We start from the raw sequence: 57671 nt of genomic DNA, 5'->3' as shown, positions 1-57671 counted from the left end.
AGATTATCGATCCAGTTCAGGTGTCGGCCTGTTGAAATAAAAACCTTGATTCCGTTTCTGCGTACATGTGCGATGGCTTCGCTTACTTCTTTAGGGATACCATGTGAGCCGAATGGGACTAATGTTCCGTCAATGTCGAAAAATATAGCTTTTATCATTGCGAATGGGATAGTTTTTAGCGACCGCGAAGTTACGAAAAAAGTTTCCAATCGGCAATCATGAGCGCTTTTTGCCTGCGATTTGTCTGTCAGTTCTCACAGAGTTTTGATTCTACATGCCTGTTGTGGTCGTCAATGTCAAATAATGCCAAATTTAATCGCCATATTGGATATTGTGGATTTTTGTGTTAACTTTGTGGGATAAAAACTATAAAGTAAATCAGCAATGAAATTCACAGTTCCAAGCAAGACGCTTCATAATTTTGCCTCATCGGTCAGCAAGGTTATCAACGCCAAAAATGCGCTGACCATACTCAATAATTTCCTTTTCTCGATTGAGGGTAATGTATTGACTATCACAGCCTGCGACGGCGAAAATATGTTATGTGGACGAATTCCCATCATGGATGTGGACGGCGAAGGTGAGTTCTGCATCGACGCCCGTCGCATCGTTGAGCTCCTTAGAGTGATGCCTGAACAGGAACTGAATTTTGAAATCGACGACGTTACGCTTGCGATTGAAATGTCGCATCCCAACGGCTCTTATAAATTCATGGGGCTCAAAGGTTCTGAGTATCCCCATCCCGACCGTGCGGCCAAATCCGACAATATGCTGGTGTTCAAAGCTCCCGGCTCTGCTCTGCTGCGCGGTCTGGAATACACCTCTTTTGCCGCCGGTACTGACATGCTCCGTCCGCAAATGATGGGTGTATATTGGGACATCAAGCCTGACAAACTGATTTTTGTCGCAACCGACACCCATAAACTCGTGCGTTTCGAAGATGCAAGCATCTCGCCTGAAATTGAAGGTGCGTTCATCTTGCCCAACAAGTCTACCAACGTATTCCGCAGCGTGTTCAGCAAGGATGAGGAAGTGACCGTCAAGCTCGAACCGCAGACCGGTGTGACTTTCGAGACGGATACGTTTACATTTGAGAGCCGTCTTGTCAAGGGCCGTTTCCCTGACTATACACGTGTCATCCCTGAAAACAATCCTTTCACCCTTACAGTCAACCGCCACTCGTTTACCACGGCAGTGCGTCGTGTAAGCCTTTTTGTCGATGAAGGCCACGGGCTTATCAAGTTCAACATAATGCCTGAGCGCATGACAATCAAGGCATCCGACAATGAGTATAATACATCCGGTATCGAAACTCTTGCCGCCGATTTTACAGGTAAGAATATGATTGTCGGTTTCAGTTCGTCATATCTTTCCGAATTGGCCGGGGTGCTTTGGACAGAAGACATCGTGTTTAAGCTCGCTGATCCCTCGAAGCCCGCTGTTATCATTCCTACTGAGGACAAGGCCGACACACGTCTCACCATGCTCCTCATGCCGATGAATGTCACCGATTTCTAATTATTCTTGACTTATCATTAAGAAAATTAAGCAAAGTTTTATCAGGAAATGCAACTGAACCTCAAGAAACCGATAGTCTTCTTTGACCTTGAGACCACTGGCGTGGACATTATCCATGACCGCATCGTCGAGATTTCACTCATAAAGGTGCTTCCCAATGGTGAGGAAATCGAAAAGACCCGTCGTGTGAACCCTGAAATGCACATCCCGGAGGAAGCCACGGCAGTCCACCATATTACGGATGAGGATGTTGCCGGTGAGCCAACTTTCCGTCAGCTTGCCCGTTCGCTGGCTAATGAAATGACAGGCTGTGACATTGCCGGATTCAATTCCAATCGTTTTGACATCCCGATGCTCGATCAGGAGTTTCAGCGTGCCGGAGTGAAATTTGATTTTTCAAAAGCAAGGTTTATTGACGTTCAGACCATATTTCACAAGAAGGAACAGCGCACGCTTGTGGCAGCCTACCGTTTTTACTGCGGAAAGGAGCTTGACGGCGCGCACTCGGCCAATGCTGATACACGGGCCACTTACGAGGTGCTGAAAGCCCAGCTCGACCGTTACGACGATCTTCCAAACGACATGGAGGAATTGAGCAAGTATGCCCGCAACAGCCGGAATGTGGATTTTATGGGACGTATCATCCTCGATGACAACGACCGTGAGATTATTAATTTCGGCAAATATAAGGGACGTCCGGTCGACGAGGTCTTTAAAAAGGATTCAGGTTACTACGACTGGATTATGAAGGGCGATTTCGCCCAGAATACCAAAGACTGCTTCACGCGCATAAAACTTCGCATGAAATGAGTGCTCTTTCAGGAAAACATATCATATTAGGCATCTGTGGAGGCATCGCTGCCTATAAATCAGTTACACTTCTGCGCCTGCTTATCAAGGCAGGCGCTGAGGTGCAAGTGGTCATGACCCCAGCCGGCAAGGAGTTCATAACTCCGGTGACCCTTTCTTCGTTGAGTCAGAAGCCGGTTGTCAGTGAGTTTTTCACCGCCAACACCGGCGAATGGCATTCGCATGTCGATTTGGGGCTTTGGGCCGATTGTATGGTCATAGCTCCGGCCACGGCATCTACCATAGGCAAGATGGCTCACGGGATTGCCGATAATATGCTTGTGACCACATATCTTTCCGCCAAGTCTCAGGTTTTTGTCGCGCCGGCGATGGATCTTGACATGATGGCTCATCCATCGACCACAGCCAACATCAATCTTCTCCGCAGCTACGGCAATATCATAATCGAACCTGAAAGCGGGGAGCTTGCAAGCGGCCTCGTAGGCAAGGGGCGAATGGAAGAACCTGAAAAGATTGCTGAGACGCTTGAGCGTTATTTCAGCGCTACTGTCGACATGAAAGGGAAGAAAGTCCTTGTTACGGCCGGTCCGACTCACGAGAAAATCGATCCTGTCAGATTTATAGGTAACTATTCGTCGGGAAAAATGGGCTATGCTCTGGCTGAGGAATGTGCTTCGCGTGGTGCTGAAGTCACCCTTGTCAGCGGTCCGGTCTCGCTGTCTGTCCATAATCCTGCGGTGAAACTTGTCAGGGTTGAGTCGGCGCGGGAAATGCTTGCTGCCTGTGAGGAGGCTTTCCCGTCAAGTGATGTGGCGGTCATGTGTGCGGCTGTTGCCGACTATGCGCCACGCACTGTCGCTGACCATAAAATAAAACGTGAGCATTCCGATGTGCCTGTTATCGAGCTTGTGAAAAATCCTGATATCGCTGCGACGCTTGGGAAGATGAAGCGTTCGGGACAGCTGCTTGTAGGATTTGCCCTTGAAACGGACAATGAGGCTGACAACGCCCGTGAGAAGCTTAAGCGCAAGAATCTCGACATGATTGTGCTTAATTCCATGCGTGACAAAGGGGCAGGATTCGGCACAGACACAAATAAGGTTACTGTTTTTAAGGCCGACGGGTCGCGCGAGGAGTTCGGTCTGAAACCGAAAAGCGAAGTCGCGACTGATATAGTCGACGCGATTATGTCGATATGAAAAAAATCCTCTCCCTCCTGATTGTTGTCCTTTTAATGCCTGTGGCCATCGCCGCACAGGAGCTGAACTGCCGTGTCGAGGTCAATTCGTCACTGCTTGAAGGCACGAACAAGAGCATTTTCGAGACTCTTCAGGGTGCGATTAACGAGTATGTGAATACCACGAGGTGGTCGCCTGCCCAGTTCTCGCCGAATGAAAAGATTGAATGCACCTTACTGTTCACAATCGGGACATATGACGAATCGACCGGGAAAATGGAGGGAACGCTTCAGGTGCAGTCTGTCCGTCCGGTCTACAATTCTTCATATACGTCGACGCTTATAAATTTCAAGGACAACAACATCTCGTTTACCTACACCGAAGGCGAACCGCTGCTTTACTCCGAGACGAGCATGGAAAGCCAGCTGACACAGATATTGAATTTCTACATATATCTGATTCTCGCTGTCGATTTTGATTCATTCTCGCCTCGTGGCGGAGAGCAGTTCTTCGAACGTCTTGAGACAATAGTCCAACAGGGCCAGTCGTCGGGTGAAAGCGGATGGAAAGCTTTTGAAGATACGAAAAACAGGGCGGCTGTGCTTGCATCGTTCACCGATCCTTCGACCCGTGCTATCCGGGATCTATATTACAGTTACCATCTTCAGGGGCTTGACCAGATGTCGGTAAGCCCAGATAAAGGACGAAAGACTATTGATACTTCTCTGGATATACTTGGCGAAGTGTTTAAGGTCGCACCAATGTCCGTGGGACTTTCAATGTTTAAGGATGCGAAACTCGATGAGCTTGTCAACATCTACAGTAAAGCCCCCGCCGATGAGCGGGAACATGCCTATGGACTCTTATCGTCCATGTTTCCGACCGAGCAGACACGTCTTGAAAAAATCAAACGCGGAGCTGATAATCATTAGTGCCTGAACACATAGAAACCATTTTCTCTCACTCAAAAATCAGATATTATCGTGCTTGAATCACTCCATATATCAAACTATGCCCTCATTGACCTGATAGATATCAGGTTTCATGAAGGGTTTAATGTCATCACAGGCGAGACAGGTGCTGGAAAATCGATTATCCTTGGCGCGCTTTCTCTTCTGCTTGGCAGCAGGGCCGACACCCGTGTGGTGACCAATCCTGAAGCAAAAAGCGTCATTGAAGCCGTGTTTACTGTCGATGATTATCCTTCGCTCAAGGATTTCTGTCTTCGGGAGGATATCGAGTGGGATGACGAACGCTGTATCCTTCGGCGTGAGATTTCACCGGCCGGACGTTCGCGCGCCTTTGTCAATGACTCGCCAGTCCCGCTGGCAAAGCTGAGGGAAGTGAGCCTGCATCTCATTGATATCCATTCCCAGCATCAGAATCAGTTGCTTGCCACTCCGGAGTTTCAGCTTGACGTGATTGACACTCTTGCTGCGAATTCGGTGCGTCTGCGCGAATACCGTTTGCGTTTCAACGCATTCCGTGAGGCTGTGAAGCGCCTCAAGATTATGAAAGCCAAAATCGAACGCGCACGTGAGGATGAGGAATTTACCCGTTATCAGCTTGAACAGCTCGACGATCTGAATCTTCAGCCGGGAGAGCAGCCCGAACTTGAGCGTGAGCGCGATGTGCTCAACAATCTCGGGGCAATAAAATCATCGTTGTCTAAAGCGATTTCCACACTTGACAGTGATGAAGGCGGTGCGTTGCGCATGGTCGAGCTTGCCTCTGAAGCCTGTGAGGATCTGGATGAGGTTCTTGATGCGTCCGACGACATTGCCGGACGTCTGGAATCGGTGCGCATTGAGCTTTCCGACATTGCATCGACTCTCTCTGCGATTGACGAGAATCTTGGTGCAGACCCTTCGACTCTTGATGCCATCGAGGAGCGTCTGAGCGCAATCTACTCGCTGTGTCACAAACATCATATGCCTGATGCTGATGCTCTGATTGAATTTCGCGACGGATTGCGCGACAAACTCCGTGCTCTTGACAGTTCGGGTGACGCTATTGAGGAACTTGAACGTGACGCACGGCGGGCCAAGGCTCTTGCCAAAGAGAGCGCAATGGAGATTTCAGCCGCCCGCAAAGAGGCTGCCGAAAAATTCGGCAAACGTCTTGCCGAAGTGGCGATGCCTCTCGGGATGAAGAATCTTCGATGTGAAATCCGTGTATCTCCGGCCGACATGAGCGCGACAGGAATGGATGTGGTCGAATTTATGGTGGCATTCAACAAGAATCAGCCGCTTATGCCTGTCGGCGCGACAGCCTCAGGCGGAGAAATATCCCGTCTGATGTTGTCGATAAAGTCGATTATCGCGTCAAGCATGCAATTGCCGAGCATTATTTTCGATGAAATAGATACCGGCGTTTCAGGCGATGTCGCCAACAGGATGGGGGCGATGATGCTTGACATTTCAAAGAATATTCAGGTCACGACAATAACTCATCTCCCACAGGTGGCTTCAAAGGGGGCTCACCAGTATCGTGTCTATAAGGAGGATGATGAAAATTCGACCCATACCCGTATTGCCCTGCTTAGCGAGGAGGAACGTGTAAGGTCGATAGCATCGATGCTCGGAGGCTCTGAAATCGACGATGCCGCAATTGCCGCAGCGAAAAGCCTGTTGGCTCATCGGTGAGATTGAAATAACTGATTACTAATCATCAATAAGAAATAAGTAAACGTGGAAAAAAGCGATTATATCTATGGCCTTCGGGCTGTAATGGAGGCGATTGAAGCCGGAAAAGAGATTGACAAGATTTTTATAGCGAAAGATCTTCAGGGCGATCTTGCATCAGAACTTATTGCGCTTGCCAGAGCCAATCGCGTAGTCATGCAGCGAGTGCCCGTAGAGCGCATAAACCGTATCACCCGAAAGAACCATCAGGGTGTGCTTGCGATGATGTCGGCTATAACCTATCACCGCCTCGACCATCTCGTGCCTGAGCTTTACGAGGCAGGTATACTTCCTTTTATCGTGATACTTGACGGCATTACGGATGTAAGAAACTTTGGCGCTATCGCAAGAACTTGCGAGTGTGCTGGCGTCGACGCTATCGTTATTCCTGAACATGGTAGCGTCTCGGTTGGCGGTGACGCGGTCAAGACTTCAGCCGGAGCTTTGCACCATATTCCTGTGTGCAGGGTTTCGTCGACAGCATGGGCTGCTAAATTTCTCAGAGAGAATGGCTATAATGTAGTGGCTGTGACCGAAAAGTCCGATATGAACTACACCGAGGGCAAATATTCCGATCCTGTGGCAATTGTAATGGGTGCTGAGGATGTCGGAATTTCTCCTGAGGTCATGAAGCAGTGCGACACACGTGTCGGCATTCCGATGTTTGGCAATATCGGCTCGCTCAATGTGTCAGTGGCGGCAGGCGTGATGATTTATGAAGTTGTCCGTCAGCGACTGGCATCAAATCTGGAGATAATATAAGAAGCTGTTTAGGGCTTAAACGACTAACGCGCGTGATTCCGAATCGCATATCGATTGGTTTCACGCGCGTTTTTGTCGTTATGGAATTGATTGACCGGCTTGTTTGGTTTTGGTAGGCTTAGCCTCAGAGAGCTGTACCCATTGTGGTTACTATCAAGAGCCGGGAGCCGTCGGGGGCGGTTGTCCCGAAAATCATCTTGTCTCCTCCTTCTTTTATTTTGAGTTTTGTCGCAAGCTGCGGAGCTGACAGGGGGAAATTGCGTGTCGCCACATTTATGACTGGATACTCCTTCGAAATCATCTTTACTGTTTGTTTTGAAAAGGGGAGGACTTTGATGATTTCGAAAACTTCCCCGGGGAAAGAATCGAGTTTCTTTTCGGATGTAAACAGATGCGTGTTGGGATGGAGTTTCCCGATGTGATACGTAGCAGATAGTAGCTTCATGCCCCCTGCTTTCATGACGGCAGGGTAGGGCTCGTAGAGGTAAGCGCCATCCTCAGGGGTTGAATAACTCACTGTCGCATCAGTCTCCATTCCGGGTGTGAAGCTGAGATTTGTCCCTTCGGTGGTTAGAGCCTCAAGTTTTGTCAGCTTAGGATTGGATGTAGGCTCTGAGCCGTATGCTATCTTAAAAACAACCTCCTTACATTCTTTTTTTGTCCCGATTACAGTCACCTCGCAGTCGCGTCCAAGCTCGTTTACCGCACTTCTGATGTCAATCATAGGAGAGGCTTTTACAATCAGTGTCGAGCATCGCGACAGAATGAGAGAAAGCGCTGGTATTATGTCCGGGGAGCAGTCGCGCAGGGCGAAGTGTCGTCCTGAGGAGTCACGACGTGCAGGGTCGACGAATATCACATCGAACATGTCGTCGCATTTGGCGAGATAGTCAAGGCTGTCGCCCTCGACTATTTTTACATTTTCAAGCCGGAGGGCTCTGGCATTTTCAAGTGCTACGGTGTAGGCGTGATGGTCAAGTTCGACGGCGGTAACGCTTTTTGCCTTCGTTGCGAAGTGGAATGAGTCGATTCCAAGTCCGCAGGTCATGTCAAGCACCAGTGTGCCGTCATCAATCATGTCGGAATGGAGCTTTGCAACGGCATCGGAAGTCGCCATTTCGGCTACCGCGAGCGACGGAAATCTGAAGCCTTCACACTTAAGTGTTTCAGGCAATTTCGCAGATGTCTTATATCGGCATTCACGTTGCAGGATTTCATCCATCATAGACGGATTGCCGTGATATTTGAGCCGGAGTCTGTTGAAATCCTCCTTCACCCTAAGATGTTCTTTTTGGGGGTTGATGCCTGAAAATCCTTTATGTAGTTGGGTACGCTGTAGGCAATGTCCATGAATTCACGACGTGAATATGCACGTTCGGCAAGTGCGATCATGTCGATTGCAAGCGGATGGATGTCAGGAACAAATGTGACATTCGGGGCGCTTATGATTTCACGGGCCTTGTCTGAGCCGTTGCCGAACAAGAGGACACGGCGGTGGTCAGCAATGATGTCGGCATAGCTTTCGGGGGTCAGAATGAGCGCCTGCTGTTCCATCACCGGTTCAAGTGCGAAGTCGAAGGCAGCCGTATAGACTTCCATGCGTCGCGCATCAATCATCGGGACGAATATTTCGTCGCCTTCAAGTTCCTGTGTGAACATTACGTTGCATGCCATGATGCGGAGGGTGTCAATTCCGATCAGCGGTATGTCAAGCGCGTATGCAAGACCTTTGGCTTCCGAAAGGCCTATGCGCAGCCCAGTGTAGCTGCCCGGACCTGTAGAAACGGCCACAGCTTCGAGTTGCAGCTCTTTCTCGCGGGCGAAATCAAGGCAATATTTGATGTAGTCGCTCAGCAGGGCCGCGTGGTTGCGCCCGCCTCCTTCTTCCTGATGAGCGAGCACCATTCCTTCGGCAGTGAGTGCTACTGAACAATGGTCGGTTGAAGTGTCGATATTAAGTATTACAGCCATAATCTATCATCAGGGGCGTTGTCCGGCATGATTTTAGCGATGCTTCAACCCCCCGCCAATTATTTTAACAATAAATTTTAATCACGCTATAAGCATCAAATTTTGAGGCAAAGTTACTTGTTTATCATGAGAAAATTGTAATTTTGTGAGAAAAATAATTTCGGTTAGTCCCTGCTTTGATTTATTAAGTAGCGGAAATCCGAATGATAAAAACCAAGCCTTATCATGTTATATTCAATGACGGGATTCGGGAAGGCCGTCACAGAGTTTCCCGGTAAAAAGATTACGGTAGAAATCAAGTCGCTAAACAGCAAGCAGATTGACATTGCTGCTCGAGTGCCGTCATCGTTGCGCGCTCAGGAACTTGAAATGAGAAATCACATAGCCGCCCTTCTCGAGCGAGGTAAGGTGGATATGACTGTCTATGTGGAAAATGTAGCAGGTGATGCCTCAGTGAAACTCAATGCAGCTGCTCTGAAAGCTTATAAAGATGATGTTGAGGCCACGGCAAAAGCTATCGGTATACCTGTCCCTCAGGACTGGTATAATGTGCTGATGCGTTTTCCCGATGTCATGAAAAGCGAGACTCCTGCTGAAGCGGACGATAAAGAAATCGAAGGTGTGCTCGATGCGCTGCGCAGGGCCGCGGCACAGCTGATGGACTACCGGCGTGCGGAAGGCGAGAAGCTCGAAGTGTTTTTCAAAGAGCGCATAGAGCGTCTCCGCGAGCTGCTTTCGCTCGTGCCTCAGTTCGAAGAGGAACGTGTGGCCAAAATCCGTCTCCGCATGGAAGAGGGGCTTGCGAAAATCCACGGAGTGGACTATGACAAGAGCCGTCTGGAACAGGAACTCTTCTTCTATATAGAAAAACTTGATGTGAACGAGGAAAAACAGCGTCTTGCCCAGCATCTCAACTATTTCATGGAGACGATGGACGGTCCGAAGGGACAGGGTAAGAAGCTCGGTTTTATAAGTCAGGAAATGGGACGTGAAATCAACACCCTCGGTTCGAAAAGCAATCATGCAGCCATGCAAAAGCTTGTGGTTCAGATGAAGGATGTGCTTGAACAGATAAAGGAACAGGTGCTGAATGTCATGTAATCAGCTAAAAAGTAGTTTATGACAGGTAAAATCATCATATTATCAGCCCCGTCGGGCTCAGGCAAGTCTACAATAATCAATGCGCTTCTTGAAAGAGGCGAGATAGACATGCAATTTTCGATATCCGCAACCAACCGTCAGCCTCGTGGCGATGAAAAGCATGGCGTGAACTATTACTTCCTCAGTGACGACGAGTTTCGGTCATCGATTGAAAACGATGCGTTCGTGGAGTTTGAGGAGGTGTATCCGGGCAGATTTTACGGTACGCTCAAGAGTGAGATTGCCCGGATTACAGACGCCGGCCACAATGTTATACTTGACATTGATGTCAAGGGTGGTGTGAATGTGAAGAGGATGTATGGTGACAAAGCCATCAGTATTTTCATCCAGCCGCCAAGCATCGAGTCGCTCCGCAGCCGTCTCACCGGGCGTGCGACTGACAGCCCGGAGGCTATAGAGCAGCGGCTGGCAAAAGCTGAATATGAAATTCCGTTCGCGCGTGAGTTTGACTGTATCGTCGTAAACGATAATCTTGAAAAGGCTATCTGTGAGGTTGATTGCAGAATCAAAGAATTCATAGCCTGAAAAATAAACAAATGCGCGACTTCCTTTGCCGAATGAACATTCGTGTCTTAGGGGAAGTTATAAATTCAGTGATTTATTATCTCAGCAATGACAATCGGAATTTTAGGCGGATCGTTCAATCCTGTACATATAGGCCATCTGATGCTTGCAAGCTATATGCAGCAGTTCGGTGGTTTCGATGAGGTATGGCTGACCCTTTCACCTCTCAATCCGCTTAAGGCGGGGTCTGACGAGCTGATCCCGGATCTCATGCGTCTAAAGATGCTTGAAATAGCCATCGGCACAAGCAAAGGGCTGAATGTATGCGACTATGAACTTACGATGCCGAAGCCGTCATATACAATCAACACGCTCCGCTATCTGGAAAAACGCTATCCGCGTCACACGTTCAAGCTGATTATCGGCAGTGACAATTGGAAGATTTTTGACCAGTGGAAAGACCATGAGTCTATCCTTTCGGATTTCGGAGTGGTTGTCTATCCTCGTCCGGGTTATCCTGTCGGGACTATATATGAAGACGGCGTGGATGTGATAAATGCGCCTACGGCTGACATTTCGAGTACGTTTCTGAGAAAAGCGATTGCCCGAGGGAAGGATATGAGCCATTTCCTCCCGAACGGTGTATTTGATTACATCAAACAGAATAAACTATATGGAGCTTAGTCCTAATTCTCTGGCTTTCATTGCGCTTTGCAATGAGTTTTGTTATGCTGTCGAAAATGCGCGCGAGTCGACGCGGAGTGCCTTTGTCGCTTCGATGTTGAGGTTGCTTCCACGTATCTATATTTCAGCATCCGATTTAAAGCCTGAGCCTCTGATCGATGAGGATGACGCTTATATCGAGAGTTTCCTTGACGAGGACTATTATGAGTCGATGCGCAGGCAGATTGAAAATCTTCTCGGTGCGGACGATGTCTATCTCGAGGTGTTTGAGGAGGATATGAAATATTCCGACACCCCGATAGGCATGAGTGTTGCCGAAGGTATCTGCGATGTGTTTCAGGTGCTCTACAATTTCATCGTGACTGTGAAGGATGCTCCGGCAGAGGTGGTCAATGCCGCCCTGACGGCTGTCAGGGATGATTTCGGCTCATATTGGAGTCAGCGTGTGTGCAATCTGATGCGCCCTCTGAACCATCTGTTCTATTCGTCGGACGATGATGATGACGACAATGATATGGATATGTAGGAACAATATAAAACCCTAAACATAAATAATCAATACTTATGTCTATTTTAAAGGAAAACTTACCTGTCGGCTTTTGTAGCGACCACGCCGGATATGAAATGAAAATGGTCCTTGAGGGGTATTTCGATTCGATGAATATCGCGTATAAGGATTTCGGGACATATTCGTCGGACAGCTGTGACTATGCCGATTTCGCTCATCCCTGTGCGTTTGCTGTTGAAGACGGTGAGGTCTATCCGGCTATCGCTTTATGTGGATCCGGCAATGGCATCGGCATGACACTCAACAAGCATCAGGGCATACGTGCGGCTCTATGCTGGAATGAGGAGCTGGCTGAACTTGCACGACGTCACAACAATGCGAACGTGCTTGTGCTTCCTGCACGTTTCATTGATAACGTAACGGCTATAAATATCGTTGAAAAGTTCCTGAATACGCCTTTCGATGGTGGCCGTCATGAGCGCCGTGTCGAAAAAATTCCTGTCGCACAGCGATAACATTAGTATATTTAGTCCGAATAACACAACGGCCTGCTACAATTTCTGTAGCAGGCCGTTGTGTTATTCGGACTAATTGTGGGTTTAGTCGCCCATTGTCCGTAAAAGTTCATCGTTGTCGGATGTGCGCTCCATGCGGTCCTTGATGAATTCCATAGCCTCGATTGAATTGCGGTCGCTGAGGAATCGGCGGAGAATCCACATGCGGTTGAGGGTCTCGTTGCGTAAGAGAAGATCGTCGCGACGGGTTGATGAAGCCATGATGTCGACAGCCGGGAAGATGCGTTTATTGGAGAGCTTGCGGTCGAGCTGAAGCTCCATGTTGCCTGTGCCCTTGAATTCCTCGAAGATGACTTCGTCCATCTTTGAGCTTGTTTCGGTCAGGGCTGTGGCGATGATTGTCAGCGAACCTCCGTTCTCGATGTTTCGTGCTGCACCGAAGAAGCGTTTGGGTTTCTGGAGGGCGTTGGCGTCAACACCGCCTGAAAGAATCTTGCCGGATGCAGGCGCACATGTGTTGTATGCGCGGGCGAGACGGGTTATTGAGTCAAGCAGAATCACAACGTCGTGGCCACATTCAACCATGCGTTTGGCTTTTTCGAGGACGATAGATGCTATTTTGACATGACGGTCGGCCGGTTCGTCGAAGGTGGATGCGATTACTTCCGCATTGACACTGCGGCTCATGTCGGTGACTTCTTCAGGGCGTTCGTCAATCAGGAGAATCATGATGTAGGTTTCGGGATGATTCTCGGCAATTGCGTTTGCGATGTCTTTGAGCAGAAGGGTCTTACCTGTCTTCGGCGGAGCTACGATGAGGCCGCGCTGTCCCTTGCCGATAGGTGAGAACATGTCGACTACGCGGGTCGATATGTTGCTTGAACGTCCGGATGTCAGGTCGAATTTCTCGTTGGGGAACAACGGTGTGAGATGTTCGAAAGCAACGCGGTCGCGGATATATTCAGGGCTGCGGCCGTTGATGCTGCGGACTGAGCTGAGAGGGTAGTATTTGTCGCCTTCGCGTGGTGCGCGCAGGGTCGCGTCGACAACGTCGCCTGTACGAAGGGCATATTGTTTGATCTGCTCTTTGGTTACAAGCACATCGTCGGGCGAGGGGAGGTAGTTGTAGTCGCTTGAACGGAGGAAGCCATGACCTGCGGGGTCAATTTCGAGTACACCTGTAGTTTCGATGATGCCATCGAAATTATATGGCTGTAACTGCTGGGCTTTCTGCTGTTCGAACTGCTGGTTCTTATTGCGGTTCTTTTTGTTTTTCTTTCCTTGTGGCTGCTGTTTTTCCATTCCGGGTTCTCCAAGCACTATCGGTGCGGCCGGTTGTGGAGTCTGTGCTGCCTGTTCTTTTTCCTGCTGGGAACGCGGAGCGAATGTCCGGCCTCCGGCGCGAGGGAAGAATGAGCCGAACGAACTGTCTTTAGGACGGAAATCGCGTTTGGGCTGTTGTTGGGCTTCCGGTGCGGGATTTCCGTCGGCATTCAGTGAAAGCATGTCGGGTGACTGGCCGGGGCGGATGAAGACGCCGTGACGGGGACGGTCTTCTTGTGGCTGATCTGCAATCGCAGCGTCTTGGTTGTTGGTTTGGTGGTTGCTTTCAGCCGGCTCTACATCCTGAACATTCATGATTTCTGTCGCCTGCCGGGGAGCCGGCAGGAGGCGTGGCTCTTCTGCTTCACCGATGGCCTCAGTTGGGGCATTATTATCCTGAATCTGAGTTTCATCAGATTTTGATTCATTAAGATTGTCGGCTTCCTGCAGACGTGGATTGCGTGGAGGACGGCCACGGCGTTTTTTGGGCTGCTGTTCGCCATCGGGCTGTTGTGGCTCGACAGGCTGATTGTCGTCGACCTGTGGCTCGGCCTGAGTTTCAATCGTTTCAGGCTGTTGAGACTCGGCTTTAGGCTTGCGTCCGCGACGCTTGGCCGGCTGAGCTTCAGGGGTATTTGTCTCGGATGTTGCTTCCTGAGCCTGCTGCTTGTCGTCAGCGTTGTTTTTCTTTTGTTTCTGGGTAGGCTGCGGCTTGTCGTCCTTGACCTCTTTTTTAGGTCTGCGTCCCTTGGATATGTTGGCGGTAGAAGTGGCAGCCACGTCACGTGCCTGCTGTTCGAGAATGTCGTAGATAAGGTTTTCCTTATCGGAAGTCTCAAATTTCTTTATGCCATGTGATTTTCCGATTTCCCGCAACTGCGAGTCCTCCATGGCTTCAAGTTCGTTGTAGTTATACATATTTATATATGTGTGCGGCAAGCAGAACTCACCGGCTTGGTGGGGGATTATAGTAGTTTTAATATATTGCTGTTTAGCGTAAGAGATTGAACCATAAATCTTAATCCCGGAACTGTCATTTCCGGAACAACTTAACCGATAACAACTGGATTGTTTTTGGAGTGGTGTGAAATAATAGATTTTCCGGGTTAATGGAACAATTGTAAAGTTGTTTTTTTCTTAAATGGCATGATGATTGCCTTTAAAGAAAATATAATGGAGAAAAAAATAGTCGAAACTGCTATTAAGACTAAAAGATGGTAATGGTGAGGATTGTAGTCCAGATGCATCCGCCGAATTGCCGTTGGCCGATAGCGGTGATTTGCAATCAAAATTATCGTCGTTCTGATTGTTTGTGGTCGCGTTATTAGTCGGACTTATTGCTTCCTGCTAATGGAAAATCGGATTGGAATCAGAGACGCAGTATTAGTCAGTGCAAAGTTACAACTATTTTTGTGTTTTAACAAATAAAACAGGAAAAATGTTTTGAGTGAAGTTTTAGTCGTTCAATTATGGGAGAATAAAAGAAAAAAGTCGTAAATTTGCAGCGTTAAAATCAGTAGCAAGATACAAATAGGTCTTTATAATCATGATAAATCGAGTTTTGATACGTATCAAAGTAGTGCAGCTCCTCTATTCTTACCTGTTGACACAGAGTGAATTCAAGATTGAGCCGCCGGCTGAAAATCCATCCCGCGATAAGAAGTATGGCCATGAACTTTATCTTGATTTGCTGATGATGGTTCTGGAGATGTCCGGTTTCGATGTGTCGTCCGGCCGTCGCCAGTCGCCACTGCGGGGCATGGTAGTCAACAGACATATCGAGCGAAACGCTCTTGCCCGTTCGCTCAACGGGCTGGATGAAATCCGTACGATCATATTGCGCGACCGTTCGGGCATCTCGCAGTTCGATGATGTTATTCCTGAGATTTATGAGGCTATCCCGTCGCTTCCTGCTTATAAGAGCTACATACGCTTAAAGAAGCCGGAGCTGAAAGACGATGTGGCTTTGTGGGCATCAATAATCACCAATCTTGTGGCAAACAATCCCGCGTTTGTGGCGGCCGCACGTAAAAATCCTGCTTTTACCGTGGCCGGGTTTACACGTGGCGTCAACTCGCTCTTGCACACCCTTAATGAGTATAATGATAACCGCGGGCTTTTCAATCACGCACGAAACGCTCTCGACTATTCTCTTGACAAGGCTCATGAACTTTACCACAGCCTGCTCCTGCTTGCTGTCGAGATCACTCGCCTGCAGGATCAGCGTCTTGACGTGGCGAAACATAAATTTCTCCCCACTGACGAGGATTTGCATCCCAACATGCGCTTTGTCGACAATAAATATATAAAAGCTCTTACTGAGAATCCGGATTTTCAGGCTTATGTCGATGAAACCAAGATAAACTGGGATTCGGATGCCATCCTGTTGAAAGCTTTGCTTGACCAGATTGTCGAAAGCGAACTTTACAAGGAGTATATGAGCCGCACCGAGGAAACCACTTTTGAGGAAGATGCTGATTTCTGGCGTCAGGTCTACAAGACTATCATTCTTCCCGGTGATGAACTGGCTGAAGCTCTCGAGTCGAAATCCGTCTATTGGAATGACGACCTGCATGTCATGGGTACATTCGTGCTCAAGACAATCCGCCGTTTCGGACAAAGCAAGAATGATGGTGCAGACGTGAGATTGCTCCCTCAGTACAAAGATGACGAAGACAGCCGTTTCGGTGGCGAACTCTTTGAATTCGCTGTCAAGAACTACCAGCAGTATCGCGAAAAAATCGATTCGTTTGTCAACCGTCACCGTTGGGATGCCGAGCGCCTTGCGTTTATGGACACTGTGATTATGGTGACTGCAATGGCCGAAATCCTGAATTTCCCTGCAATTCCTATCGCCGTGAGCCTTAACGAGTATATCGAGATTGCCAACGCCTACAGCACTCCGCGAAGCGGTGCGTTTATCAACGGTATCCTCTATTCGGTGATAAACAGCCTGAAAGAAGAGGGAAAACTTCTGAAGGCATAAAATAAATCAGGTGGCTGTGAGAGAATAGCCATTTCCTGTTGTTATATTGTTAATAATAGATATTAATTACTCATTCCTAATAACTGAAAAATTATGCTTAACACAATTCTCCTCCAGAGCATCGACTCAAGCTGGGCCAACATCCTCATGATTGTAGCGCTTATCGCCGTATTCTATTTCATGATGATCCGTCCGCAGCAGAAGCGTCAGAACGAAATCAAGAAGTTCCGTGAAGGTCTCCGTGTCAATGATCCGGTCGTTACAGCCGGAGGTATCTATGGCAAGATAAAGAGCATCGATGACACGACTTTCTCGATTGAAATTGCCAAAGATGTGCGCATCACTGTTGACAAGGGCTCGGTTTATCCTTCGGCCCAGCAGGCTGCGCGTGATGCCGCTGAGAAGGAAAACAAATAATCGGCTTCTCTGATGAACGAGAAGGCTCGGAAAATACAGACGAAAGTGACCGCGGCTCTTAAATCGAGCCGCGGCCAAAACGTCTTGCTCTATCTGCTTTTCGTGGCGGTAGCTTTTGTTTTCTGGGTCTTTCTTTCGCTTGACACTGAGGTGCAGCGCGATTTTGATGTCCCGGTTGAACTTCAGGATGTGCCCGACAGCGTGACTATCATAGGACAGGTTCCACATTCGTTCGGTGTCAGCGTCAAAGGCAAGGATGCCCAGCTTTTGCGTTTCTTCTGGGGGAAGATGTCGCCGGTCAAACTTAAATGGCACGACAACGTGGAGGGGAATGCCTTGGTTGTCAATCATCAGAAACTCGATTCACGCATGAGGGAATATTTCGGCAACGGCGTGCAGATTGTGTCGTGCCGTCCCGATTCATTGCGTCTGCCTTTCACTACCCAGCCGGGTGTGAAGGTGAAGCTTGTGATTCAGGCTGACATAAGGCCGAATCTACAATATATAATTTCAGGTCCGATTACAGCTGATTTCGATTCTGTGACGCTCTATTCCGTGGCCGATCTTCCTCATTCGCTTAAATTTGTCGCCACAGAGCCTATTGTCAAGTCGGAGCTGAAGGACACAACCCGCTATGAGGTAAAGGTCAAGCCGATAGCAGGAGTGCGTATTATTCCTGATGTCGTCACGGTCACAGTCCCGATCGAGCCGTTGATTATGCGCAAGCGTTCTGTCGGCATTGAAGTGGAGAATATCCCCGAAGGAGCTAATCTGATCACGTTTCCTTCGAAAATAGAGATGAGCTATCTCGTGCCCATGAGCGCATATAATGACGATTATCCGGTTAAGGCGTATGTCGATTTCAATGCTGCAAAGCCATCGAAAAAGAAGCTTCCTGTGACATTGTCGTCGCTGCCCGGGGTATATCATAATGTCAGCTTCTCGCCTGATAGCGTTGAATATATAATTGAAAATGCCAAGTAGACAGCCGGTTTGTATGGCGTGGCTGTCTCGCGAATATTTTTGAATAGAACTCCCTTCCAGCTAAAATCTAAGCCTATGTTAACTGCCATTTCCGGAGGAATCGGATGCGGAAAAACCGTTGTAAGCCGTGTCGTCAGGGCTATGGGTTATCCTGTTTATGACTGTGACAGCCGTGCGTCTCGGATAATGGATACGGATGACTCGATCAAACGGGATATTGCCGAGAAAGTTCATCGCGAATGTATAACGGACGACGGGCGTATAGACCGCCGTCGTCTTAGTGAAGTGGTGTTCGGCGACTACGAAGCGCTCCGGCGGCTTAATGCCATAGTCCATTCTGCTGTCAGACGAGATCTTGCTTTATGGTATGAGCGCAACAGCCCGGCTGATTGCTTTGTGGAGACAGCCATACTCTATCAGAGTGGCCTCGACCGAATGGTCGACGAGGTATGGGAAATAGATGCTCCGCTCGATTTGCGTGTGGAGCGTGTTATGGCTCGCAACAACTTTGATCGCGGTCAGGTCTTGTCGAGAATATCTTCGCAGGATCGTTTCGTGCCTGATTCGGTCCACAGCTGTGTCCGCCGTATTCTCAACGATGGTGTGAGTCCGCTGCTACCGCAGATAGAAGACGCTTTGAATGCAAGATTTATGACCCGCATATAATATTGGCGACCTGTTTTCGTTAAATTATTATAATGCCGCAGGCATTGTAATTTTGTGAAAAAACTCCTTTATGAAAACCAAATCATTATTCCTGAGCATTATTGTGGCCGGTGCGCTCGCATCGTGCAGCAGTAATAAAACCGTATTACCGTATTTCACAGATATATCCACCATAAAAGAGGGAACGCTTCCGGCTGACAACTATCTCCCGGAGATAAAGCCCGACGATGAACTCTACATTGCTGTGACTTCCGCTAATCCTGAAGCTACAGCAATCTACAATATCGCTACGGCCAATCCTTCGACACGTGAACTTTTCGGGCAGACAATCACCCCGACCCCACAGACCTACATCGTGACGAGCGACGGAAATATAGATTTCCCTGAGCTTGGCCGCATCCATGTCGCAGGAATGAACGTCGAGCAGCTTCAAGCCGACCTTACAGCCAGAATCAGCAAGGATGTCGACAATCCTATCGTGGTGGTTGAGCTTGTGAATTTTCAGGTCAATGTTGCCGGCGAAGTCAACAATCCCGGTCCGGTGAAGGTGAGGCGTAACCGATTTTCCATTCTCGATGCTCTCTCGGCGGCCGGCGACATGACCCCGTATGGCGAGCGTTCGAATGTCCTTCTTATCCGTGAGAATAACGGCAAGAAAGAATATGTGCATATCGACATGAATTCATCCGATATTCTTACGTCGCCTTATTATTATCTGCAGCAGAACGATTATATCTACGTCGAACCAAACAAGGTGCGTCAGGCGAACTCGAAATACAATCAGGACAATGCGTTCAAGCTTTCTGTCATCTCGACTGTTGTAAGCGCGGCTTCAGTCATTGCCTCGCTTGTGATAGCTTTGGCTGTAAAATAAATTCATCACAATCACTCGGCTTTTAAATCTATAAAGTAGCTTTCCGAAAAATATGGCTAAAAACAATAAGTCGGATTTTATCGACGTTCACGCCTTGATCAAGACATATCTGTCTAAATGGTATTGGTTTGTTATATCTGTGGTATTATGTGTGGGCTTAGGCTTCCTGTATTGCAGGGTTCATCAGCGTCCCATGGCTATAAGGGCACACGTGCTCATCCAGCAGGATGATTCTAACCCTATGGCCGATCTTGGCGGAATGGGCAGCCTGTTCGGATCGAAAGGCTATGTAGAGGATGAGGTTTTTGTAATTGGCTCTCACTCGTTGTTCAGCAGTGTCACCAAAGAGCTTGGCATAAACAAACTTCATTATGTCCGCGACGGATTTCTTAAGAGCCATCTGGCTTTCCCGGAATTCCCTGTCGACGTGGTCGCCCCCGGAATTGCCGACACTCTTATGTCGACCATCGTGTTTAAAATCAAGGTGGATGAAAACGGTCTTGCCGACATCGAAGCTAAGGTCAAGAGAGATGTGATCGCTGATGTCGAGGATGTTAAGCTGCCTGCTCAGGTCAAGACCATCTATGGCGACTTTACGGTGCTGACCACTCCGGAATATGTAAAAGGTGAAAAATTAAAGACCACTGTGTCGTTTACCGGCTATGGCGTTGCCGCCGAGGAACTCGACACAGAAGTGAGAGCTTTCAGAGGCAGCAAGAAGAGTAATGTCATCTGTCTGACATTCGATACTCCGAATGTTGAATACGGAGTGGCTGTACTCGACAAAATCATAGAGAAGTACAACGAGCGCGGTATTATTGAGAAAAATCTTCAGGGCGAAAAGACTGAAGCATTCTTGAGAGACCGTATCCAGCTGTTGTCCAACGACCTGAATGAGTCGGAATCGGCTATACAGCAATACAAGGAACGTAACGGAATCATTGATGTCAATGCCGAGGCGTCTTATCAGACCGGAAAGAAAGGCCAGACTGAAAACGCTCTGTTCAATGTCGAGAAGGAAATCGAGCTGCTTAAGCTTACCCGCGAGTTTCTTGCCGATTCGTTGAACTACTCCGACCTGATTCCTACGACTGTGGCAAGCGGTGCTGTTCAAGGAGGTATTAATTCATATAATGCCTTGGTGTTCAAACGTCTCGAGCTTAGCCAGAATGCCAAGCAGAACAGCTATGCAATCCGTCAGCTGACAAAGCAGATGGATTTGATGAGGGCAAATCTGCTAAATTCAAGCGAAAAAGCATTGGCAAACGCATCGGTCAATCTCCAGAAACTCATGTCGGAGAAAAATGAGATTACAGGTAAGCTCAGCAACATCCCGACTCAGGAGCGCGAATATGTCAACATGAAGCGTCAGCAGGAAATCAAGCAGCAGATCTATCTTTTTCTTCTCCAGAAACAGGAAGAGAATGCCATGCTTCTTGCAAATGCTGTCCCGAAGGGCCTGATTATCGACGATGCTTTCTCGCTCAGTGAGCCTCTTGGAATGTCGAAAAAAGTGATACTTCTCATCGCCTTCATTTTAGGCATATTGCTGCCTGTTACAATAATATATGTACACAGACTTCTCCGCAGCAAATTTGAGAGCAAAGAAGAGGTTCAGCGCCATATCTCAGCCCCGGTTCTCGGTGAAATGTGCATTGACCGTTCGGGCCGCAGTCTCGTGGTTTCGCCGACCGACACTTCGTCTGCAACCGAGCTGTTCCGCCTGATGCGTACCAACCTCCAGTTTATGCTCGGTGGTGAGGGCGACAAGGTGGTGCTCATGACTTCGACCCGTTCAGGCGAAGGCAAGTCGTTCATCTCTCTCAATCTCGCCGCCACATTGTCGCTTCTTGAAGGCAAGAGAGTCCTGCTTGTCGGAATGGATATTCGTAATCCTCAGTTAGCCAACTATCTGGGAATCAATCCTCCGCTTGGCCTTACGAACTATCTGTCGGCATCCAATGTGACACTCGAATCTATCATCCTGCCTATGCCGGGTGTCAATAATTGCGATGTGATTGTTGCAGGTCCCATTCCTCCGAACCCTGCCGAGCTTCTCGCTTCAAGCAAGGTCGACGACCTGTTTGCTAAACTCCGCACTATGTATGACTACATCATTGTCGACAGTGCTCCTGTCGGAATGGTCAGCGATACTTTTGCCCTTGACCGCATCTCGGATGCCACTATCTATGTGACACGTATCAACTACAGCACATTCACCGATTTGCGTTTTGTCGAGGATATTTATACCGACAAGCGCTTGAAAAAACTTTCGGTTGTTGTCAACGGCACATCCTCGAAGAAGGGGTATGGCTATGGCTACGCTGCGAAAACCTCGAAAAAATAAACTTTTTTCGTCGCTATGTTAGAGAAATACAAAGTTTTCACAGGCTTGTTTTTCGGGGCATTGTGGGTTCTTCTGACTTTCGGATTCATATCAGAGGAACTCCTGCCTCCGTTGATTCCATTACGAAGTGTCGTGATGCTGCTTTGCGATGCTGTATTTCTCATCCTCGGCCTGTATTCTTTGCGCGACAGGCGTGACCGGATTGTGTTTGGTTCGTTTGTCGTGCTTGGATGTGTGGCGTCCTATCTTAATCACCTCGGTGTGATTTTTGTCGTTAACGGAGCCCGTGACTTTTTCGGCATGCTATTCGCAGTGCCTATCTGCCGATTTCTGCTAAAGTCAAAATACCGCGACAGATTCATTGATTCATTTGACAAACAGCTGTGGATATTTCTGCTTCTCCAGACCTTTTGCGTGACATGGCAATTTTTCAGATATGGTCCGGGTGACCATGGTGGAGGGTCGATGGGAAATGGCTTTTCGGGAATCGTCACCACGTTGATTTATATCATATCGTTCTATCTTTTGTCGAAGAAATGGAACTATGGCAATTATTGGATGGAACTGTGGAAAAATAAAGTCTATATTTTCCTCCTTTTCCCGACATTCCTGAATGAGACAAAAATCGGATTTCTTTTCTTGTTGGCCTATTTCCTTCTGCTGTTGCGCGTCGAATGGAAAACCGTATTTAAAGTGCTGATTTCAGTTCCGCTCATTGTGGTTGCAATGATTGTGGCGGGTTATGTCTATCTTGTCGTCACAGGGCAGACGTTTGAATCTGTATTTTCACAATCGGCAATGGATGATTATATGGTAGGCGAAGATCCGGAGGAATTGGTTGAGCTTGGCATGGCTATTCAGGATGGAATATATGATCGTGAGGATATCGGTCAGGTTGACATACCGCGTTTTTCAAAGCTCGTTTTCATCCCGGAAGCGCTGAAAGATGCCGCAGGCGGTAGTCTGTTTGGCGCCGGTCTCGGACAATTCAAGGGTGGTACTACTCTGAGCCTTACGCCTTATGCCGATACGTGGGCGTGGTTGTTGGGAGGTTCTGTGCCCTACATATTTTTTATTGTCATTCAGCTTGGTTTGTTGGGGGCAGTATGGTTGTTTTATAACCTCTTCACTGTCATGTTGCCTCCAAGCCCGATGCCGCTTGGAAGGAATATCAAGATTTTTGTGTGGCTTATCCTTGCATTGATGATGTTCTACAATGATTCGTTAAGATTTTTCCCTTTCTGTGCTATAATATTTTATATTATTTTGTTTGGCTATGTCAATGTGTCGGAAAAGCATGCCAAGATATGATATTATATGGTAAAGTAGTTTAGACTATGAATGATATTCCAGCAATCTCAGTCATTGTCCCGGTCTATAAGGTTGAGAATTACATACATACTTGTGTTGAAAGCATTTTACGCCAGACATTCGCTGATTGGGAGATGATTCTTGTCGATGATGGCTCGCCTGACAGATGTCCTGACATCTGTGACGGATACTCGCGTGCCGATTCGCGCATAAAGGTGATTCATAAGCGGAATGCAGGACTTGGCTATGCTCGGAATTCAGGGCTTGATGCGGCATCCGGGAAATATGTGTGTTTTCTTGATTCAGATGATTATCTGGCATCAAATACATTTGAGCACTGTTACCGTATAGCCGAAAAGGAAGAGGCTGATCAGGTCCGTTATATGTTTGGACGATTCTTGGACCGCGATGGTGTTAATATCAATCCGTTGTCCACGGACGTACCTTATAAAATAGGCATAGGCCGTGATGGTGTCGAGCCTATTCTTGATATCGTTTCGCCTTTGATTTCGGAGCGTAAATTTTTTGCACCTACGACAGCAAGCAGTTGCACTGCGCTTTATCGTCGTGAGCTCATAGAAGCTAATGCCATACGCTTTCATTCCGAACGGGAGCTTATGAGCGAGGACTACATATTTAGTATTGATTTTGGAATGGTATGCAGAAAAATCGTCTACACTCCATATCAGTTTTACTACTATCGCCACAATCCGGCTTCGTTATCGTCAGTCCCTCGTCTTGACAGATTTGACCGGGCCGTCCATTTCGCTGAGTTTCTTGCCGAGAAAATGAAGGGCTATGGCTACGAGAATCCGGAAATTTATGCCATGGGCTATGCGATAGGTGAGATGAGAAGCTCGAACTTGAGAGCCTTTTTTGCAAAAATCCCTTATAGCCAGAAAAAAGCCATATTTATGAAGACATTGCAGCATGGCTATGTCGGGGAAATCCGCCGGCATTATCCGCTCGACCGTCTTCCGATGATGCAGCGTGTCGCGTTTTTTCTCCACATCAATCGTCTTTTCTGGTTAAGTTACTTTGTGACAAAGGTTAGGATGATATGGAAAAAATAGATTCCGCCACATGGGATAGGATAGGGCTGGCGATTGTTGCAAAATATAATCGTTTTTGCTAACTTTGCATTCACAGCGCATTCATTAGATATGGACGCACGATAAAACAAAAATTATTCACACGTCAATCGAAAACACATACATAGTCTACTGAAGACTACCTTGAAAGGACCGCATCGTTTGACCATTTTATTCATAGTTATATGCAAGCTATAATTCTGGCAGCCGGTATGGGGCGTCGCCTCGGAGAGTTGACGAAAGGTAATACGAAATGTATGCTTGAAGTTAATGGCGAAAAACTCATAGACCGGGTTGTTCGTCGCCTTTCTGCGCTTGACCTGAAGAGAATAGTTATTGTCGTAGGTTATGAACGGGAAAATTTAATGGGTTATCTGCGCACTGCCTATCCTTCCTTGGATATTGAATTTGTGGAGAATCCGGTCTACGACAAGACAAACAATATATACTCCCTCTGGCTTGCTAAAGACTATCTGATGGAGGACGACACTCTTCTTCTTGAATCGGATCTTATCTTTGAAGATAGTGTTATCGACTGTGCCATATATTCGTCATATCCAAATCTTGCTTTGGTTGCCAAATACCAGCCGTGGATGGACGGGACTATGATTTGTAAGGATTCAAACGACAATATCGTCACTTTTATCCCCAAGTCGGCGTTTGAATATGATGATACCGACAGCTATTATAAGACGGTAAACATCTATAAGTTCAGCCGTGAATTTTCATCAAAGCGTTATCTCCCGTTTCTTGAAGCATATATCAAGGCGATGGGTAACAATGAGTACTACGAGCAGGTGTTGCGCGTAATGACGCTGATTGACAACTGCGATATAAAAGCGGTCGATATTGCCGATAGGAAATGGTATGAGATCGACGATGTGCAGGATCTCCGCATAGCCGAGACCATTTTTGCCGATGCCTCATTGCGCCTTCAAAAGATGCAGCACAGCTTTGGTGGCTATTGGCGCTATTCCGGAATGCTTGATTTCTGCTATCTTGTCAATCCCTACTTCCCGACACAGAAGATGGTCTACGAGATGAAGGCTAATTTCGATACCCTTCTCCGTCAATATCCTTCCGGCATGGGTGTTAATTCGATGCTTGCAGGTAAATATTTTGGTATCAGGCAGGAATATATCTGTGTCGGCAACGGTGCTGCCGAGCTGATTAAAAGCCTGATGGAGAATCTTGAAGGGAATCTCGGAGTCACTTATCCTACATTCGAGGAATATCCCAACAGAATAGGAGAGTCGGAACGGGTGGTGTACTATCCCGGAAATGACGATTTTTCATATTCAGCCGACGATTTGATGGCTTATTTCGGCGATAAAGACATATCTGCATTGCTCATTGTCAATCCCGACAATCCATCGGGCAATTTTATTGAAAAATCCGAGCTTGTCAGACTGGCCGAATGGTGTGCCGGCAGAAATATCCGGCTTATTGTTGATGAGTCGTTTGTCGATTTCTCCGACGATGGATTTGCCAATACCCTTCTTGATAACGAAATACTTGGACGCTACCCGAATCTGTGTGTGATGAAGAGCATATCCAAGTCCTATGGAGTCCCCGGTCTTCGTCTTGGAGTGCTTGCTTCGTCAGATGAATCGCTCATTAGCCGTCTGAAGAAAGACGTGGCCATCTGGAACATAAATTCCTTCGGGGAATATTATATGCAGATTTATGGCAAGTATGAGAATGATTATGCTGCCTCCTGTGATAGATTCCGTCGCGAACGCGCAATATTTTTTGCTGAGCTGGCCTCTATCCCTTATCTGAGGGTAATACCTTCGCAGGCCAACTATTTCCTTTGTGAAGTGACCGACAGGTTCACATCCTATGAGTTGACATTGCGCCTTCTCGCGGATTTCAATATTCTGATAAAGGATTGTTCGAACAAAAAAGGCTTTGTCGACGGAAGGCAATATGTGCGTATCGCGATTCGCGACCGTAGGGATAACGCCTTGTTGATTGACGCTCTTAAAACATTAGGAAGATGATTGAAGAAAAAACAATATGTATCTGTGGTGGTGGCAGTCTTGGCTCGGTTATTGCCGGAATTGCCGCTTCAGGAGGATATCGTGTCAACATTCTGACTCGTCGGCCTGAAAAGTGGGGCGATGAGATGACGGTGATTGATCCCGACGGAAAGATATTTGCGGGACATCTTAACAAAGTTTCCGATAAAGCCGGTGAGGTGATTCCTGAATCCGACATCATATTTTTTTGTCTCCCGGGGACAGCCCTCTATGATGAGCTTTTAAAAATAAAACCCCATCTCTCCGCTTCGGCTATTGTCGGGAGCGTGTTTTCATCCACCGGATTTTTTATCACCGGAATTGATGTCCTTGGTGAAGACGCGAGACTGTTTGGTTTTCAGCGCGTTCCCTACATTTCTCGCCTGAAGGACTACGGACATTCCGCCTATTTGCTTGGCTACAAAAAATCACTGAATATAGCATACTGGAACGTAAGTGATGCCCCGCTCTATACAAGTCTGTTTGAGGATATGCTTCATACCCGGATAGTTGGTCTGAGTCATCCGCTTGAAGCAATGCTGACAAACAGTAATCCGATTCTTCATCCTGCGCGCCTCTACACATTGTTCCGTGATTTCAATCCGGAGCATCCGTTTGTTGCCCCTCCTCTTTTCTATGAGGATTGGACCGACGAAAGCTCTGAAATACTGATGGCTTGCGACAATGAATTTCAGTCGCTTGTGAAATCAATAGGGATAAAACAGTCTGTCATACCGTCGTTGCTGGACTATTATGAGTCGGTCGATGCGGCATCGCTGACAAGAAAAATTCGTTCGATTGTTGCGTTCAAAGGCATCTATGCTCCGACTAAACCTACTTCCGACGGAATGTATGTCCCGGATTACGACAATAGGTATTTTCAAGAGGATATACCTTTGGGTATGATGCTTATAAAGTATATGGCGCAGATTAATCATATCCCGACCCCGACTATTGATATGATACTTCATTGGTATGAAGGGTTGACCGGGAAACATTTGCTCAGTGGCGCTGAAATAGCAGAGAGTGAAGACACGGCGGCGATCCGGTGTCTTAACGGTCCGGTTATAACGAAACTCATATCGACATTCAATGTCTGATTCGCTTGGTCATAAGGCGATGAAAGGGACTGTCTGGTCGACTGTCGACCGGATAGGCAACATGTGTCTCCAGTTCGGGGTTAATCTCGTGCTGGCACGTCTGCTGCTGCCTCGTGAATTCGGTGCGATAGGAATGATTGAGATTTTCCTTGTCGTTTCCCAAGTGCTCATTGACGGTGGATTTGCGGCTGCTCTCATTCAGAAAAAGAAACCGACTCAGACTGATTATTCCACGATTTTTTATTGGAATATATTTATCGCTGTAATCTTGTATGGCGTAATCTTTTTATCTGCGCCTTTAGTCGCGGAGTTTTTTAATCTGCCGGAACTTTGTAACCTGCTGAGGGTCATTGGCCTGATTCTGATTACCAACGCATTCTCGCTTATTCAGACCAATAGACTTCGCAAGCAGCTTGAGCTTAATAAGCTTGCATGTGCCAATCTCTGTGCCTACACGGTGAGTGGCATATTGGCTATTGTGGCTGCCTATTCCGGACTTGGAGTCTGGAGTCTCGTTGTGCTTCAGCTTGGCTATAGTTCTATTCTGGCTGTCATCCTGTGGGTGGTTACAGGGTGGATGCCGTCGGCGGTTTTTTCTCGCAAGTCCCTGCAAGAGCTGTTCGGTTTCGGCGGCTATCTTCTTGCAGCCGGACTTCTGCAGGAAATATGCAAGAATCTACAGGGAGTGATTATCGGAAAGCGGTTTTCGGCTATAGCGATGGGTCTGTATTCTCAGGCCTCGAAGCTTGACAGAATAGCCTCATACACATTGCCTAATATTCTTGTGCAGGTAATGTTTCCTGTCTATGCTTCAGTTCAGGACGACGATGACAGGTTGATTAAAATGCTTGGTCTCAACACCCGTCTTATATCATCGGTGATATTTCCTCTGATGGCTGTGCTGATTCTTGTGGCACATCCCCTCATCGTATGTCTGTGGGGACATACATGGAGCGCCTGTGCGCCATATTTCCAGATTCTATGCGTAGGAGGCCTCTTCATATGCCTGCAGAACACCAATTTTTTTGCTGTAGCAGCCAAAGGCAAGAGCCGTCTTCTGTTCCATTGGAGCATATATAAATGGAGTTTCCTGTTGCTTTGTTTGTTTGTCGGCATGAATTATGGAATCTACGGGTTGCTTTGGGGAATGACATTGAGTAATTTCAATATATTCATGGTCAACGCATTGCTTGCTTCCCGCCATACAGGCTACAAATTCTCGATGCAGCTCCGTGATGCTCTTCCCTTGCTTTTGCTGACAGCCGTCGCCTTTTCATTGACTTATTTGCTTGGAATTCTGCTGACATGCCACTTTGTTGTGACAGTCGTGATATTTGCTGCCATTTATATTGCGCTTGCTTATGCTTTTAAATTAAAAGTCATAAATGAAATAAAGATGGTGATGATGCGTTTTCTAAGAAAACAAGAAGTTTCTGTCGAATGATTTCATCCTCTATGATAGACCCGATTTTACAGCAGGAATTGCGCAGCCGTTTCAATCCTGACGGATCTCCGTTAAGACGTCATCAGTTACTGATGCTTGACATGTTGAAGAAGATTGACCGCATATGTGTTGAGAACAATATAAAATATTGGTTGAGTTCCGGCACATGTATCGGTGCGCTTCGTCACGGAGGTTTTATCCCTTGGGATGATGATGTGGATTTGGAAATGCTGGAGGACGATTTTAAAAAACTCCGTCGTGTGATGCGTGCCTATGATGGAGGTGACCTCGTCTGGCAGGATTCCCGATCCGATTTCGAATACGTACAGCCATTTGCTAAAATCCGTGATACCCGTAGTGTGATTCATGAGATTCCTGATACTGATAGAAATTATCGGTACAGGGGTGTTTTCATTGACATATTCGCTATCAGACCGAGTGGTTCATTGAACCTATATAAGTTAGGCGGAAAGCTTCAGACATTTTTCCTCTATCGTCCTCAATACATCGGTAATCGTTTTTTGCGCAGGGCTACGATTGCTTTTTCGCGCCTGTTGGTGACCAAAGGGCTTTTGCGTCTTATCTCATTAGTTGACGGCTTAGTAAGTAACGGGCAGTATCGTCATCTCCCGGGCACAGCCTTCCATCGTCCACGGTTCAAAAGTGATGTCGTCTCTACGCGGTTGACAAAATTTGAGGACACCGAGTTGCCCGTTCCGATAAATGCCGAGCATTATCTGGAGCAGATTTATGGTGATTTCCATAAAATCCCCCCATTGGATTCAATTGTCCCACATATCTCGGATATATCTTATAAATGACAGTATATGCACAACATCAGCGGCAGCCCATCGATGGACTGCCGCTGATGTTATGTATATGTGCTGTACTGATTTTATTTGCTTATTTTCTTAAGCGCACCTTTATTGATTTTGACCTTATATTTCTTTCTGAGCGAGCTGACCCAGTTCTGTTCAAGTTCTGCTTGATAGTCGCTTGTGACAGCGCCACGCACGTCGGCTACTTCTTCGGGAGCATTGATTACTCGTCCGTCATAGCTGAACCAAGCCACCCATTTGCCCGGAGCTTCGGGGCGTTGGCCGTTGAAAGCAACATTGTCGACGATTGCATTTTCGCCTTTGCCTGTCACCACACGTTCGAGCTTTATATCGCGTCCGAAATTCTTGCTGAGCTTGCTGACGAGTGAGTCCTTTTCAACCGAGGTCGATGCAAGGTAGCTTTTTGCGGCTTCTGCGATAGAATCGGAGGTCGCGAAAACGACATATCCCTTGTAGTGCGGGGCATCCCATGTGTATTTCGTGCGGTTCGCTGCAAAATAGTTTGCAAGTCCTTCTGTGTCGGTTGTCGAGCGTTCCCACACATTGCGGTTGCTTATCTCGAAGAGAAGGATTCCGTCGCGGTATTCATTGACGATGTTGCGATATTCAGGATTCTCCTGTGCGAGGCGTTCGCGCGTGATTTTCACTGTCGTTTCATCAATCAGATGGTTCAGGCCTTGGTTGAAGACAGTGAATGCGTCTTTCGCGCCATTTTTCACATTGTCGGGTATTGATTCATAGACTTGGGCTGCTGTGATAGGCTTTCCGCCGATGGTTGCAATCACCTCTCCGGCATCCTTGGCCGTGTCAAGAGCTGACGCGGCGTCGTTGCTTCCTGCCATCCTTGCTTTTACAGCCATTAGCGCTGTGGAGTCGACTTTTACGCCATAGCTGTTTTTGAGCTGGGTGAGACGTTCTTTTTCGGGAAGCGACGAACGCATGTCGCGGTTGATTGCAGTCTGGATTGACTGGAGTTCATCTTCGAGGCTCCCTACACCGCGGTGTGCAAGAGTCTGCACGATGTGATATCCGTATGCGGTGCGGAACGGTTTAGAAATCTCGCCGTCCTTAAGTCCGAATGACGTGTCTTCAAATTCTTTGACCATCTCGCCCGGACCGAATGCTCCGAGACGGCCTCCGAGTGCGGCCGAGCCCGGATCTTCGCTTTCCTGACGGGCGAGCGCCTCAAAATCAGCCCCGTTTACAAGGAGTGTATGGATAGAGTCGATTTGAGCTTTCTTCACGGCAGCGTCTTCCGGCGAAAGACCCTGAGTGAGTTTCAGTATGTGGCGTGCCTCGACTTTTCCGGGATTCGGACGCTCATCCTCCACCTTTATTATATGGTAGCCGAAAGGCGCATCGTCAATCACCTGCGATATTTCTCCTACGGGTGTGGTATATGCGGCGAGCTCAAACGGGTAGGGGTAGCGGTTGGCATTTATGTAGCCCATTGAGCCTTTGTTGCGCAGCGCTGAACGGTCCGATGAATATTTCACGGCCATTTCTCCGAAATCAGCACCGTTGACAATGGCATTCCTGATGCTGTCGAGACGCTGGCGGTTAGCCTCGTTTTCATCATATGTTGCGCCGATTGGCAACATGATGTGGCTTACTTTGCGTGAGGTAGACATGCGGCCATATGCCTCGTTGATGAGACGTTTTCTGACAAGCGAATCGCTCAGATAGGGTTTCGACAATTCTGCACAGTAGCTGTCAAATTCCTTGCGGAAATCATCGGTCAGATGGAGACCGGCAGCTTCGGCTTCGGCTACTTTGAGTTTGTAGACCACAAATATATCGACATACTCGTCGAGGGTCTGAGGTGCTAATTGTTGAAGATTGTTCTTCTGATAGAGGTATTCAAATTCGCTTTGTCTGATGTCCTTGCCGTTGACTGTCATCACTACCGGGTCAGTGGTTTTGGCTGCGGTGGCCGAGAGAATTGCCGTGGCTGCCATGGCGGACATGATAAACGTTTTTTTCTTCATGGGAATATGTGACGTATGACCGTGATTGGTTTTAAGGATAGTTACATATATCTAACGTGGATGATTGCTCTTTATTGCCCCCTTTGGTGTGACTTGAACTTGTCGGTAGGTAAAAAACAGAGATGACAGGCAACGGCACAGCCGTGTCTGTCATCTCAGGTATTATTTCAAGACGATTTGAGTCTGTGGCTTATCGTGCAGAAGCGCTGTAGTTCGGTGCTTCTGATGTGATTGCCACATCGTGGGGATGGCTTTCAGCCACGCCTGCATTTGTGATGCGGGTGAACTTGGCTTCGTGGAGGTGTTCGATGTCAGGAGCGCCGCAATATCCCATGCCTGCGCGGAGACCGCCGAGCATCTGGTAGACAACCTCGTAGAGCAGACCTTTGTAGGGGACGCGGGCTGCAATGCCTTCCGGCACAAGTTTTTTCGCATCTGTCTCGTTGGCTTGGAAATAGCGGTCCTTGGAGCCTTTTTCCATTGCCTCGAGAGAGCCCATGCCACGATATGATTTGTATTTACGTCCGTTGTAGATGATAGTGTCGCCGGGAGACTCTTCGACACCTGCGAGCATTCCGCCGAGCATCACTGAGTATGCACCGGCTGCGAGAGCCTTGACGATGTCGCCTGAATAACGGATGCCACCGTCGGCGATGAGGGGAACGCCTGTGCCTTTGAGGGCCTTTGCAACGTCATATACGGCGCTGAGCTGGGGCACACCTACGCCTGCAATGACACGGGTGGTGCAGATTGAACCCGGACCGATGCCGACCTTTACGCCGTCAGCTCCGTTCTCAACAAGGAACTTGGCAGCTTCGCCGGTGGCTATGTTTCCGACCACGACATCAATGTGGGGATATTTTTCTTTGATGGCTTTGAGGACTCCGATCACACCTCTTGAATGACCGTGGGCTGTGTCGATGACAATAGCGTCGACTCCGGCTTCGACAAGTGCGTCAACGCGATCCATCGAGTCGCCTGTGACGCCGACACCGGCTGCCACGCGCAGACGGCCGAGCTTATCCTTGCAGGCATATGGTTTGTCCTTGGCCTTGGTTATATCTTTATAGGTTACGAGTCCGACAAGGCGGTTGTCGTTGTCCACAACCGGGAGCTTTTCAATCTTATGCTGCTGAAGAATCTGTGCGGCTTCGTCAAGGTTTGTCGACTGATTGGTGACAATGAGGTTTTCTGTGGTCATCACATCGTCGATGAGGCGCATTGGATTCTGTTCGAAACGGAGGTCGCGGTTTGTAACGATGCCGACGAGCTTGCGGTCTTCATCGACAACGGGGATACCACCGATATGATATTCCTTCATCATGTTGAGGGCATCGGCAACGGTGCTTCCGCGCTTGATGGTTACAGGGTCATAGATCATGCCGTTTTCAGCACGTTTAACCGCATGTACCTGACGGGCCTGCTCTGCAATCGGCATGTTTTTATGGATTACGCCGATACCGCCTTCGCGGGCGATTGCAATAGCCAACGCTGCCTCGGTCACAGTGTCCATAGCGGCTGAGACAAGGGGTACGTTGAGCGTGATGTTGCGGGAAAATTTGGTGCTAAGGTTGACTTCACGGGGAAGAACTTCCGAATAAGCCGGAATAAGGAGGACATCATCAAATGTGAGTCCGTCCATTTTTACTCGATCAGCAATAAATGACATATAACGATTAGAATTTATTGCGTGCAAAGTTAATCATTTTTTTCACATTTGAAGAAAATCATATAGGGATATTTCATCTAATTTTGAGACCGCTTCCAACTTTTTCGCAGTCTGCCGCTTCGTTTGTCGCTGATACTCTGATGTGTTCAATGACTCTGTGGTCATCGGTTAAATTTACATATGAAAGCCGCTCTGCTTTCACGATTTTTGCATATCTTTGTCTTTTGTTATGAAACGGGTGCTTTAATGTCATATCATTTCCCCGCTATCATACGATGAATTTAACTTAACTAATCCCATCAATTACATGAAACATCAACATCTACTCCTGTCCACTGCATTTTTCCTTACTTTCGGAAGCCTTTCCGCTGCCAACGATATTGTTGTCTCGCCTGCTGCCGGCTCTGATATAGCTGCTGCCGTCTCAGAGGCCAAGGCCGCTCATGAGACTGTAGGCCGGATTACCGTGAATCTTGCTCCGGAAGCCTCTTATACAATTAGTGCTTCCATTGAGCCTGCTGCCGGTCTGATAATCAACGGAAACGGTGCTACTATTGACGCTTCGGCTCTTGAAGCTCCTTTTATTCTCATGAGCGCTACTCCTTCGGTGGAACTTTTGAGTGATTTTTATCGTGTCGACAGTGTGGCGGTCAGCAACCTTACAGTCAATAATCTGAAGAATTCGATTTTCTACGACAATAATGTCAAGTATTGCGTCGTAGACCTCTCCTTTGATAATACCACCATGTCACTCTCTACGACCGCTGTCGAGAATGAAGCCCTCATTTCTTTTAAGGCCGGTGGCGCGAAGGACTTTGCAGTCAGAAATTCGACCATCTGTGGAAACGGTGATGTGGCAAAATATTTTATCCGCTACAATAACAACGCCCGTCTTGACCGCTATGGTTTTGATAAGGAGGCTGATTTTCAGTCAATGACATATCTCGACAATACTTTCTATAATCTCCTTAAGGCTGACGGGCAGTGGGGCAACTATAACGGAATTGCCGGTATGAAGTATTCCAAGTTCGACGTTCAGAAAAATATATGGTTTGACTGTGGCAAGGACATTATCCGCCGTATGGCCGGAGGGCGTTTCAATGGCAGCAACCCGATGGAATTTGCCTACAATACTTATTTTAACGATGGCGAGGACCTTTCGGCAAGTGAGGCTGGCTATGATAAGAGCGAAACTATTTTGACCTCAAATCCCGAATTTGCCGATGCGGCTGCTGGCAATTTCACTATCGGTGCGTCGACACAGCAGGCTCAGTATCAGACCGGTGCTCCACGTTGGCTTGTGCCTTACGATGGCAGTCAGTCGGCAATTGAAAACATTGGAACTGACAATTCCGACCTTCCTGTTGAATATTTCAACCTTCAGGGCGTGCGTGTTGACAATCCCTCCAACGGTCTTTTCATTCGCCGTCAGGGCACTGAGGTGCGCAAAGTCATCATCAAATGATTTGAATCCTGAAAAAATAGATATTTAATAATGAAAACCAGCCGGTTAGCATTCTCGCTAATCGGCCGGTTTTATTTTTTTGCATTATTCTCAATGGATATTCACGTAAATATCGCTAACTTTGTGTCAAATGCAAATGTTCAGAAGAATATGAAAATATCTATTATCGGAGCAGGTGCGATGGGTGGTGCTGTCGCTTCTGGCTTGCTCAAGTATGGCAAGGATAAATACAGTGTTTCAGTATCGAATCCATCATCAGCCCCTCTTGAAGTCCTTTCGCAATCAGGCGCTTATGTGACCTCCGACAATGTCGAGGCATGTAGGGAAGCAGATATTGTCATTGTTGCGGTCAAGCCGTGGGTCGTCGAAAAGGTACTGACCGAAATCAAGGAGTCTCTCGATTATGAACGTCAGAGTGTCGTTGTGATTGCAGCCGGTCTGACGGGGGCTCAGATGGCCGGATGGCTGTCTCGGTCCGATTCAGGAGAAGCACGTCTTTTGATTGCGATGCCTAATACGGCCGTTTCCGTAGCACAGTCGATGACTTTTATTGTGCCGGTAAACTCCACCGACAATCTTACCTCTGAAGTGGTCGGGGTGTTTGATTGCCTTGGTGAGACAATGGTTATCGATGAGGCTCATCTTCCTGCCGCCACGGCTCTTGCTTCGTGTGGCATAGCTTACGCAATGCGCTATGTCCGCGCGGCTGTCGAGGGTGGGGTCGAGCTTGGATTCAAGGCCGATGCGGCTCAGCGGATGGTGGTGCAGACCATTCGTGGCGCAGCCGCTTTGCTTTCGGTCGAAGGCGCACACCCCGAACGTGAGATCGACAAGGTCACAACTCCCGGCGGCATCACCATACGAGGTCTTAACGAAATGGAGCATGCCGGTTTTTCATCTGCTGTGATACGTGGACTGAAAGCATCTGTAAAATAATTTTATGATATTATTGACAGTTATGAATGACGAAAAAGATACCAAGCCATCAGTCGCAGGCAGTCTGCGCATAGTTGTCAAGGTCGGCAGCAATGTGCTGACCCGGCCCGACGGAAAGCCGAATGTCACAAATATGTCGGCTCTTGTCGACCAGATTGCAGCTCTGCGGTCGCTTGGCCATGAGGTGATACTCGTGTCGAGCGGTGCTGTTGCCTGTGGGCGTGGAGCGCTGAAGCCTTCGCGTCAGCTTGATGCGGTAGCACAACGGCAGCTTTTTTCATCCATAGGCCAGATACGCCTTATCAATCTGTATAATTCGCTCTTCGCCGAATATGGCTATGTGGTAGGTCAGGTGCTGACACAGAAAGAAAATTTCTCATCGCGCACTTCCTATCTCAATCAGCGCGCGTGCATGCAGACAATGCTCGAAAACGGTGTGATTCCGATTGTCAACGAAAACGACACGGCGAGTCTGACAGAGCTGATGTTTACGGACAACGACGAACTTTCCGGGCTTATTGCCGCCATGATGGATGCTGATATGCTCGTGATTCTCTCGAATGTCGATGGGATATATGATGGAAATCCATCTGATCCGGATTCAAGTCTGATTCCGGTTGTGAGACCGGGTGAGGATGTCAGTTCCAATGTCGTGTCGACCAAGAGCGGATTCGGTCGCGGTGGCATGGGGACAAAGTGTGGGATTGCCCGTAAGCTTTCTGAAGAGGGCGTGAGTGTCTGCATAGCCCGTGGCGACCGTCCCGGAGTGCTGGTCGATGTGATAATGAAACCTGAATCTACTTCTCACACTCTGTTTGAGCCGCGTCCCGAACCGTTGAGCAATATCAAGCGGTGGATTGCCCATAGCGGAAGTTTTGCCAAAGGCATTGTCCGTGTGAACGACAACGCTGCCTCTGCTCTCCGCAGCGACCGTGCTGTCAGCCTGCTCCCGGTAGGCGTGACGGCAATTGACGGCGAATGGGAGGAGGGCGATATTGTGACGCTCACCACCGACCGGGGTGATGTGATAGGTGTCGGTCGTGCTTCTCTTTCAAGTTCTGCGGTTGCCGGTCTTCTCGGGAAGCGTGGAGGACGTCCGGTGGTCCATTATGATTATCTGTTTATCGAGTGAGCTGAATTGGCCGTTCGTTAGTGATGGTCACTTGGCCTGTTACATGCTGACGGTCTGGAAGCGTATTATTTAATTTGATTCATTGAAATGTCTGATATAAAACTTCTTTTATCAAATGTCAAGAGAGCTTCACGCTCGCTTATGTCGTTGACTGATGCCCGCAGGGCTGAAATCCTGATGCGTCTGGCCGATGCGGTAGATTCATCGCATGATGCCATCCTTCGTGCAAACGCTGAAGACCTCTCGCGCATGGATAGGTCAAATCCCCTTTATGACCGTCTGCAGTTGTCGCCTGAGCGTCTTAACGCAATCGCCGGTGATATCCGCCATGTGGCGGCATTGCCTTCGCCGGTAGGCGAGGTGATTGAAGACCGAACCTTGCCCAACGGTCTGCGCCTGCGTCGTGTGAGAGTGCCTTTCGGTGTTATAGGCGTGATTTATGAAGCTCGCCCCAACGTGACATTCGATGTATTTTCGCTCTGTTTCCGCAGTGGTAACGCCTGTGTCCTGAAAGGTGGCTCTGATGCGTCGGCCTCCAACGAGGCTATTGTCTCGCTGATACATCGGGTGTTGGGTGAATGTGGGGTTGACACTGATTGTGTGTGCCTTCTGCCTTCTACTCACGAGGCCACGGCTGCGATGCTTGGGGCGGTGGGCTATGTGGATGTCTGCATCCCTCGCGGTGGCCGTCGGCTGATAGATTTTGTGCGCGACAATGCACGTGTCCCCGTCATAGAGACAGGAGCCGGAGTCGTGAGCGCTTATTTTGACAAAAACGGAGATATTGAAATGGGGCGTGACATAATCACCAATGCAAAGACTCGTAGGGTCAGCGTGTGCAATGCCCTTGACACTCTGCTCGTCCATCATGACCGTTTGGCTGATCTGCATCTGTTGTGTGAGCGATTGGCTGAAAAAAATGTCGTAATATTCGCTGATGAAGCATCGCGCGAGGCTTTGTCCGGTCATTATCCGGAGACTCTTCTGCACGATGCCGACTCAGAGACTTATTCGACGGAGTGGATGGACTATAAAATGGGAATCCGTACGGTAGGGTCGGTTGACGAGGCTATTGAACATATCGCACGCTATGGGTCGGGACATAGCGAATGTATTATTACTGATAACTCCGAGACTGCCGACCGTTTCCAGCAATCGGTGGACGCGGCCTGCGTCTATGTCAATGCTCCGACAAGTTTCACCGACGGTGCTCAGTTCGGACTTGGTGCGGAAATCGGTATCAGCACTCAAAAACTCGGCCCTCGTGGCCCGATGGGGCTTCGCGAAATCACAACCTACCGCTATTTCATTAACGGCAACGGCCAGACTCGCCCGTAGCGATTATAGAACCTGTAATATAATAGGTATAATAATTAAATATGTGGTAGGTGATTGTCCATTCGCGGAATGGAGGTCCTAACAACGAAAAAGGCTGTCATCCCGACAGCCTTAGTTCGTTAATAAACCAATCATTATCACATTTCTTGCAATGGAAAAAGTAATTTTTCTATATCATTATAACGCAGCTGTCGACAGATGGTTCATTGAGGATAAATATTTTTTCAATTATTTTTTTGTCCTTATTCTGTGGATTTGCTGTGAATGTTAGGATTAGTCCTATATTTTAATTACATTTGTGGCAAGACATGAGAGTTTTGTCGGGTTGAAATAGACGCGAAACGTTATGTTCGCATGATGGTTTGATTAAGAGGTTGTAAAAAAATCATGGTCAGGCATAAGGTGATTTTAGCGCTTATAGAGTGTGGGCTGCTATTGTTAGAGATGCATTCAAATGATTCGCCTTCGGTATTCAAACAGAAAAGTAACATAGTTGACTCACGTTTCATTCTATATATTATAAACGCTAACTTAAAATTCTCTCCAACGGGTCATTGGTGACAAATATCGATACTTTGCTATGAAAAAAGAGCTTTTACCAATCATTTTTCTTGCCGGCATTCTTGCCATAGGCTGTAAGAACGACCATGACAGTCCGGAACTCTCTCCGATTGATACATCTAAGGTAAAAATCATATCCGACGTAACCTCGAATCCTGCTGCCGGCTCGTGGATGACTACTACCGGAGAAGTGACAATCCGCCTGTCGGATGTCAGAATGACAGCGTCGAAGGGAGTTGTGCTGAGGTCTGTCGATCTTATTGCCAATGGTCAAGGAATCATGCAGAAGCCCTTCTCAGGGGAGACGCTTGAGTTTAAAGTCTCGCTTGATAGTTACATAACCAAAGGCAGGGTAAACTTCGCTCTCTATGGAAACTTGATTCAAAAGGATAGTCGCGATGCCCAGATTATAATCGCTGACAACATACAGCATATTGTCTTTGCTGAAATGCCTGAATTTGACTGCATGGTGACGCTCGATATTAATGTCAAGGGCCGTTCTTCTACTGGTGAAGAACTCGATAGGACATTTCAGGTCAGTTCGCTCGATCATTTCACGATTGCCGTACCGCAGTCGGAGATTTATTGGACTCCTGCTTCCGGCACTGCTTCGACCCTTGACCTGACTATAACCGCTTCGGCTCATGCTTCATCGGTTAATTCGACTCTTGAGGCAACAGTGTCAAGGCTTCAATGGAATAAAACTGATAAGTCGTCGCCTGTGATAAAGATGGAAATAGACAATACGCCCGGTTCGCTCAATTCGGCAAAACTTGGCCTGAATGTTTCGACAGTAAGACATGGCACATGGGAAGGCGTGACTGTCAAAGAACAGAATTGTGAATATTTCTATGAGGTCAAGGAGTCCTGATAAAGATTCTACAGTATAGAAATATAAAAGATAGAAATATAAAAAGGCGTTCACCGTATGATTCACAGTGAACGCCTTTTTGGTTTCATTAAGTCAAGATGCTCAGATCATCTCGGCTATGATATCTTTGATTCGCTGAGCGAGAGCGTCGGCTTCGGCCATTGTCGCAGCTTCGCTGTAGATGCGGATGATCGGTTCGGTGTTTGATTTGCGGAGGTGAACCCACGAATCCTCGAAATCAATCTTCACACCGTCGATGTCAGTGATTTGTTCGCCTGCAAATTTGTCTTTGACAGCAGCGAGGATGGCATCAACGTCGATTTCCGGTGTAAGCTCCATCTTGTTTTTAGCGATTTCGTAGGCCGGATAGGTTTTTTTGAGCTCGCTGACTTTCTTTCCGCTCTTGGCAAGCAGAGAGAGGAAGAGTGCCACACCTACGAGTGCGTCGCGACCATAGTGAGCTGCCGGATAGATTACGCCACCGTTGCCTTCGCCACCGATGATTGCTCCGGTTTCCTTCATTTTTGTAGTCACGTTCACTTCGCCGACTGCTGCAGCTGAATATTCGCATCCGTGACGGTGGGTGACATCGCGGAGCGCACGTGAAGAACTGAGGTTCGACACTGTCGATCCGGGTGTATGGGCAAGCACATAGTCTGCGATGGAGACAAGTGTGTATTCCTCGACAAACATCTCTCCGTTTTCCATCACGATTGCAAGACGGTCAACATCGGGATCGACCACAAAGCCAACATCCGCGCGTCCGTCGGCCATGAGCGATGAAATCTGGGTGAGGTTCTGAGGAATAGGTTCGGGCGTATGTGCGAATTTGCCGTTGGGTTCGCAGTTAAGTTCGATTATGTTCTTCACGCCAAGTGCACGCAGCAACTGAGGGATGACCACACCGCCAACAGAGTTGACAGCGTCGACAGCCACTGTGAAGTTCGCTTTGCGGATGGCCTCGGTGTCGACGAGGTCAAGAGCGAGCACCTGCTCGATGTGACGGAGGTTATATGTGTTGTTGGTGTATTCGTGACCGAGGTCGTCGACTTCTGCAAACTTATATGCTTCCTCTTCTGCGATGCGGAGCACTTCTTTGCCTTGTGCGTCGTTGAGGAATTCACCATCTTCGTTAAGAAGTTTGAGCGCATTCCACTGTTTGGGATTGTGGCTCGCTGTGAGGATGATGCCGCCGCAGGCTTTTTCGGCTACCACTGCTATTTCAGTAGTCGGGGTAGATGCCGGTCCGATGTTGATTACATCGAAGCCCATTGCCGTCAATGTGCCGACAACGATGTCATTGACCATTTTTCCGCTGAGACGTGCATCGCGTCCGACAACAATAGTGCGGTTTTCGCGTGTAGTGTTTGCAGCTATGAACGTTGCGTAGGCAGCTGTGAACTTTACGATGTCGAGTGGCGAGAGTCCGTCGCCGGGAGCACCGCCGATTGTTCCGCGGATGCCCGAAATACTCTTGATAAGTGACATGGCTTGGTGGTTTTTATATCATTGATTTGAAATAGCGGATGTGATAGAGATAGGGCACGACGTATGAAATCTCGTCTATCGGGCCGTCCTGCGACTTGATGACGAGGTTCACTTCTGCGTTATAGCCGAGATATTTCATTGGCAACTGGATTCCTGTGCCGTATTGGGTGGATTCCGAGACCGTCAGGTTGTCGAAAAGGAAATAGGTCGAAGCATTGTTCATGCCGTCGGCGTTTCCTGAGCCGAGAAGGGTATTGTCGCCACCGACAACATAGTAGAACATGTTGTAGCGTGTGAAGCGGAAATATACACGGTCGTTCTTTTCCGGCTTTTCGTCCGTGCCGGCTGAAAGCACTTGCATGTAGACGTTGTTTTCCTCGTCAAGTCTGTAGAACGGAGCGTCAGGCCCGATTTCAAATTTTCCGTCTTCAGGGAGGTTGTCGACAACCTGATATTGAACCAGAAATTTGTTGACAGCCTGATTTTCGTCCTGAAGGAGTTCGGCATAGCTCTTTGAGTCGTCACAGGATGTGAAGCCCAGTGTGAGCCCGATAAGCATGATTATTGGAGAAAGAAGTTTCTTCATTGATGGATTATTATCGTTGTTTTAAAATATTCTTGTCTGGATTGATGGTCAGAGATATCTGTCGTATGACGGGATTACTTCAAGCAGTTTTTCCAGTGCTTCGCTGAGCGGTCCGTGGAATTCTCCTCCGGCGGCATTCGTGTGGCCTCCGCCATCGAAGTTTTCCTCGCATATCCGGCTGACAGAAAAATCACCTTTGCTTCTCATCGAAACTTTCACGCAGTCTTTGGCATCCTCGCGCAGAAATACCGAATAGGTTATCTCAGGGATGGAAAGTGGGATATTGACAAGGCCTTCGGTGTCGCCCTTGCTGTAGTCAAACTCCTTCAGTTCCTCTTCGCTTAGAGTGATGATGGCTGCACGGTGGTCTGAAAGAAGCTGCATGCGGTATTGTCCGTAGCCCATGATTCTCACGCGTGATTCTGATGAGGTGTTCATGACAAGTTTGTAGATGTTGTCCTTGTCGATTCCTTTGCGCATCAGGTCGTAGATGATGAGATAGAGGTCGGGGTCGTTTGAATTGTATGAGAAATTTCCCGTATCGGTCATCATGCCTGTGTAGATACATGCGGCTGAGCTGCGGTTGAGGTATCTCGTCCACTGTGCCTGCCAGAGTGTTATATAGAGGAGAGCGCAGGTCGACGACACCTCCGGACGTGAAATTATCACATCGGCCTCGATGCGTGGTTCGAGATGATGGTCGATTACTATTTTTTTCGCTTTTGAGTCCTGTAGCGGGGTAGTAAGCCGGTCAACGCGTGCAGGGTCGTTGAAATCCATGCAGAAAATAAGGTCGGCCTTTGCGATGAGTTCATGTGCGCGGTCGTTCTGGCGGGTTGCAGCGACAAGTTCGCGCACACCGGGGAGAAACAGAAGCGTTTTGGGCGCACAGTCGGCTGTGACCACATTGACTGATTTGCCAAGGGCCTTCAGGACATACCATAAGGCGAACGATGAGCCGAGCGCGTCGCCGTCAGGACTGACGTGGCAGGTTATGACGATGTCGCGCGACACCAGCACATACTGCTTGATTGTCTCGATCAGCGATTGGTCGATTACGGTGTGAAACCGGGGCTGTTTTTTGAATTCTGCCATAATGAGCGCAAAGATACGAAAAAACTTAGAGATTTCAGTCTTTCCGGCTCTCGGCTTTTTCGTGACAGGAGCCGGTTTCGTATATCGGATAAAGTTACCTGTTTATTTCTGAGGCAATATGACGATGAATCGAGCGCCCTTGACATAGCTCGTGTCGAGCTGCACGTCTCCGCCCATTATGCGGGCGAGCATGCGTGATATGGTGAGACCGAGGCCTGCGCCCTGAGTGTCTTTGTCGAGTTTGACAAACCTGTCGAATATCGCATCCTTTTTGTCCTGTTTTATGCCTATGCCGGTGTCTGTGACGCTGAACACCACTGTTTCTTTATCTTCATCGACCCGATAGGAGAGAGTGATTGAGCCTTTGGTGGTGAATTTTGCGGCGTTTGTCAGAAGGTTGAGCAATATCTGATGAAGTCTCTGCGGATCGGTGAAGAGGCTTATTGCCGGAGATTCGGCGTCGAATTGCAGGACTACCTGTGGCGAGAGTCTTTGTCGCACTCCGTCGAGCACCATTGTGCACAGCGACCTCAGATCGGTCGAACGGTTGTGGATGGGGACGGAATTGCTGTCGATTTCCGATATATGGAGCACGTCGTTGACGATTGTGCTGAGCAGTTCGCTGTTAAGTTCAACGAGAGATGTGAAGCGTTCAAGGTATTTGCGGTTTGATGCGTCAGCACAGTCCACAATCAGTTTGCTGTATTCACTGATTGCCTTGAGGGGCGCGTTCACTTCATAGCTCATGTTCTTGATGAAATCGGTCTTCAGGTTGTTGGCCTTCTGTGCCATGTCGCGGGCTTTGACGAGTTCCTGACGTGATTGTTCGAGGTTTTCGCTCTTTTCGCGCAGCTCTCTGTTTGATTTGTCGAGTGTCACGACGAGAGAGCGGTTTCGCCGGTTAAGACGGAAAAGCACGATGACGGAAATGAGAAGTATGATTGTGGCTGCGATGGCTATGATTATAGTCAGGCGCAGCGCCCGTGATTCAGCGCGCTGTTTCTCTATCTGAAGCTGGTTGTAGTTGTTGGTCAGTTCTGAATTGTCGGAAAGCACCTGCAGTTCGCGGTACTTTTCATCGAGGCGCTGGCTAAGGTTGTCTTCAAGCAGCTTGTAGTATTCACATGCGGCTTTCAATAGGGTTTCTTTGTCGCCTATGGCTTCGGCACATTCGATTTCATGTTTCAGCAGCCGTCGGCGGTCCTGAATGTTGTATGGATTGTCGATGCAGCTTTTGATATATCCGAGTGCTTTGTCATAGTTTTTGTATGCGAGGTTGTAGTATATCTGTGGGGTGGGAGAGACCTCGTTTGTTTCAGCCGATGTGTAGTCGCTGGCTGCGAGTTCCATTGCAAGTTTATAGTATTTTTCAATCTCGTGGGGGGCGAGCATCGGGAAATTAGATAGAAGGCGGGTGTAGATGATATAGCGGTTGGCATCGAAAGAATGATACACCCGTCCGATTTCACGATAATGTTTTTCAAGAATCTCGATGCCCTCAAGGGTCTTCATGTCGGCCTGCATGGATTTTTCATATTCCATGTTGTCTCTGTAGATGAGTGCCGCATGTACGTTATAGGCATTACGGATTGATATGGCTGTCGGCGGAAGTTGGTTGATCAGGTCGCCGAGTTCGTCGAGTTTATGTGATAGGATGTCGCTCGCGCCGATCTGCCACAGTAACATGCAGATTGAATGGCCGAGCACTATCCTGTCATAGAGGTTCGTCGGAGGATTGAGTGTGGTGGTCTGCAACAGGTCCATGAGTATATCTCTCTGCTCTTCGTGTTCTGAATAGCGGGCCTGGCAGATGTTGCGCGTGAGTTTTATCAGAGTGCGGGTCTCGCGTAGTTCGTCGAGTTTGCTTTCATATTGCTCTTCGTTCCCGAGTTTTGAGTAGCGAAGCGTGCGGTTATAGAGCTCGACGAGCATCGAGTCGTTGCGTATGTAGCGGTTGGTAAGGTTGCGCAGTGTCTCCAGAGCAGTGCTGACATCGTTTGCCCTGTCGGCTACGTCAAACATCTGTAGCCCGACGAGCGTCCCTTCGTCGCGAGGCAGGAGGTCAAAGAGATTGCACATGATTCTCAATGAGTCCTTTTGCGTGGTGGCGACGGCAAGACGCTCATAAAAAGTGTCGGTCAGAGCTTTTGTGTCGTTGCGTGATACGGCTCCGGCTGTGAGGGTTGAGAGTATGTTGAGCACAATGATCAGTGCGTAATATCTGTGTTTCATGATTGTAGTATCCGTTTGTAGATTGTTGGTGTGATGGGCCGGGCGTTTTGATGGAAAGGTGACCGGTGTGCTGAATAAGGTTTCGGACTGCTTTTAAATGTCAAGTTCGAGACCGGGGCGCTTTGCCACTTTGATTATTTCGTCGGGGGTGTCGACGATGTTGTCGGCATGGTGGTCCTTGAGTTCTTTGAAGGAGCGGAATCCCCACGTTACGCCACATGAGTCCACGCAAGCTCTTCTGGCTGTCTCCATGTCGACTCCTGAATCTCCGACATAAAGCACCTTGGATTTGCGTGCCGGGCATTTCGCAAGAATTTCAAACACGATTGACGGGTCGGGTTTGGTCGGGACTCCCTCTTTCTGCCCCTCGACAGCCTGCCAGTTCACAAAGGGGAAGTAGTGTTTGATGAGAGCTTCGACGGCTGCCTGATATTTGTTGGATGCGACTGCGAGTTTCACCCCCATGTCAGATAGCTCCCGCAGCATTTCGTTGATGCCCGGATAGGGTTGGGTGAGATCGGTCTGATGTTCGTCATAATATTCCTTGAAGTGGGCGCGCACATTCTCGACAGTTTCCGGCGTGCGTTCGTCTTCAGGCAATGCGCGCTCTATGAGGCGGGTGATTCCGTTGCCAACCATTTTGGGATATGATGCGAGGTTGTGTTCCGGATAGCCGCATGCACGGAGTGCATGGTTGGTCGCTGTGCCGAGGTCTGCAATGGTGTTGAGCAGTGTCCCGTCGAGGTCGAATATTATGAGCTGTTTCATCTGTTCCTTTATTTACTATGTTATTTCAGAATAGTTATAATAGGTGTGAATTACATAACGGGTGTTTTTTATCGTCAGAATGGATAACCGACGGCGAAGTGGAATGTCGCGTCACGATGCCAGTCGGGATGGATAATTGGCCATTGTTCCTGCCCCATTGCCGGGTTGTGGGCTTTCATGCCGAGGTCGAGTCTGAGGAGAAAATAAGAGAAGTCAAACCGCAGGCCGAGTCCGTAGGCAACGGCAATCTCTTTCCAGAATGTTTTGAATTTAAACATGCCTCCGGGCTGGTTTTCGTAGTTGTGTATTGTCCAGATGTTTCCTGCGTCGATAAAAGCTCCGGCTTCAAGTACCCAGAATAGTTTTGTCCTGTATTCAAGGCTCATGTCGAGACGAATGTCGCCACATTGGTTGATAAAGTCGCTTACGGAGTTGTGTGAGTCATATCTGCCCGGTCCGAGAGTGCGTACGCCCCATCCGCGCACTCCGTTCGCGCCTCCGGCATAGAAACGCTTCTCGAAGGGAAGCACAGTCGAGTTGCCATATGGCACTCCTATGCCGCCTCCGACATGAAACGCAAGTGAGTGACGTTGGTTATAGTTGCGTGTCAGCGAATAGTCTATTTCTGATTTGACATACTGCGAATAATTTATGCCGAACACTCTGTAGGCTCCGTTGCGGCGTTTGCTGTCAGACAGCGACGATATGGCATAGAGAAGATTGCCGGCGGTCTCGATAGATGCACGGAGCGTGTAGACTGTCGGTTGAAGGGTGTATGTCTTGTTGAGCGACGACGGGATGCGTTTGTTGGTGTCGTAATACCTGTAACCCATGCTCATGATGAAGTGGTCTTCATAGCTGTAGCGGAGCAGCGGGTTGTCGGGGGCGATGAGGTCAAGGAAGTTGTTGGTGCTTTCAGGCAGATAGACATAGTTGATGTCGATCAGGTCGAAATAGTGGCGACGGGTGTTGCTGCGGTTGCCCCACTTGTATTTCCACGCTGCGCCGGCGATTATTCGGGTGTATTCAGGCCGTTCCTGATAGTTGAACGACAGTGCGAATTCCGTGCTGACGTTGAGTCGCTCTCTGAGCCGTTGCGATGCGAACGGGAATTCGAATTTCGGGAAAGTGATGCCCACTTCACCGGCATATTCCGTGTAACGGTCGTTTATAAGGCCGTTGAACGACCCCGACAGGCTTTCGTAGTTCACTCGCAGTCTGGTTGTGAGGAGTTGGGAGCCTTTGGCGAGATTTCGGTGCTGATAAGTAGCTCCGATACCGAAACCGAGGTCTCCTTCCGAGTTTGTACCTTCGACATTGAATGTGATTGACTGCTTTTTGTTGCGCGACAGCTGGATGTAGGCGTTCAGCCAGCGTTTTCCGTCGATATCTCCGACAGGGACAAGCTCGATGTTGATTGTCTTGAGTATGCCGAGACGGGCGAGAGCCTCGTAGGTTCTGTCGACATCAGCCGCGCGATATATCTGTCCCGGTACGAGATAACATTTTTGTCGCAGTGTCCCGGGGTTGATATAGTGGTCTTTGCCGTAGATAACCTTGATGTCATGATAGGTGACCGTGTCGGCATCCTCATGTTTCTGGTTTGATGTCGGTGTCGATCCGTTTGTGACGAAATATATTTGATTGATGTAGTATTGTTGGTGGCGTGAAAGAGAATCGGCCACGATTTTACCTCCGTGCAGGGTGCGTGGAGGCCTGACATTCAATGTGAGGTCTACTTCTTTTGAAAATTCCGCTGTGTCGGCGTAAAATGTGATGTATTCTTTGTTGAACGAATAGTAGCCGTGGTTGCGCAGGCGTTGGGTTATGAGAGTCCGTTCGGCGTCGAGCATGTCGCGGTCGAAGCGGTTGCCGGGGCGCAGTGTGAATAGCGCCGAGTCTTCGAGTACGATTCGTTCGATGAGGGTGTCAGGAATTTCGTAGGCGATAGACGATATGCGTCTTGGTTCGCCTGTAAATACATTATATGTGACATCGATTTTTTTCTTGCCTGTCTGGATTGTGGTGTCGACATCGATCCGTGCTTCGAGATAACCTCGGTTGACAAGGGCCTGACGCAACTGTCGGGCAGATGCGTCAGTGAGTGGCTGTGAATATATGACCGGGGGCTGTCCCATCCGTCTGACCCAGCGGTTATACCATTTGGTTGAGTCCTTACCCGAAAGATTATACGTCCCGAGCTGTAGTTTCCAGAACCCAAGGACTTTATGGTTGGGGCTCTGCTTGAGGTAATTGTCAAGTTCTTCATTTGTCACCTCATTGTCGCCCTCGATGTTGATTTTCACATTGTCGAGCATATAAGACCCTTGTGGGACATGACGGGTCGAACTGCATCCCGACAAGAGCATGACACAGGCGACGGATAGAAATGTGACAATAAAATGCGTGAATCTACACATAATTATGTGCAAAGTTACATTACCTCCGCCAAATAACCAAGCTACCTGTTGCAAAAAAGCATACAGATGTAAAACTGAGGCTTTGGTTACAAAGTTTAAGCCGGTGGATTTGGATTATAGTGACACGTTTCGTAATTTTGCAGCTTGGCTGAAGGAGTGTTTTTCCCCGGCCGGATTTTTGTATAAATTTTCATCAATTGAACATATCTGAATAGAATTATGAAAGGAAAAATGTCACCCATGGTCATCCTGACCATTGTTCTGGCAGCCCTATTGCTCATCGCGGTCGGTTTCGGAGTGACGCAGGTGGCGTCATTGAAATCTCAGGTACAGGAAGCTCAGCTTGAAAACGAGGAATTGAAACTTTCGAACGAACAGCTTCAGCTGTCCAACGAATTTGATGTGCTCAACGCTGAATTCCAGCAATATGAAGATCAGGCTCAGCGACTCGCCAACGACACTATCCTTGCGAAATATACAGCTGCCAAGGCTAAGGTCGAGCAGCTTATGCAGGAACTCAAGAGCGAGAAAGTGAAGTCGCAGGCACGCATCAACGAGCTTCAGAAAGAAATCGCAACCCTCAAAAGCCTTCTGCGTCACTATATCGCGCAGATTGACTCGCTAAACAAGGAAAATGCCGGTCTTAGAGCGGAAAATCAGGAAATAAAAAGCCAGAATGAGCGCCTTTCGTCACGCGTGCAGGAGGTTACACGGACTGCCGAGACTCTGAGCGAGCGTATGACTTTGGCCGAGAAACTCAATGTGACAGGCGTGTCGCTGACAGGACTCAAGAAGAACGGTAAGACAGAAAAAAATATCACAAAGGCCAAGCAGCTGATGGTGACATTTACAATTCCGCAGAACAATTCTACTCCTGTCGGTGAAAAGACTATCTATCTCCGTCTTGTCAATCCTGAGGGGCAGCTGCTCGGAAGCGTAGGGTCGTTCAGCTTTGAGGGCAAGTCGATTCCGTGTACCGCACGAAAGTCAATCGAGTATGCCGGTGAGGAGATTCCCGGTGTGAAAATCTACTGGGATGTCAACACGACTCTCACTCCCGGTGACTACACGGTCGAGCTTTTCACCGACGGTTACCGTCTGACTTCACGTCATTTCACTATGAAAAAATAAACATCAGGAACTTTCGGGCCGATGGCCTTTGTGCCGTCGGCCGGTTTTCTCCTGACAAGTCTCCTGAAAAACAATGGAACAATTCTGGCACATAGTCAATAACGTTGAGCTTAACACGACATCGGCGATATTCCGTATAACGCTCAGTCTGCTCCTCGGCAGTGTGATAGGCATAGAGCGCAAGCGGAAAGGGCAGATGGCCGGATTGCGCACCTTCTCGCTCATTTCAATGGGAGCGTGCATAGCCATGATGCTTTCGATTTACGTGTGTCAGGAGACGGTCGGTCTTCTTCGCGGCGACCCCAGCCGAATCGCCGCTCAGGTTCTGTCGGGCATCGGTTTTCTCGGCGCGGGAACTATCATACAGATGAAAGGGTCGGTCCGCGGACTGACGACCGCCGCCGGAATATGGATAATCGCGACTATTGGCATGGCCGTTGGCTGTGGCCTTTATCTGATTGCGGTCGTGGCGACTATGCTGGTGCTTGTGGTGCTCACCATTCTCGAGCAGATTGAACACCGGGTCAATGTCGGGAATGAGGCGCGCACAATCAGGCTTAAGGTAAGGGGGATAGTGAAGACCATAAAGCCCTATCGCGATGTGCTCGAACGCTACAATATCCATCTCTCAAGGGTCTATGTCGAATATGACTACGAGGCTGATACCACCCGTCTCAATCTTTTGATTCTTATTCGTGAGCATTCCGATTTCATAGAGGTCTTTTCGGCTCTCCACGATGTGCATCCTACAATCTCAATCTCGCTCTCCAATCAGGCTGACCTCTCCTGAGCGGTGAACACGCTAATGAATTCACGCTTCCTATGATACTCAACTTGATTCTCGCAAACGCCGCTGTGGCATCGGAGACATTCAACGTAGAGGGGCTCATCCGTGACCTCGCTTTTATCCTGATTCTCGGGGCTGTCACGACTCTGGTGTTCAAATGGCTCAAGCAGCCTGTTGTCCTCGGCTATATTGTGGCCGGTTTTCTTGCAAGTCCTCATTTCGAATATCTTCCCTCGGTGAGCACGGAGGACAATATCGAGTTCTGGGCTCAGATCGGCATTGTCGTCCTGCTGTTTTCGCTTGGACTTGAATTCAGTTTCAAGAAACTTGTCAATGCCGGCGGATCGGCTGTCGTCACGGCTCTGTTTATCGTATGCGGAATGATGGGGGCGGGTTTCGCTGTCGGTCATGTGCTCGGTTTTTCCCATATCAACAGTCTTTTTCTCGGAGGCATGCTCTCCATGTCGTCGACCACTATTATTATAAAGGCGTTTACTGATTTGAACCTGCGTCACCGCAAGTTTGCATCGCTTGTGTTTGCCGTCCTGATTGTCGAGGACCTTTTTGCGGTGTTGATGATGGTGATATTGTCGTCGATAGCGATAAACAACAGCGTTGAAGGCGGCGAGATGCTCTATAGTGTCAGCAAGCTTGCTTTCTTCCTTATAATATGGTTTGTCGTGGGTGTATTCGTGCTGCCATCGCTCCTCAATTCTCAGCGGAGGTTTCTCAATTCAGAGACTCTTCTCATCGTATCTATGGGGCTGTGTCTCGGCATGGCGGTTTTCTCTGTGGCGTGCGGATTTTCCCTTGCGCTCGGGGCGTTCGTCATGGGGTCGATTCTCGCGGGAACGAGTTTTGCCGAGCGTATCGAGAAGGTGACGCTTCCGGTCAAGGACCTTTTCGGCTCTGTCTTTTTCCTCTCTGTCGGCATGATGGTCAATCCGCATATAATTGTCGAATACTGGGGGCCGATTCTTTTCCTCTCGGTCGTGGTGATTGTCGGCATGATATTTTTCGGGACTACAGGCATGCTGCTGACAGGTCAGTCTCTGCGTGTGGCCATAGAGTCGGGCTTCTCGCTGACGCAGATCGGTGAGTTCGCTTTCATCATCGCATCGCTTGGCATGTCGCTCGGAGTGCTCGACCCGCAGATCTATCCAATCGTGGTGGCTGTGTCGGTGGTGACTACATTTACCACACCGTATTTCATACGCATGGCTGACCCGGCCTGTGATTTTGTCGAATCACATCTGCCGAAGCGTCTCCATTTCCTTATTCACCGTTACACCGAGGACGCGACGACTTCGGCAAGTGCTACGAAGCAGTTGTGGATGTCTCTTTTCAAGCGCTACCTGTGGCGCGTAGTGCTCTACTCGATGGTGCTTATCGCGCTCTGTATCATATCGCTCGACTATCTTTTGCCTCTCTTCACCGGGATTTTCCCCTCGTGGGGTCGTTTCGTGACCACTGTGGTGGCGCTGATGCTCATGTCGCCTTTCCTGCTTGCCATGACCTATCCGGCATCGAAGAAAACTGAGCGCGAGCGCCTTGTTGCCGCCAATGCCCGCTACGATGTGCCTCTTATAATCATGACTATAGTCCGATTGCTGATTGCCATGATTCTCGTTGTCTATCTTCTCAGCTCGATCTATTCTATGACTGTGGGTTGGACCATCGGTGTCGGTCTGTTCTTCATACTTGCGCTCTCGTTCTCCAAGTCAGCCCATAGGCGCATGGTCAGGATCGAATCGCGTTTCATCGACAATCTCAACGAGCGAGAACTGCGCCGCAGCGGAGCAAAAAACCGTCTTGTCCCCAATATGCACCTTGCCTATATGACCGTTGGCTACCAGTGTCCTTTTGTCGGCGAACAGCTGAAGAATTCCGGACTCCGCAGCCGTTATGGTGTTTCGGTTTCGTCGATTCAACGCGGAGGACGCATGATTATGGTCCCGGGCGCGACCGAACGTGTCTTTCCCGGCGATGTGCTCGGAGTGATAGGAACTGACGAAGAGATACAGAAACTCCTGCCTGTTGTCGAGGCCTGCAGTGATGACGAAACCGCAGGTCCGACTTCGACCGACGTAAAGCTTACCGGTATACTTTTGAAATCAACATCCCCCTTGATTGGCAAGACAATCGTAAGCTCCGATTTCCGCAACACATGGGAGGCACTTCTGGTGGCTGTCCAGCGTGGCGACGATTATCTCCAGCCGGACGTGTCGATTGTATTCACTGAAGGCGATACGGTGTGGGTGGTCGGAAATCTGAAGCGCATTTCAGCTATTGAAGGATAGGGGACTCTTATCCCGAAATTCCTGAATTCTGTCTGATATAGGCCTCATTTTTGCGAATTTCTTGGAAAGACCGATAAAACATTGTATCTTTAGGCCGTCAACCCGTGAACTTTTTCCTGTTTACAGTGTTTAAACATTGTAAATTCACAACAACCTTAAAAATTATAAAAAGAATGAAAGCTTTAAACATCGTTCTCGCAGTTATCGGCGGCGCAGTAGCCGGCGCAACAGTTGGTCTCCTTCTTGCTCCCGAAAAGGGCGAAAAGACTCGTGACAATATCGTTAAGTATCTCGAAAGCAAGGGCATCAAGCTGCAGAAGAGCAAACTTGAAGAACTTGCCGACGAAATTGCCGAGGAAATCAAGAAGTAATATCCACGACGGATTGCAGTCTTCAGATTCAGATTTAATCCGGAGGCTAAACATAAACGCTCAATTTGTAACACATAATTAACATTCTTTACCGATATGTCAAATCTGTCATTGCTTTATGCCTTTATCGGCGGTGCTATCGTAGGCGCAGGAGCCGCAGTCCTTTTCGCTCCCGAAAAGGGAGAGGATGTGCGTGCACGCATCACCGAACTTCTCCGCAAGAAGGGTATCATCTGTTCCGACAATGAAATCGATGCCCTCGTCGAGCAGCTTACAACTGAAATTGACGACTAATATATAAAGGTATAATACCGACCCGAATATTTAAGCTTTCAGGCTCGTGTCGCATCCCCATGCCTTTCGTTTGGTCGGATGTGGTGCGGGCCTGAAGTCGGGATTATATAATTCACACGTTCTTATTAGTTATATGTCTGATAAACAAAATCAAATCCATGCTTTCTGGGCCGAAATCAAGGATGCTCTCAAGTTGCATGTCAACTATGCGAAGTTTACCGCAGCCGAAAAGCTGACACTTCTTCTGACAACAGTTACATTTGCCTTTATCGGCTTCGTGCTTATTTCATTATTCATGTTTTTCCTGTCGATTGCCATTGTGCGTTGCATCGCGACAGGGACAGGGATGATATGGGCTTATTTTATAATGTGTGGATTCTACGTGTTTTTGCTTGCTATTGTATTCGCATTCCGCAAGCAGTTGGTCATAAATCCGATTGCACGGTTCGTTTCCCGCCTGTTTTTCAATCCCTGATTTATCCATTATCCTGACATCGACAAAATGAGTAATACTACGACAAAACAACTCCCTCACGAAAAATCGGAGTGGAACGGCTACACTCTTGAAGAACTCCGCTATATGCGGGCATACACAGCGGCACGTATTGAAATCACACGCGACCGCCTGCAACGCAATTTCGGAAATCTCAAGGACTACGGGCCTGTTTCGAAAACAGGCCTGCTCGGCAAGGTGCTGGGGACGCTCAGCTATATTGACATCGCCATCATCACCTACCGTATCGGTAGCCGTGCGCTGCGCACGATGCGTTTCCTTCGCGGAAAACGTTGATTCCATCCGAAGCTCTTTCCTTTTTCGCCTGCCGGCAGAGAAAGGATATATACCCTTGAATGTATAACCCCAAATAGTGCATATATAACCAGTGAACGATTATGTTGAAGTGCGTCTCGAACTGACACCGTGCGACGAGACGCGTACAGATATCCTTGCCGCTATCCTTGCCGACGGCGGCTTTGAAAGTTTTGTCGCAGATTCCGAAGGGCTGACGGCTTATATAAAGGCTGAGTCCTATAGCGCAGATGCGGTCAGGGAGCTGATTGCTGATTTCCCGATGGAAACAGAGTTTGAGATTAGCGCTACGACTGTCGAAGGCCGCGACTGGAACAGCGAGTGGGAGAAAAACTATTTTCAGCCTATCGTGATTGACAACCAGTGTGTCATCCACAGCTCATTCCATAAGGATATTCCGGAATGCCGCTACGACATTGTGATTGACCCGAAGATGGCGTTTGGAACGGGGCATCATGCCACCACTTCTTTGATTCTGCGCCAACTGCTTTCGATGGATTTGTCTGGAATGAAGATTGTCGACATGGGGACAGGCACGGGAATCCTTGCCATTCTCGCCTCAATGCGCGGAGCAGCCCGCATCGATGCTGTCGAAATCGACGAGTTCGCCTTCAACAATGCCGTTGACAATGTACGTCTTAATTTTGCCGAAAACATTTACCTCCACCTCGGCGACGCCTCGACTCTCGGTCTCATCGGAAATGTCGGGCTTTTCATTGCCAATATCAACCGCAATATAATCACTGCCGACCTTCCGGCCTATGTCGCAACTCTTGCACCCGGGGCGACTGTGCTTCTCAGTGGATTCTACGAGGAGGATATTCCTGTGATTCTTGCGGTGGCTGAGCCTTTGGGACTCGCCTACAAGGAACACCATACGCTCGACAGATGGTCTTGTTTGGTGCTTGAACTGAAAAAATGATAATTCCGACTCCGCAGCTCAGGCTGCCGGAGTCTTACTTCGAGTGCGTAAGCAACGATTTTAGGGATCGGTTTTGCCCGGTCGGAAAGAGCAGTCGTAAGGCCGCTCTTTTTTATTTAATGGGGGATTACTTTCTGCCCCATCAACAATTTTAACTTATTTGTCTTTCCCATTGAGGTTTTCAATGCAAATTCAGTAAAAATCCACGATGTAAGCTCTCGATATTCAGATATTTTCGTTAAATTTGCGAGCGGATAGGCATAGTCTGTCCACGACATTTTAGAAAAATAAGAAGCGTTATGCTCAATCTTGTGATTGTGAACGTAGGAAATTCATTAAGGACAAGGATTAGCATAGTGGTTCTCACGCGTATAGGCTGCTATTGTTACATCTGTCCAAACGGTTTCCTACGACCTACAATCACGACGTGGCATAGTTAGCTCACGTTTCCTTTTTTTAACTAATCTCACCATTGAGCCAATAGGAAACAAAAATGTATTATGAATAAACTCTTCATTCCATTTCTTTTCATCGTCTGTCTTTTTATGACGTCATGTCTGGATGACGATGAACCGCGCGACAAGACCAAGGATATCATTATGTCTGTTTCTGAAGAAACTGGAATAATGTATGACATTTTTGACGACAAGAGGGAATACCCCCTTGTGTGCCTTCGCGTTATGGACGAGGATTTCCCCGGCGAGTGGCGCAATCTGGCTATGAATGCTATTGAAGGATTTGATTATGAGTCAGGTCATAGGTACACGTTGAAAGTACGCCGTACTATCCTTGCAAATCCTCCGGCTGATGCAAGTTCATACACTTATCGTCTTCTTGAAATCTTGGAAGACAGAATATGGCCCGAAGAACCTAAGGAGGACAATAAAATAATTGTCAACAAGGAAGAGGATATCCCATATGAAGATAAATGCCCGTATCATATCTATAATCTTTATAAAGATGCGTTTGTCATAGATGGAAATGGGAAAATGCATTATGCCAATTACAAAGACGGCGATATTGAATTCGATTTGAGTACCGCTGCTATTCGGCTGGAATTTGCTATCGAAACGAGTTCCCCCGATTTTATTGAGTTCAATCGTATTGGCAAGAAAGCGACCTCGGCTTATGTCCTATCACCGTTGACCGACAAGATTGAAAGGGTGAGTCTGACAAGAGGAACTCTTTATCTCAAAGACGTGATTTCGCAGGATTTATACGATGAGATAGCCGCTAAGTATGAAAGCGGAAGAACGCTTGAATACTCACTTGTGCTTGCTAACAGCCGTCGTTATGGCCTCCAAAAAGTACATTTTGCTATAAGCAAAGAATAGTGGCATGTCATTAATTTATGTTGTTAATAAGGAAATTCAAACATGGACAATCTGTAAAACATGTTAAAATGATTTCTACTGAGCGAGACGAATAATTTGTTCGTTATAGCAATTTTTTAACGTGGTAGCAGATTATGCAGCTCGAAAAATCGCCGTTATTTTACATAATGGCGATTTTTTTAATCGGATTTAAGAATTTTTATGTAATTTTGCGCCTTAATTGATTCTTATGGCGAGATATGTTTAAAAGCAGTGTTGAATAGCATTGTATCCGATTGGCTTTTTTGACCACTGGTTCTCCGCATCCGCCTGATATAGTAACTTGGTTATTCCATATAAGATAAGTATACAAATGAATTTTAACGGTTCAATTGATTTCAGGCCGAAATTGGTTTCGGCTTTGAAAAATTATTCGGCAGACAAGTTCAAGAATGACCTTGTGGCCGGTATTGTTGTGGGTATTGTCGCTCTTCCGCTTGCCATCGCGTTTGGTATTGCAAGTGGCGTAAGCCCTACAGTCGGTCTGATTACGGCCATAATCGGTGGTTTCATCGTTTCAGCGGCCGGAGGATGTACGGTTCAGATCGGTGGCCCTACGGGAGCGTTCATCGTCATTGTCTATAACATTATAGCCACTTTCGGACTCGAAGGTCTTGCCGTAGCGACATTTATGGCCGGACTGATTCTGGTGGCTCTCGGTTTTTTCCGTCTCGGAACTGTCATCAAGTTTATTCCTTATCCGATTGTGGTCGGCTTTACCGCAGGTATCGCGCTTACGATATTTTCGACCCAGATAAACGACTTCTTCGGTCTCGGACTGAAAAATGTCCCGAGTGAATTTATCCCGAAGTGGGGTGCATACATTTCAAATTTCGGTAATATCGACTGGGTTACCCTTGGCGTGGGACTTGCCGCGCTTGCAATCATCATCATAACCCCGAAGGTTTCACGCCGTCTGCCGGGAGCGCTCATCGCAATCATAATCGTCACTGCGGTCGTGGCTATCGTGCCGGGCATCAGTGTCGAGACCATCGGTGACCGATTCGGATCGTTGTCGACCGACATTCCGCAGCCTCATGGATTTGAGCTCAATATGGCTACAATCAACCGCCTTCTCCCGTCGGCATTCACGATTGCCATTCTCGGCGCTATCGAGTCGCTCCTTTCGGCTACAGTCGCCGACGGTGTGACCGGCACACGTACCAACAGCAACACCGAGCTGATAGGACAAGGCATGGCCAATATCGTTGTTCCTTTCTTCGGCGGAATCCCTGTCACCGGTGCTATCGCCCGTACAATGACCAACATCACAAACGGTGGACGCACACCCGTAGCCGGAGTTGTCCACGCCATTGTGCTTTTCCTTATTTTCCTTTTCCTCATGCCGCTTATCAATCTGATTCCGATGGCATGTCTTGCTGCCGTGCTTATTGTCGTCAGCTACAATATGAGCGGCTGGCGCACAATCCGCTCGATT

The 57671-nt window shown here is 48.2% G+C and carries 50 protein-coding genes (2 of these 50 cut by a window edge); 38 read left to right on the top strand and 12 right to left on the bottom strand.

All coding sequences use genetic code 11. The annotated features are described in order from the left end of the window. Window positions 1-158, bottom strand: the 5' portion of a protein-coding gene (locus QZ311_RS03705; RefSeq protein WP_297064070.1) for a Cof-type HAD-IIB family hydrolase. Its footprint begins 631 nt before the window's first position; only the first 158 of its 789 coding nucleotides appear in the window; it begins with the start codon at window positions 156-158; its stop codon lies beyond the left edge, outside the window. Window positions 159-384: 226 nt separating this feature from the next. Between QZ311_RS03705 and dnaN the strand changes: the two genes are divergently transcribed. Genes dnaN through rlmB form a run of 6 tightly spaced genes read left to right on the top strand, consistent with a single transcriptional unit; the run spans window position 385 to window position 6952 of the window. Then, window positions 385-1518, top strand: coding sequence for a DNA polymerase III subunit beta (dnaN, locus tag QZ311_RS03700; protein WP_297064067.1), 1134 nt, complete (start codon window positions 385-387; stop codon window positions 1516-1518). 48 nt (window positions 1519-1566) lie between these two features. Continuing rightward, entirely contained in the window at window positions 1567-2328 is a 762-nt protein-coding gene (locus QZ311_RS03695; protein WP_297064062.1) for a 3'-5' exonuclease, read from the top strand. Continuing rightward, window positions 2325-3527, top strand: coding sequence for a bifunctional phosphopantothenoylcysteine decarboxylase/phosphopantothenate--cysteine ligase CoaBC (gene coaBC / locus QZ311_RS03690; RefSeq protein ID WP_297064059.1), 1203 nt, complete (start codon window positions 2325-2327; stop codon window positions 3525-3527). Before QZ311_RS03695 ends, coaBC begins: the two co-directional genes overlap by 4 nt. After that, window positions 3524-4438: a DUF4835 family protein gene (locus QZ311_RS03685; protein WP_297064056.1), complete on the top strand. Its 915-nt coding sequence runs from the start codon at window positions 3524-3526 to the stop codon at window positions 4436-4438. Before coaBC ends, QZ311_RS03685 begins: the two co-directional genes overlap by 4 nt. A 51-nt stretch (window positions 4439-4489) precedes the next feature. Beyond that, complete coding sequence (gene recN, locus QZ311_RS03680; protein ID WP_297064052.1) at window positions 4490-6151, top strand: DNA repair protein RecN; 1662 nt, start codon at window positions 4490-4492, stop codon at window positions 6149-6151. Window positions 6152-6196: 45 nt separating this feature from the next. Further along, complete coding sequence (gene rlmB, locus QZ311_RS03675) at window positions 6197-6952, top strand: 23S rRNA (guanosine(2251)-2'-O)-methyltransferase RlmB (RefSeq protein ID WP_297064034.1); 756 nt, start codon at window positions 6197-6199, stop codon at window positions 6950-6952. 124 nt (window positions 6953-7076) lie between these two features. Here rlmB and QZ311_RS03670 read toward each other — a convergent pair whose 3' ends face one another. Continuing rightward, window positions 7077-8177 carry a methyltransferase domain-containing protein gene (locus tag QZ311_RS03670; protein WP_297064033.1) on the bottom strand — a complete coding sequence of 367 codons (1101 nt, stop codon included), beginning with the start codon at window positions 8175-8177 and terminating at the stop codon, window positions 7077-7079. 47 nt (window positions 8178-8224) lie between these two features. Next, window positions 8225-8923, bottom strand: a complete 699-nt coding sequence (gene tsaB / locus QZ311_RS03665; protein ID WP_297064032.1) for a tRNA (adenosine(37)-N6)-threonylcarbamoyltransferase complex dimerization subunit type 1 TsaB — start codon at window positions 8921-8923, stop codon at window positions 8225-8227. Window positions 8924-9148: 225 nt separating this feature from the next. Here tsaB and QZ311_RS03660 point away from each other — a divergent pair, with 225 nt between their 5' ends. The 5 genes from QZ311_RS03660 to QZ311_RS03640 all read left to right on the top strand — a co-directional run bounded on the left by QZ311_RS03660 (window position 9149) and on the right by QZ311_RS03640 (window position 12295). Further along, window positions 9149-10024 (top strand): YicC/YloC family endoribonuclease, encoded by an 876-nt coding sequence (locus tag QZ311_RS03660; protein WP_297064029.1) that lies wholly within the window; start codon window positions 9149-9151, stop codon window positions 10022-10024. Between the two features lie 18 nt (window positions 10025-10042). Next, the gene (gmk, locus tag QZ311_RS03655) at window positions 10043-10609 is read left to right on the top strand and encodes a guanylate kinase (protein WP_297064026.1); all 567 of its coding nucleotides are present in this window, start codon (window positions 10043-10045) and stop codon (window positions 10607-10609) included. Window positions 10610-10696: 87 nt separating this feature from the next. After that, window positions 10697-11272 carry a nicotinate (nicotinamide) nucleotide adenylyltransferase gene (nadD, locus tag QZ311_RS03650; protein ID WP_297064023.1) on the top strand — a complete coding sequence of 192 codons (576 nt, stop codon included), beginning with the start codon at window positions 10697-10699 and terminating at the stop codon, window positions 11270-11272. Further along, window positions 11262-11798, top strand: a complete 537-nt coding sequence (locus QZ311_RS03645) for a DUF5063 domain-containing protein (RefSeq protein ID WP_297064020.1) — start codon at window positions 11262-11264, stop codon at window positions 11796-11798. Before nadD ends, QZ311_RS03645 begins: the two co-directional genes overlap by 11 nt. Before the next feature lie 38 nt (window positions 11799-11836). Next, complete coding sequence (locus QZ311_RS03640) at window positions 11837-12295, top strand: RpiB/LacA/LacB family sugar-phosphate isomerase (RefSeq protein WP_297064018.1); 459 nt, start codon at window positions 11837-11839, stop codon at window positions 12293-12295. Window positions 12296-12379: 84 nt separating this feature from the next. On the opposite strand, the gene rho is transcribed toward QZ311_RS03640, so the two are convergent. Continuing rightward, on the bottom strand, window positions 12380-14536 hold the full coding sequence (gene rho / locus QZ311_RS03635) for a transcription termination factor Rho (RefSeq protein ID WP_297064013.1): 2157 nt from the start codon (window positions 14534-14536) through the stop codon (window positions 12380-12382). A gap of 628 nt (window positions 14537-15164) precedes the next feature. Here rho and QZ311_RS03630 point away from each other — a divergent pair. From QZ311_RS03630 to QZ311_RS03575, 12 genes are all read left to right on the top strand, one after another. Further along, entirely contained in the window at window positions 15165-16604 is a 1440-nt protein-coding gene (locus tag QZ311_RS03630) for a transcription antitermination factor NusB (RefSeq protein WP_297064010.1), read from the top strand. A gap of 90 nt (window positions 16605-16694) precedes the next feature. Continuing rightward, window positions 16695-17021 (top strand): preprotein translocase subunit YajC, encoded by a 327-nt coding sequence (gene yajC, locus QZ311_RS03625; protein ID WP_123613277.1) that lies wholly within the window; start codon window positions 16695-16697, stop codon window positions 17019-17021. 12 nt (window positions 17022-17033) lie between these two features. Continuing rightward, the gene (locus QZ311_RS03620; protein WP_297064008.1) at window positions 17034-18005 is read left to right on the top strand and encodes a hypothetical protein; all 972 of its coding nucleotides are present in this window, start codon (window positions 17034-17036) and stop codon (window positions 18003-18005) included. Window positions 18006-18080: 75 nt separating this feature from the next. Continuing rightward, window positions 18081-18671 (top strand): dephospho-CoA kinase, encoded by a 591-nt coding sequence (gene coaE, locus QZ311_RS03615; protein ID WP_297064005.1) that lies wholly within the window; start codon window positions 18081-18083, stop codon window positions 18669-18671. A 70-nt stretch (window positions 18672-18741) separates the two neighbouring features. Then, complete coding sequence (locus tag QZ311_RS03610; protein WP_297064002.1) at window positions 18742-19545, top strand: polysaccharide biosynthesis/export family protein; 804 nt, start codon at window positions 18742-18744, stop codon at window positions 19543-19545. 193 nt (window positions 19546-19738) lie between these two features. Further along, a complete protein-coding gene (locus QZ311_RS03605) occupies window positions 19739-21892 on the top strand; it encodes a tyrosine-protein kinase (protein WP_297063999.1) in 2154 nt (717 codons plus the stop codon). A gap of 15 nt (window positions 21893-21907) precedes the next feature. Beyond that, a complete protein-coding gene (locus QZ311_RS03600; RefSeq protein ID WP_297063996.1) occupies window positions 21908-23203 on the top strand; it encodes a hypothetical protein in 1296 nt (431 codons plus the stop codon). Between the two features lie 26 nt (window positions 23204-23229). Continuing rightward, window positions 23230-24276: a glycosyltransferase gene (locus tag QZ311_RS03595; RefSeq protein ID WP_297063993.1), complete on the top strand. Its 1047-nt coding sequence runs from the start codon at window positions 23230-23232 to the stop codon at window positions 24274-24276. Between the two features lie 203 nt (window positions 24277-24479). After that, entirely contained in the window at window positions 24480-26297 is a 1818-nt protein-coding gene (locus tag QZ311_RS03590) for an aminotransferase class I/II-fold pyridoxal phosphate-dependent enzyme (protein WP_297063990.1), read from the top strand. Beyond that, a complete protein-coding gene (locus tag QZ311_RS03585; RefSeq protein WP_297063985.1) occupies window positions 26294-27415 on the top strand; it encodes an NAD/NADP octopine/nopaline dehydrogenase family protein in 1122 nt (373 codons plus the stop codon). Before QZ311_RS03590 ends, QZ311_RS03585 begins: the two co-directional genes overlap by 4 nt. Further along, window positions 27408-28859, top strand: a complete 1452-nt coding sequence (locus tag QZ311_RS03580) for a lipopolysaccharide biosynthesis protein (RefSeq protein WP_297063982.1) — start codon at window positions 27408-27410, stop codon at window positions 28857-28859. The genes QZ311_RS03585 and QZ311_RS03580 overlap by 8 nt, the downstream gene beginning before the upstream one ends. After that, complete coding sequence (locus QZ311_RS03575; RefSeq protein WP_297063981.1) at window positions 28856-29680, top strand: LicD family protein; 825 nt, start codon at window positions 28856-28858, stop codon at window positions 29678-29680. The genes QZ311_RS03580 and QZ311_RS03575 overlap by 4 nt, the downstream gene beginning before the upstream one ends. A gap of 74 nt (window positions 29681-29754) precedes the next feature. Here QZ311_RS03575 and QZ311_RS03570 read toward each other — a convergent pair whose 3' ends face one another. Both QZ311_RS03570 and guaB read right to left on the bottom strand, forming a co-directional pair. Beyond that, window positions 29755-31656: a peptidylprolyl isomerase gene (locus QZ311_RS03570; RefSeq protein ID WP_297063978.1), complete on the bottom strand. Its 1902-nt coding sequence runs from the start codon at window positions 31654-31656 to the stop codon at window positions 29755-29757. A 220-nt stretch (window positions 31657-31876) separates the two neighbouring features. Continuing rightward, the gene (gene guaB / locus QZ311_RS03565) at window positions 31877-33355 is read right to left on the bottom strand and encodes an IMP dehydrogenase (protein ID WP_297063974.1); all 1479 of its coding nucleotides are present in this window, start codon (window positions 33353-33355) and stop codon (window positions 31877-31879) included. A gap of 307 nt (window positions 33356-33662) precedes the next feature. Here guaB and QZ311_RS03560 point away from each other — a divergent pair, with 307 nt between their 5' ends. From QZ311_RS03560 to QZ311_RS03540, 5 genes are all read left to right on the top strand, one after another. After that, the gene (locus tag QZ311_RS03560) at window positions 33663-34820 is read left to right on the top strand and encodes a DUF5123 domain-containing protein (RefSeq protein ID WP_297063971.1); all 1158 of its coding nucleotides are present in this window, start codon (window positions 33663-33665) and stop codon (window positions 34818-34820) included. Between the two features lie 150 nt (window positions 34821-34970). Further along, a complete protein-coding gene (proC, locus tag QZ311_RS03555) occupies window positions 34971-35756 on the top strand; it encodes a pyrroline-5-carboxylate reductase (RefSeq protein WP_297063969.1) in 786 nt (261 codons plus the stop codon). 22 nt (window positions 35757-35778) lie between these two features. Beyond that, entirely contained in the window at window positions 35779-36888 is a 1110-nt protein-coding gene (gene proB, locus QZ311_RS03550) for a glutamate 5-kinase (RefSeq protein ID WP_297063966.1), read from the top strand. A gap of 87 nt (window positions 36889-36975) precedes the next feature. Continuing rightward, window positions 36976-38226 (top strand): glutamate-5-semialdehyde dehydrogenase, encoded by a 1251-nt coding sequence (locus QZ311_RS03545; protein WP_297063963.1) that lies wholly within the window; start codon window positions 36976-36978, stop codon window positions 38224-38226. Window positions 38227-38806: 580 nt separating this feature from the next. Next, entirely contained in the window at window positions 38807-39658 is an 852-nt protein-coding gene (locus tag QZ311_RS03540; RefSeq protein ID WP_297063960.1) for a hypothetical protein, read from the top strand. Between the two features lie 102 nt (window positions 39659-39760). Here the strand turns inward: QZ311_RS03540 and glmM are convergent, their stop codons facing one another. The 6 genes from glmM to QZ311_RS03510 form a co-directional block, all read right to left on the bottom strand. Then, window positions 39761-41146, bottom strand: coding sequence for a phosphoglucosamine mutase (gene glmM, locus QZ311_RS03535; RefSeq protein WP_297063957.1), 1386 nt, complete (start codon window positions 41144-41146; stop codon window positions 39761-39763). A 13-nt stretch (window positions 41147-41159) separates the two neighbouring features. Beyond that, entirely contained in the window at window positions 41160-41732 is a 573-nt protein-coding gene (locus QZ311_RS03530) for a DUF4827 family protein (RefSeq protein WP_297063952.1), read from the bottom strand. Window positions 41733-41780: 48 nt separating this feature from the next. Beyond that, a complete protein-coding gene (locus tag QZ311_RS03525; protein ID WP_297063951.1) occupies window positions 41781-42827 on the bottom strand; it encodes a bifunctional oligoribonuclease/PAP phosphatase NrnA in 1047 nt (348 codons plus the stop codon). Window positions 42828-42929: 102 nt separating this feature from the next. Beyond that, window positions 42930-45059, bottom strand: a complete 2130-nt coding sequence (locus tag QZ311_RS03520; protein WP_297063948.1) for a HAMP domain-containing sensor histidine kinase — start codon at window positions 45057-45059, stop codon at window positions 42930-42932. Window positions 45060-45152: 93 nt separating this feature from the next. Then, complete coding sequence (locus tag QZ311_RS03515) at window positions 45153-45827, bottom strand: HAD family hydrolase (RefSeq protein ID WP_297063944.1); 675 nt, start codon at window positions 45825-45827, stop codon at window positions 45153-45155. 74 nt (window positions 45828-45901) lie between these two features. Continuing rightward, window positions 45902-48247 carry an outer membrane protein assembly factor gene (locus tag QZ311_RS03510; protein WP_297063941.1) on the bottom strand — a complete coding sequence of 782 codons (2346 nt, stop codon included), beginning with the start codon at window positions 48245-48247 and terminating at the stop codon, window positions 45902-45904. Between the two features lie 219 nt (window positions 48248-48466). Between QZ311_RS03510 and QZ311_RS03505 the strand changes: the two genes are divergently transcribed. From QZ311_RS03505 to sulP, 10 genes are all read left to right on the top strand, one after another. Next, window positions 48467-49378: a hypothetical protein gene (locus QZ311_RS03505; RefSeq protein ID WP_297063937.1), complete on the top strand. Its 912-nt coding sequence runs from the start codon at window positions 48467-48469 to the stop codon at window positions 49376-49378. A 73-nt stretch (window positions 49379-49451) separates the two neighbouring features. Then, window positions 49452-50168 (top strand): MgtC/SapB family protein, encoded by a 717-nt coding sequence (locus QZ311_RS03500; protein ID WP_297063934.1) that lies wholly within the window; start codon window positions 49452-49454, stop codon window positions 50166-50168. A 32-nt stretch (window positions 50169-50200) separates the two neighbouring features. After that, entirely contained in the window at window positions 50201-52465 is a 2265-nt protein-coding gene (locus QZ311_RS03495) for a cation:proton antiporter (protein ID WP_297063931.1), read from the top strand. A 173-nt stretch (window positions 52466-52638) separates the two neighbouring features. Next, window positions 52639-52836, top strand: a complete 198-nt coding sequence (locus QZ311_RS03490; protein ID WP_123613304.1) for a YtxH domain-containing protein — start codon at window positions 52639-52641, stop codon at window positions 52834-52836. Between the two features lie 96 nt (window positions 52837-52932). After that, the gene (locus QZ311_RS03485) at window positions 52933-53130 is read left to right on the top strand and encodes a YtxH domain-containing protein (protein WP_123613305.1); all 198 of its coding nucleotides are present in this window, start codon (window positions 52933-52935) and stop codon (window positions 53128-53130) included. 133 nt (window positions 53131-53263) lie between these two features. After that, a complete protein-coding gene (locus QZ311_RS03480; RefSeq protein WP_297063924.1) occupies window positions 53264-53605 on the top strand; it encodes a hypothetical protein in 342 nt (113 codons plus the stop codon). Between the two features lie 27 nt (window positions 53606-53632). After that, entirely contained in the window at window positions 53633-53920 is a 288-nt protein-coding gene (locus tag QZ311_RS03475) for a hypothetical protein (RefSeq protein ID WP_297063921.1), read from the top strand. A 91-nt stretch (window positions 53921-54011) separates the two neighbouring features. After that, a complete protein-coding gene (prmA, locus tag QZ311_RS03470; protein WP_297063916.1) occupies window positions 54012-54860 on the top strand; it encodes a 50S ribosomal protein L11 methyltransferase in 849 nt (282 codons plus the stop codon). A gap of 500 nt (window positions 54861-55360) precedes the next feature. Next, the gene (locus QZ311_RS03465; protein ID WP_297063913.1) at window positions 55361-56194 is read left to right on the top strand and encodes a DUF4377 domain-containing protein; all 834 of its coding nucleotides are present in this window, start codon (window positions 55361-55363) and stop codon (window positions 56192-56194) included. Between the two features lie 352 nt (window positions 56195-56546). Then, window positions 56547-57671 carry the 5' portion of a sulfate permease gene (gene sulP / locus QZ311_RS03460; RefSeq protein ID WP_297063910.1) on the top strand. 579 nt of this gene lie beyond the right edge of the window, so 1125 of the gene's 1704 nt are visible here — the first part of the coding sequence; the start codon lies at window positions 56547-56549; the stop codon falls past the right edge of the window.

This window comes from uncultured Duncaniella sp. (assembly GCF_910578445.1).
Lineage (GTDB): Bacteria > Bacteroidota > Bacteroidia > Bacteroidales > Muribaculaceae > Duncaniella.
This window is presented reverse-complemented; position numbering and strand designations above follow the sequence as displayed.

Coding starts and splice junctions, on each gene's coding strand:
- dnaN (WP_297064067.1), top strand. CDS start 385: ATGAAATTCACAGTTCCAAGCAAGACGCTTCATAATTTTGCCTCATCG.
- QZ311_RS03695 (WP_297064062.1), top strand. CDS start 1,567: ATGCAACTGAACCTCAAGAAACCGATAGTCTTCTTTGACCTTGAGACC.
- coaBC (WP_297064059.1), top strand. CDS start 2,325: ATGAGTGCTCTTTCAGGAAAACATATCATATTAGGCATCTGTGGAGGC.
- QZ311_RS03685 (WP_297064056.1), top strand. CDS start 3,524: ATGAAAAAAATCCTCTCCCTCCTGATTGTTGTCCTTTTAATGCCTGTG.
- QZ311_RS03670 (WP_297064033.1), bottom strand. CDS start 8,177: ATGATGGATGAAATCCTGCAACGTGAATGCCGATATAAGACATCTGCG.
- tsaB (WP_297064032.1), bottom strand. CDS start 8,923: ATGGCTGTAATACTTAATATCGACACTTCAACCGACCATTGTTCAGTA.
- QZ311_RS03660 (WP_297064029.1), top strand. CDS start 9,149: ATGTTATATTCAATGACGGGATTCGGGAAGGCCGTCACAGAGTTTCCC.
- gmk (WP_297064026.1), top strand. CDS start 10,043: ATGACAGGTAAAATCATCATATTATCAGCCCCGTCGGGCTCAGGCAAG.
- nadD (WP_297064023.1), top strand. CDS start 10,697: ATGACAATCGGAATTTTAGGCGGATCGTTCAATCCTGTACATATAGGC.
- QZ311_RS03645 (WP_297064020.1), top strand. CDS start 11,262: ATGGAGCTTAGTCCTAATTCTCTGGCTTTCATTGCGCTTTGCAATGAG.
- QZ311_RS03640 (WP_297064018.1), top strand. CDS start 11,837: ATGTCTATTTTAAAGGAAAACTTACCTGTCGGCTTTTGTAGCGACCAC.
- rho (WP_297064013.1), bottom strand. CDS start 14,536: ATGTATAACTACAACGAACTTGAAGCCATGGAGGACTCGCAGTTGCGG.
- QZ311_RS03630 (WP_297064010.1), top strand. CDS start 15,165: ATGATAAATCGAGTTTTGATACGTATCAAAGTAGTGCAGCTCCTCTAT.
- QZ311_RS03620 (WP_297064008.1), top strand. CDS start 17,034: ATGAACGAGAAGGCTCGGAAAATACAGACGAAAGTGACCGCGGCTCTT.
- coaE (WP_297064005.1), top strand. CDS start 18,081: ATGTTAACTGCCATTTCCGGAGGAATCGGATGCGGAAAAACCGTTGTA.
- QZ311_RS03610 (WP_297064002.1), top strand. CDS start 18,742: ATGAAAACCAAATCATTATTCCTGAGCATTATTGTGGCCGGTGCGCTC.
- QZ311_RS03605 (WP_297063999.1), top strand. CDS start 19,739: ATGGCTATAAGGGCACACGTGCTCATCCAGCAGGATGATTCTAACCCT.
- QZ311_RS03600 (WP_297063996.1), top strand. CDS start 21,908: ATGTTAGAGAAATACAAAGTTTTCACAGGCTTGTTTTTCGGGGCATTG.
- QZ311_RS03595 (WP_297063993.1), top strand. CDS start 23,230: ATGAATGATATTCCAGCAATCTCAGTCATTGTCCCGGTCTATAAGGTT.
- QZ311_RS03590 (WP_297063990.1), top strand. CDS start 24,480: ATGCAAGCTATAATTCTGGCAGCCGGTATGGGGCGTCGCCTCGGAGAG.
- QZ311_RS03585 (WP_297063985.1), top strand. CDS start 26,294: ATGATTGAAGAAAAAACAATATGTATCTGTGGTGGTGGCAGTCTTGGC.
- QZ311_RS03580 (WP_297063982.1), top strand. CDS start 27,408: ATGTCTGATTCGCTTGGTCATAAGGCGATGAAAGGGACTGTCTGGTCG.
- QZ311_RS03575 (WP_297063981.1), top strand. CDS start 28,856: ATGATTTCATCCTCTATGATAGACCCGATTTTACAGCAGGAATTGCGC.
- QZ311_RS03570 (WP_297063978.1), bottom strand. CDS start 31,656: ATGGCAGCCACGGCAATTCTCTCGGCCACCGCAGCCAAAACCACTGAC.
- guaB (WP_297063974.1), bottom strand. CDS start 33,355: ATGTCATTTATTGCTGATCGAGTAAAAATGGACGGACTCACATTTGAT.
- QZ311_RS03560 (WP_297063971.1), top strand. CDS start 33,663: ATGAAACATCAACATCTACTCCTGTCCACTGCATTTTTCCTTACTTTC.
- proC (WP_297063969.1), top strand. CDS start 34,971: ATGAAAATATCTATTATCGGAGCAGGTGCGATGGGTGGTGCTGTCGCT.
- proB (WP_297063966.1), top strand. CDS start 35,779: ATGAATGACGAAAAAGATACCAAGCCATCAGTCGCAGGCAGTCTGCGC.
- QZ311_RS03545 (WP_297063963.1), top strand. CDS start 36,976: ATGTCTGATATAAAACTTCTTTTATCAAATGTCAAGAGAGCTTCACGC.
- QZ311_RS03540 (WP_297063960.1), top strand. CDS start 38,807: ATGAAAAAAGAGCTTTTACCAATCATTTTTCTTGCCGGCATTCTTGCC.
- glmM (WP_297063957.1), bottom strand. CDS start 41,146: ATGTCACTTATCAAGAGTATTTCGGGCATCCGCGGAACAATCGGCGGT.
- QZ311_RS03530 (WP_297063952.1), bottom strand. CDS start 41,732: ATGAAGAAACTTCTTTCTCCAATAATCATGCTTATCGGGCTCACACTG.
- QZ311_RS03525 (WP_297063951.1), bottom strand. CDS start 42,827: ATGGCAGAATTCAAAAAACAGCCCCGGTTTCACACCGTAATCGACCAA.
- QZ311_RS03520 (WP_297063948.1), bottom strand. CDS start 45,059: ATGAAACACAGATATTACGCACTGATCATTGTGCTCAACATACTCTCA.
- QZ311_RS03515 (WP_297063944.1), bottom strand. CDS start 45,827: ATGAAACAGCTCATAATATTCGACCTCGACGGGACACTGCTCAACACC.
- QZ311_RS03510 (WP_297063941.1), bottom strand. CDS start 48,247: ATGTGTAGATTCACGCATTTTATTGTCACATTTCTATCCGTCGCCTGT.
- QZ311_RS03505 (WP_297063937.1), top strand. CDS start 48,467: ATGAAAGGAAAAATGTCACCCATGGTCATCCTGACCATTGTTCTGGCA.
- QZ311_RS03500 (WP_297063934.1), top strand. CDS start 49,452: ATGGAACAATTCTGGCACATAGTCAATAACGTTGAGCTTAACACGACA.
- QZ311_RS03495 (WP_297063931.1), top strand. CDS start 50,201: ATGATACTCAACTTGATTCTCGCAAACGCCGCTGTGGCATCGGAGACA.
- QZ311_RS03490 (WP_123613304.1), top strand. CDS start 52,639: ATGAAAGCTTTAAACATCGTTCTCGCAGTTATCGGCGGCGCAGTAGCC.
- QZ311_RS03485 (WP_123613305.1), top strand. CDS start 52,933: ATGTCAAATCTGTCATTGCTTTATGCCTTTATCGGCGGTGCTATCGTA.
- QZ311_RS03480 (WP_297063924.1), top strand. CDS start 53,264: ATGTCTGATAAACAAAATCAAATCCATGCTTTCTGGGCCGAAATCAAG.
- QZ311_RS03475 (WP_297063921.1), top strand. CDS start 53,633: ATGAGTAATACTACGACAAAACAACTCCCTCACGAAAAATCGGAGTGG.
- QZ311_RS03465 (WP_297063913.1), top strand. CDS start 55,361: ATGAATAAACTCTTCATTCCATTTCTTTTCATCGTCTGTCTTTTTATG.